This is a genomic window from Blautia sp. MSK20_18, from assembly GCF_020553125.1.
In the GTDB taxonomy this organism is placed as follows: domain Bacteria; phylum Bacillota; class Clostridia; order Lachnospirales; family Lachnospiraceae; genus Blautia_A; species Blautia_A fusiformis.
On the sequence record NZ_JAJCGR010000016.1, the window covers coordinates 1 to 57,671 of the forward strand.

The 57,671-nt window shown below is 44.4% G+C and carries 53 protein-coding genes and 3 pseudogenes (1 of these 56 running past the window's edge); 53 read left to right on the top strand and 3 right to left on the bottom strand.

The features are described from left to right. The 11 genes and pseudogenes from LI091_RS10105 to LI091_RS10155 all read left to right on the top strand — a co-directional run. A pseudogene (locus LI091_RS10105) lies at window positions 1-425 on the top strand (VirB4-like conjugal transfer ATPase, CD1110 family); the annotation flags it as partial. A gap of 33 nt (window positions 426-458) precedes the next feature. Continuing rightward, window positions 459-3,137: a CD1108 family mobile element protein gene (locus tag LI091_RS10110; RefSeq protein ID WP_265191138.1), complete on the top strand. Its 2,679-nt coding sequence runs from the start codon at window positions 459-461 to the stop codon at window positions 3,135-3,137. A gap of 18 nt (window positions 3,138-3,155) precedes the next feature. After that, a complete protein-coding gene (locus LI091_RS10115; protein ID WP_040446576.1) occupies window positions 3,156-3,401 on the top strand; it encodes a DUF4315 family protein in 246 nt (81 codons plus the stop codon). After that, on the top strand, window positions 3,391-4,503 hold the full coding sequence (locus LI091_RS10120; protein ID WP_154255838.1) for a DUF4366 domain-containing protein: 1,113 nt from the start codon (window positions 3,391-3,393) through the stop codon (window positions 4,501-4,503). The genes LI091_RS10115 and LI091_RS10120 overlap by 11 nt, the downstream gene beginning before the upstream one ends. 39 nt (window positions 4,504-4,542) lie before the next feature. Then, complete coding sequence (gene srtB, locus LI091_RS10125) at window positions 4,543-9,444, top strand: class B sortase (protein ID WP_265191139.1); 4,902 nt, start codon at window positions 4,543-4,545, stop codon at window positions 9,442-9,444. A gap of 62 nt (window positions 9,445-9,506) precedes the next feature. Next, the gene (locus LI091_RS10130) at window positions 9,507-9,989 is read left to right on the top strand and encodes a hypothetical protein (RefSeq protein ID WP_154255840.1); all 483 of its coding nucleotides are present in this window, start codon (window positions 9,507-9,509) and stop codon (window positions 9,987-9,989) included. Window positions 9,990-10,170: 181 nt separating this feature from the next. Continuing rightward, entirely contained in the window at window positions 10,171-10,788 is a 618-nt protein-coding gene (locus LI091_RS10135; RefSeq protein ID WP_040446582.1) for a DUF6088 family protein, read from the top strand. After that, window positions 10,785-11,783 (top strand): nucleotidyl transferase AbiEii/AbiGii toxin family protein, encoded by a 999-nt coding sequence (locus LI091_RS10140; protein WP_005361105.1) that lies wholly within the window; start codon window positions 10,785-10,787, stop codon window positions 11,781-11,783. The genes LI091_RS10135 and LI091_RS10140 overlap by 4 nt, the downstream gene beginning before the upstream one ends. Before the next feature lie 82 nt (window positions 11,784-11,865). After that, complete coding sequence (locus LI091_RS10145; protein WP_173016810.1) at window positions 11,866-12,183, top strand: hypothetical protein; 318 nt, start codon at window positions 11,866-11,868, stop codon at window positions 12,181-12,183. Beyond that, a complete protein-coding gene (locus LI091_RS10150; protein WP_265191154.1) occupies window positions 12,179-12,946 on the top strand; it encodes an FAD-dependent thymidylate synthase in 768 nt (255 codons plus the stop codon). Before LI091_RS10145 ends, LI091_RS10150 begins: the two co-directional genes overlap by 5 nt. Further along, window positions 12,943-13,356, top strand: coding sequence for a dUTP diphosphatase (locus LI091_RS10155; protein WP_005361111.1), 414 nt, complete (start codon window positions 12,943-12,945; stop codon window positions 13,354-13,356). Before LI091_RS10150 ends, LI091_RS10155 begins: the two co-directional genes overlap by 4 nt. 119 nt (window positions 13,357-13,475) lie before the next feature. Here the strand turns inward: LI091_RS10155 and LI091_RS10160 are convergent, their stop codons facing one another. Beyond that, window positions 13,476-13,790, bottom strand: a complete 315-nt coding sequence (locus tag LI091_RS10160) for a helix-turn-helix domain-containing protein (protein WP_005361112.1) — start codon at window positions 13,788-13,790, stop codon at window positions 13,476-13,478. 149 nt (window positions 13,791-13,939) lie between these two features. Between LI091_RS10160 and LI091_RS10165 the strand changes: the two genes are divergently transcribed. The 11 genes from LI091_RS10165 to LI091_RS10215 all read left to right on the top strand — a co-directional run bounded on the left by LI091_RS10165 (window position 13,940) and on the right by LI091_RS10215 (window position 22,137). After that, window positions 13,940-14,449 carry an SLOG family protein gene (locus LI091_RS10165; RefSeq protein ID WP_005361115.1) on the top strand — a complete coding sequence of 170 codons (510 nt, stop codon included), beginning with the start codon at window positions 13,940-13,942 and terminating at the stop codon, window positions 14,447-14,449. Window positions 14,450-14,514: 65 nt separating this feature from the next. Continuing rightward, window positions 14,515-14,640: a DUF3789 domain-containing protein gene (locus LI091_RS10170; protein ID WP_081017347.1), complete on the top strand. Its 126-nt coding sequence runs from the start codon at window positions 14,515-14,517 to the stop codon at window positions 14,638-14,640. 3 nt (window positions 14,641-14,643) lie between these two features. Continuing rightward, window positions 14,644-16,752 carry a DNA topoisomerase 3 gene (locus LI091_RS10175; protein ID WP_265191141.1) on the top strand — a complete coding sequence of 703 codons (2,109 nt, stop codon included), beginning with the start codon at window positions 14,644-14,646 and terminating at the stop codon, window positions 16,750-16,752. Continuing rightward, a complete protein-coding gene (locus LI091_RS10180) occupies window positions 16,749-17,132 on the top strand; it encodes a hypothetical protein (RefSeq protein ID WP_154252843.1) in 384 nt (127 codons plus the stop codon). The genes LI091_RS10175 and LI091_RS10180 overlap by 4 nt, the downstream gene beginning before the upstream one ends. 5 nt (window positions 17,133-17,137) lie before the next feature. Continuing rightward, on the top strand, window positions 17,138-17,506 hold the full coding sequence (locus tag LI091_RS10185) for a cysteine-rich VLP protein (RefSeq protein ID WP_154252842.1): 369 nt from the start codon (window positions 17,138-17,140) through the stop codon (window positions 17,504-17,506). 190 nt (window positions 17,507-17,696) lie between these two features. Next, window positions 17,697-18,290 carry a hypothetical protein gene (locus LI091_RS10190; RefSeq protein WP_442860782.1) on the top strand — a complete coding sequence of 198 codons (594 nt, stop codon included), beginning with the start codon at window positions 17,697-17,699 and terminating at the stop codon, window positions 18,288-18,290. A 13-nt stretch (window positions 18,291-18,303) separates the two neighbouring features. Then, complete coding sequence (locus LI091_RS10195; RefSeq protein WP_265191142.1) at window positions 18,304-19,224, top strand: DUF4316 domain-containing protein; 921 nt, start codon at window positions 18,304-18,306, stop codon at window positions 19,222-19,224. Beyond that, the gene (locus LI091_RS10200; RefSeq protein WP_265191143.1) at window positions 19,224-19,922 is read left to right on the top strand and encodes a hypothetical protein; all 699 of its coding nucleotides are present in this window, start codon (window positions 19,224-19,226) and stop codon (window positions 19,920-19,922) included. Before LI091_RS10195 ends, LI091_RS10200 begins: the two co-directional genes overlap by 1 nt. After that, window positions 19,919-20,263 carry a plasmid mobilization protein gene (locus LI091_RS10205; protein WP_154255845.1) on the top strand — a complete coding sequence of 115 codons (345 nt, stop codon included), beginning with the start codon at window positions 19,919-19,921 and terminating at the stop codon, window positions 20,261-20,263. The genes LI091_RS10200 and LI091_RS10205 overlap by 4 nt, the downstream gene beginning before the upstream one ends. Before the next feature lie 85 nt (window positions 20,264-20,348). Further along, entirely contained in the window at window positions 20,349-20,639 is a 291-nt protein-coding gene (locus LI091_RS10210; protein ID WP_005361132.1) for a CD1845 family protein, read from the top strand. Window positions 20,640-20,727: 88 nt separating this feature from the next. Next, entirely contained in the window at window positions 20,728-22,137 is a 1,410-nt protein-coding gene (locus tag LI091_RS10215) for a relaxase/mobilization nuclease domain-containing protein (protein WP_265191155.1), read from the top strand. A gap of 237 nt (window positions 22,138-22,374) precedes the next feature. On the opposite strand, the gene LI091_RS10220 is transcribed toward LI091_RS10215, so the two are convergent. After that, on the bottom strand, window positions 22,375-23,214 hold the full coding sequence (locus LI091_RS10220; RefSeq protein WP_118511075.1) for a MerR family transcriptional regulator: 840 nt from the start codon (window positions 23,212-23,214) through the stop codon (window positions 22,375-22,377). A 259-nt stretch (window positions 23,215-23,473) separates the two neighbouring features. Here LI091_RS10220 and LI091_RS10225 point away from each other — a divergent pair, with 259 nt between their 5' ends. From LI091_RS10225 to LI091_RS10355, 27 genes and pseudogenes are all read left to right on the top strand, one after another. Continuing rightward, window positions 23,474-23,665, top strand: a complete 192-nt coding sequence (locus LI091_RS10225) for a helix-turn-helix domain-containing protein (RefSeq protein ID WP_046442308.1) — start codon at window positions 23,474-23,476, stop codon at window positions 23,663-23,665. Window positions 23,666-23,721: 56 nt separating this feature from the next. Continuing rightward, on the top strand, window positions 23,722-24,414 hold the full coding sequence (locus LI091_RS10230; RefSeq protein ID WP_265191144.1) for a response regulator transcription factor: 693 nt from the start codon (window positions 23,722-23,724) through the stop codon (window positions 24,412-24,414). After that, on the top strand, window positions 24,411-25,442 hold the full coding sequence (locus LI091_RS10235) for a sensor histidine kinase (RefSeq protein WP_154255849.1): 1,032 nt from the start codon (window positions 24,411-24,413) through the stop codon (window positions 25,440-25,442). Before LI091_RS10230 ends, LI091_RS10235 begins: the two co-directional genes overlap by 4 nt. A 166-nt stretch (window positions 25,443-25,608) precedes the next feature. Beyond that, window positions 25,609-25,803, top strand: coding sequence for a Lar family restriction alleviation protein (locus LI091_RS10240; protein ID WP_154255850.1), 195 nt, complete (start codon window positions 25,609-25,611; stop codon window positions 25,801-25,803). Window positions 25,804-25,932: 129 nt separating this feature from the next. Next, window positions 25,933-26,193, top strand: coding sequence for a hypothetical protein (locus LI091_RS10245; protein ID WP_227202135.1), 261 nt, complete (start codon window positions 25,933-25,935; stop codon window positions 26,191-26,193). A gap of 5 nt (window positions 26,194-26,198) precedes the next feature. Then, complete coding sequence (locus LI091_RS10250; protein ID WP_002586598.1) at window positions 26,199-26,864, top strand: ABC transporter ATP-binding protein; 666 nt, start codon at window positions 26,199-26,201, stop codon at window positions 26,862-26,864. A gap of 14 nt (window positions 26,865-26,878) precedes the next feature. Next, window positions 26,879-29,269: an ABC transporter permease gene (locus tag LI091_RS10255; protein ID WP_154255852.1), complete on the top strand. Its 2,391-nt coding sequence runs from the start codon at window positions 26,879-26,881 to the stop codon at window positions 29,267-29,269. A gap of 186 nt (window positions 29,270-29,455) precedes the next feature. Next, window positions 29,456-30,225, top strand: a pseudogene (locus LI091_RS10260) (response regulator). Between the two features lie 124 nt (window positions 30,226-30,349). Then, window positions 30,350-30,742, top strand: coding sequence for a winged helix-turn-helix domain-containing protein (locus tag LI091_RS10265; protein WP_154255853.1), 393 nt, complete (start codon window positions 30,350-30,352; stop codon window positions 30,740-30,742). A gap of 505 nt (window positions 30,743-31,247) precedes the next feature. After that, window positions 31,248-31,670 carry a sigma-70 family RNA polymerase sigma factor gene (locus LI091_RS10270; protein ID WP_265191145.1) on the top strand — a complete coding sequence of 141 codons (423 nt, stop codon included), beginning with the start codon at window positions 31,248-31,250 and terminating at the stop codon, window positions 31,668-31,670. 714 nt (window positions 31,671-32,384) lie between these two features. Further along, window positions 32,385-33,233: a metallophosphoesterase family protein gene (locus LI091_RS10275; RefSeq protein ID WP_071144293.1), complete on the top strand. Its 849-nt coding sequence runs from the start codon at window positions 32,385-32,387 to the stop codon at window positions 33,231-33,233. A gap of 56 nt (window positions 33,234-33,289) precedes the next feature. After that, window positions 33,290-33,436 (top strand): hypothetical protein, encoded by a 147-nt coding sequence (locus LI091_RS10280; protein ID WP_015542922.1) that lies wholly within the window; start codon window positions 33,290-33,292, stop codon window positions 33,434-33,436. 98 nt (window positions 33,437-33,534) lie between these two features. Next, a complete protein-coding gene (locus LI091_RS10285; RefSeq protein WP_106789479.1) occupies window positions 33,535-35,148 on the top strand; it encodes a recombinase family protein in 1,614 nt (537 codons plus the stop codon). Between the two features lie 13 nt (window positions 35,149-35,161). Further along, window positions 35,162-35,602 (top strand): hypothetical protein, encoded by a 441-nt coding sequence (locus LI091_RS10290; RefSeq protein WP_265191146.1) that lies wholly within the window; start codon window positions 35,162-35,164, stop codon window positions 35,600-35,602. 14 nt (window positions 35,603-35,616) lie between these two features. Further along, window positions 35,617-37,119 carry a class I SAM-dependent DNA methyltransferase gene (locus LI091_RS10295; protein WP_161208508.1) on the top strand — a complete coding sequence of 501 codons (1,503 nt, stop codon included), beginning with the start codon at window positions 35,617-35,619 and terminating at the stop codon, window positions 37,117-37,119. Window positions 37,120-37,166: 47 nt separating this feature from the next. After that, window positions 37,167-38,324, top strand: a complete 1,158-nt coding sequence (locus LI091_RS10300) for a restriction endonuclease subunit S (protein ID WP_195635099.1) — start codon at window positions 37,167-37,169, stop codon at window positions 38,322-38,324. A 16-nt stretch (window positions 38,325-38,340) separates the two neighbouring features. Next, window positions 38,341-38,799, top strand: a complete 459-nt coding sequence (locus LI091_RS10305; protein ID WP_161208501.1) for a DUF3990 domain-containing protein — start codon at window positions 38,341-38,343, stop codon at window positions 38,797-38,799. Then, window positions 38,800-39,261, top strand: coding sequence for a hypothetical protein (locus tag LI091_RS10310; RefSeq protein ID WP_021651847.1), 462 nt, complete (start codon window positions 38,800-38,802; stop codon window positions 39,259-39,261). A gap of 48 nt (window positions 39,262-39,309) precedes the next feature. After that, a pseudogene (xerA, locus tag LI091_RS18635) lies at window positions 39,310-40,278 on the top strand (site-specific tyrosine recombinase/integron integrase). Between the two features lie 37 nt (window positions 40,279-40,315). After that, window positions 40,316-41,470, top strand: a complete 1,155-nt coding sequence (locus tag LI091_RS10320) for a restriction endonuclease subunit S (protein WP_265191147.1) — start codon at window positions 40,316-40,318, stop codon at window positions 41,468-41,470. A 95-nt stretch (window positions 41,471-41,565) separates the two neighbouring features. Continuing rightward, entirely contained in the window at window positions 41,566-42,501 is a 936-nt protein-coding gene (gene rhuM, locus LI091_RS10325) for a RhuM family protein (RefSeq protein WP_021651421.1), read from the top strand. A gap of 28 nt (window positions 42,502-42,529) precedes the next feature. Then, window positions 42,530-45,877: a DEAD/DEAH box helicase family protein gene (locus LI091_RS10330; protein WP_147603052.1), complete on the top strand. Its 3,348-nt coding sequence runs from the start codon at window positions 42,530-42,532 to the stop codon at window positions 45,875-45,877. Between the two features lie 530 nt (window positions 45,878-46,407). Next, entirely contained in the window at window positions 46,408-47,802 is a 1,395-nt protein-coding gene (mgtE, locus tag LI091_RS10335; protein WP_118608542.1) for a magnesium transporter, read from the top strand. A 249-nt stretch (window positions 47,803-48,051) separates the two neighbouring features. Continuing rightward, the gene (locus tag LI091_RS10340) at window positions 48,052-49,443 is read left to right on the top strand and encodes an alanine/glycine:cation symporter family protein (RefSeq protein ID WP_059085580.1); all 1,392 of its coding nucleotides are present in this window, start codon (window positions 48,052-48,054) and stop codon (window positions 49,441-49,443) included. 135 nt (window positions 49,444-49,578) lie between these two features. After that, window positions 49,579-50,181, top strand: coding sequence for a bifunctional phosphoserine phosphatase/homoserine phosphotransferase ThrH (gene thrH / locus LI091_RS10345; protein WP_015524708.1), 603 nt, complete (start codon window positions 49,579-49,581; stop codon window positions 50,179-50,181). A 16-nt stretch (window positions 50,182-50,197) separates the two neighbouring features. Continuing rightward, entirely contained in the window at window positions 50,198-51,046 is an 849-nt protein-coding gene (locus LI091_RS10350) for an alpha/beta hydrolase (protein ID WP_173741057.1), read from the top strand. A 202-nt stretch (window positions 51,047-51,248) separates the two neighbouring features. Next, window positions 51,249-52,355, top strand: coding sequence for a DUF362 domain-containing protein (locus LI091_RS10355; protein ID WP_265191148.1), 1,107 nt, complete (start codon window positions 51,249-51,251; stop codon window positions 52,353-52,355). 599 nt (window positions 52,356-52,954) lie between these two features. On the opposite strand, the gene LI091_RS10360 is transcribed toward LI091_RS10355, so the two are convergent. After that, window positions 52,955-53,542, bottom strand: coding sequence for a cytidylate kinase-like family protein (locus tag LI091_RS10360; RefSeq protein ID WP_015524710.1), 588 nt, complete (start codon window positions 53,540-53,542; stop codon window positions 52,955-52,957). A 310-nt stretch (window positions 53,543-53,852) separates the two neighbouring features. Between LI091_RS10360 and LI091_RS10365 the strand changes: the two genes are divergently transcribed. From LI091_RS10365 to LI091_RS10380, 4 genes are all read left to right on the top strand, one after another. After that, the gene (locus LI091_RS10365) at window positions 53,853-54,164 is read left to right on the top strand and encodes a hypothetical protein (RefSeq protein WP_265191149.1); all 312 of its coding nucleotides are present in this window, start codon (window positions 53,853-53,855) and stop codon (window positions 54,162-54,164) included. Window positions 54,165-54,226: 62 nt separating this feature from the next. Further along, window positions 54,227-56,272, top strand: coding sequence for a M28 family peptidase (locus LI091_RS10370; protein ID WP_265191150.1), 2,046 nt, complete (start codon window positions 54,227-54,229; stop codon window positions 56,270-56,272). A 20-nt stretch (window positions 56,273-56,292) separates the two neighbouring features. Further along, entirely contained in the window at window positions 56,293-56,928 is a 636-nt protein-coding gene (locus LI091_RS10375) for a GNAT family N-acetyltransferase (protein WP_015524714.1), read from the top strand. A gap of 11 nt (window positions 56,929-56,939) precedes the next feature. Next, window positions 56,940-57,671, top strand: the 5' end (the start) of a protein-coding gene (locus tag LI091_RS10380) for an alpha-glucosidase (protein ID WP_265191151.1). 987 nt of this gene lie beyond the right edge of the window; the window shows 732 of its 1,719 coding nt (coding positions 1-732); the start codon lies at window positions 56,940-56,942; its stop codon lies beyond the right edge, outside the window.

Consider the following 57,671-nt stretch of genomic DNA (forward strand, 5'->3'; position numbering starts at 1 on the left):
CTTGCACGGTGTGGCTCGGGGCGAAAGGCGTGAAAGCGTCTGACCTATCGAGATTTCTTTTGAAAGGGCAGACAGGAAGTTTCAGCGTGGAGATCTGGAAACGCTTTCGCAAATGGGGCGGAATCCCATCAGGTTTAACGCAGAACGTCAAGGACCTTCTGGCTTCCCGTGAGATCGAGAACATTTTTGAGAACTCGGACTTTATCTATATGCTCAACCAGGCCAAGGGAGACCGTCAGATTTTGGCAAAGCAGCTGGGAATCTCCCCGCACCAGCTTTCCTATGTGACCCATTCCGGTCCCGGCGAGGGGCTTTTGTTCTTTGGAAATGTGATCATCCCCTTTGTGGACCACTTCCCGAAGGACACACTGTTGTACAGTGTGCTTACCACAAGACCGGATGAAATAGCGGGGACCAAAGCGTGAGACAAAAATTAAAATGGATCGGAGGTGAGAACAATGGCACACGACAGGGAGTTTCAAAGAAAGCGCAAAGATACCCGGATGCCGGTGCGTGATTCCCACGGGGAAGATCAACCGGCAGCCAGGCAGACCGAACAGGATTTTGACCTGCGCAGGGCACGGGACACCCCTTCTTCTGTCAACGGCAAGACACACAGGCAGGACATCCCTGTACAGACGGAATTTTCCCAGCTATCACCGGAAACACCGGTGTCCTTGCTGGAACAGGGCGATGCTTATGCGGCCGCTTTGGATGTTTTTTCGGATCGCTTTGAGATACCGGATGCTACCGGAACAGAGTCCCCGACACAGGACAACGGACGAAGCAATTTCCGGCAGGAGGTTTCCAGGCGTTCTTTTGTAACAGAGGATGTGACAGACCATGATACCGGACAATATGCACCTTCTTCCGAAGGATCAGCCCCACCGAGCGGCACAGACAGATCCGGTCAGGGACATCGTTATCGGACACATCAGCATGGGAACAAATATCAGCAGCGTTTTCAGGAAGCGGCACAGGCGGAGGAACAGGCAGCACAAAAGGAAAAGGGTGTGGATAGCGAACCGCCGAAAACATCCAAGCTGGAATTTACTGCGGATGAACTGCCACCGGAGACAAAGGATAAAAAGCTCACCCATGCAAGACGGAAGGCGGAACGGACTACACAAAAAGCAGAGCAGGCGCAAAATCGTCTGCCGGCCCGGAAGAAACTGCGCATGGAGACGGTTTCCGACCCGGAGACCGGAAAAGCCAAAAAACACTTAAAATTTGAAAAGGAGGTTAAATCCCAAAAGGCCCATGTAAAAGGACCTGTACCCCTGCGTCCGGTCAAGGCGGGCGCCAATACTGCCATTGGTTACGCTCATAAAAAGATTTATGAGGCAGAGGATGAAAATGTGGGGATCAAGGCAGCCCACCGCTCTGAACTTGTGGGCGAGGCGGGGCTTCGCACGGCATATCACCGGCATAAAACTGCCCCCTACCGAAAGGCAGCGAAATTACAGCAAAAATCAGCAAAGGCCAACGCAAGACTTGCCTACCGGCAGGCTCTTAGCGACCACCCGGAGCTGAAGAAACATGCGATTGCCCGGATATGGCAGAAACAAAAACTGAAAAGGCAGTATGCCAAGGCTGCCCGTGAAGCCGGGAAACAGGCAAAAAATGCCGCAGTCGCAACAGAGAGGGTCAGCGTCGGTATTGTCCATGCGGTCAAACGGCACCCTATGATCTGCCTTGTCCTCCTGCTTCTCCTTTTGGTAATTTTCTTGATCATGTCCCTGTTTTCCACGTTCTCCAATATTGGGACCGGCGGTCTGGGAAGTCTGGCTGCTTCTACCTATCTTGCAGACGATCAGGACATCAATCAGGCGGAGCTTACCTATACCGAGTGGGAAACAGATCTGCAAATGGAAATAGACAGGGTGGAATCAGACCGCCCCGGTTATGACGAATACCGGTATAACCTGGGTGCGATCGAGCATGACCCGTATGTGCTGATGGGGTATCTGACTTCTGCTTATCAGGGATTTACTTACGATGAAGTGGAAAGCGTGCTGCGGCAGCTTTTCCAGGAACAATATACCCTGTCCTTTTCAGAAGAAACCGAGATCCGTTACCGCACCGAAACTTCCGTTGACCCGGAAACCGGGGAAGAAACCCAGGAGGAAGTGCCTTATGAATGGCGCATCTTAAATGTCAAGCTCACAGTCACACCTCTGGAAAACCTGGTCGTTTCCCGGATGAACGCAGACCAGAAAGAGATCTGCGAGATCCTGCTGCAGACAAAAGGAAACCGCCAGTATGTCAAAAATGTCTTTGGCACCAACTGGCTCCCTTATGTGACCAGCTACTACGGCTACCGGGTACATCCCATCAGCGGGGAAAAGAACTATCACACCGGTGTGGACATCGGGATGCCGGAGGGCACAGAGATCCTTGCCGGGCATGACGGAACAGTCACCCTTGCGGGAAATGCCAGCGGTTATGGCTTATGTGTTGCCATTGAAGGCGAGGCATACGAAGGACATACCCTGACGACAAAATACGGGCACTGTTCCCAGATCCTTGTTTCTGCCGGGCAGGAGGTCAAAGCCGGGGATGTGATCGCAAAGGTCGGGAATACCGGAAATTCCACCGGTCCCCACCTGCATTTAGAAGTCCTGGTTGACGGTCAGTATTTGAATCCCCTGTATTTTGCTGATACCGGCGATACCAGCGAACGGCACCTGCCGGAAGTTGGTTCAGGCGGCACAGGAAACTACTTCGATTATGACATTCCACCGGAAGCCCTTGCGGATGAACAGTTTGCTGCAATGATGGCCGAGGCGGAAAAATATCTTGGCTATCCGTATGTATGGGGAGGCGCAAGCCCTTCCACTTCCTTTGACTGTTCCGGCTATGTGTCCTGGGTGATCAACAACTGCGGCGTCGGCTGGAATTTCGGAAGGCTGACTGCGGACGGTCTTTTAGGTGTATGTACGCCGGTATCAAGCGCAGATGCAAAACCGGGCGACCTGATCTTCTTCCAGGGGACCTACAATACCAGCGGCGCAAGCCATGTAGGGATCTATGTAGGAAATGGAATGATGATCCACTGCGGAGACCCGATCTCTTATGCCAACATCAATACAAGCTACTGGCAGCAGCATTTTTATACATTTGGGCGTCTGCCTTAACAGATTGGAGGTAATAAATTGAATCCTAAAATTGAAAAACTGGAAAAGGAAATTGAAAAGACCAAAACAAAGATTGCGGAAATGCAGGCAAAGCTCCATAAGCTGGAGGAACAGAAAACGGAGCTGGAAAATACCGATTATGTGGCGGTGGCGCGCAGTTTCAAACTGACGCCCCAGCAGCTTGCGGATTTTTTGAAATCACAGCAGGCGGCCCCTTCGGAAACTATTTTACCGCAGGAGAAGGAGGATGTGCATGAGGCTTAAAAAACTTTCCCTGCTGCTGGCGCTTACGCTTCTTGTAAGTGTCAGCGCATTACCTGTAACGGCTCATGCCGGCGGTTCCAAAGACACCACACCGCCAACGCTGACTGCTTCCCTGGAGGGCGATGCCCTGAAAATAGAAAGCAGTGACGATCTATCCGGCGTGGAGGCGGTCTTTGTTGATGAAAACCGTATCAACTCCCTTACCGATGGGAAAGCGTCGGTTGCACTAAAAGATTATGCAGGAACAGAAAAACAGGTAAGCATATACGCAAAGGATTATGCAGGAAACCGTTCTGATGCGATAAAGCTGGATAATCCGTATTACAAAGAACCGGCTCCTGAAAAGAAACCTGCTGTGGCAGCACCCCAGAGTCCGTCCGGTACACAGACAAAACCGCCTAAGGAAGAAAAACCTTCCGGCTCAAACGTTGCAACTCCTTCCGGCGGCGGAAATTCTTCCGGTTCAGATAACAGTACCGGACAGCAGGAAAATACTTCTGCGGTCCCGGAAGGTGCATTTACCCCGGAAGGCACCGGAACGGTACAGGACAACATCAGTGGTACGGATGGGGAAAAACAGTTTTACACCATCACTACGGACGCGGGCAATGTCTTTTATCTGGTGATCGACGGGAAACGGGAAGATAACAATGTCTACTTCTTAAACGGCGTCACAGAGTCCGACCTGATGGCGCTTGCAGAAAAGAACAATGGCAGCATGAGCATGATTCCCCAGGAAGAAAGCTGCAGCTGCACAGAAAAATGTGAGGCGGGAAAAGTCAATACCGGCTGCCCGGTCTGCAAAAATGACTTAAATGGCTGCAAAGGAAAAGAAAAGCCGACGGAAACTGAAAAACCGGCAGAACCGGAAAAGCCGAAGAAAGAAACCGGCAGCGTCGGCACGATCCTGTTTATCCTTGTTGCCTTACTTGCGGTCGGCGGAATCGGTTACTATGTAAAAATCGTGCGTCCGAAACAGCAGGCCGAGGACGATGCGGAATTTGAGGATGACGGTTATGGCGAAGGCTTTGACCCGGATGAGGCATACGGGGAACCGGAATATCTTTCCGAGGACGATTTTGACGACAAGGACAGCAAATAAGGCTGTCCTTTTAGATTTTATGAAAGTGAGGATTTTTTCATGGAACATATCATAACCAGACGCCGCGGCTTTCGCAAGCTGTTGGCGTTTTTGCTTTGTATGGCAAGCATTTTGGGGCTTCTTCCGGCTCAGGCTTTTGCCATGTCTGTCGGACAGACGGCAAGCTCCTGGCTGGGCGACCAGTATGTAGGCTCTGATGGGAACCACTACCGCGCCCCGGCGCCTTACACCTATCTTGCCTACCATACAGACGGAACCATCGACGTACACACCAGTTCCGGGGGCAATGCTTACCGGCATTATATGCTGACGGATTCTGACGGGATCAGCCACCAGGTTTACTGTGTGGAGAGCGGGATTCCTTACCATACTTCGGAAAACACCTATGTTTCAGAAAGCGGGACCAACAGCCAATATCTGAACCTGCTTCCTGCCGAGGCAAGGAGGGGGATCACCCTGACTGCGATCTATGGCTGGAAACCCGGTGCGGCGCTCCCTGTTTCCGGGATCAACGAGGACGACTATAAGATGGCGACCCAGATCATCCTCTGGGAATACCAGCAGCAGCTTAGAAGCGATCCGTACAGCCGCCACGGAAACGGCCACGCAGACGCCGACCAGTATTTTAGCGTGATCGCCGGACGACCGGCAGAAAAAGCCTATGACTGGATTCTGGCACAGGTTGCTTCCCATTCCACAGTCCCTTCCTTTACTTCTTCTAAGAAAAGCGAAGCACCGGAACTGGAACTGAAATGGGATGTTGAAAAAAAGGTCTATACCCTGACGGTCACAGATACTAACAACTTGAAGATCGACCTGGAGGCTTTGAAAGGCAGCGGCGTTTCTGTGACAAGAAACGGAAATGAATACACCTTTACCAGCAGGCAGATGATGATGGACCCGGTGCTGTTTGAATTCCGAAAGAATATCCCGGTGGCAAACGACATGCTGATTTGGGGCAGACCCGGCTACCAGACCATGATGACCGGCGCCAGCGATCCGGTTTCCTTCTTTGTAAAGATCAAAACGGAAACTTACGGTACTGCAAAACTTGTCAAGACCAGTGAGGACGCCATTGTTTCCGGTATCACCTTCCATATCTCCGGTACGGACATTTTGGGAAATGAAGTCAATGAGGAAGTTACGACCGGAGAAAACGGCCAGATTGAAAAGAAGCTCCTGCCGGGAACCTATCTGGTAAAAGAACTTCCGGTGGACCGCTATGTGACCCCTTCCGCACAGTACGTGACCATTGAAAGCGGGCAGACTTCTTCGGTACATTTCAGCAATATCTTGAAGAAATTCCGCGTCCATGTGGTAAAGAGTGATGCTGACACCGGAAATGCTCAGGGGGATGCCACTCTTGCAGGGGCGACCTATGGGATCTTCCGTGATGGCGAACTGATCGACACTTATACTACCGGGTCAGATGGCAGCTTTATGACCCGCTATTATGTATGCGGGGATGGCTGGACGATCCGGGAAATCGAACCGAGCACCGGGTATCTTCTGAATGAAACTATTTATGAGGTGGGTGCATCCCCTTCCCAGTATGAAGTGGAACTCAATACCACAGAAAATCAGGTGACGGAAACGGTTATTTACGGAAATATCCAGCTTGTCAAGCACACCGATGACCTGGACCCGGATGTGCCTGAGGACGAAAATACCGACGATCCCAATGCCGGTATCATCGAACGCCCGGAAGCAGGCGCAGTCTTTGAAGTTTACTTAAAGGCAGCCGGAAGCTATGACGCGGCAAAGGAAAGTGAACGTGACCTTCTTACCACGGATGCGGATGGTTTTGCTTCCAGTAAACCGCTTCCTTATGGGCATTATACGGTCCATCAGATCGCAGGCGAGGAAGGCAAAGCCTTTGTCCCGGACTTTACGGTATTCATTTCCTCTGACGGAAAGACTTATAGCTATATTCTGAACAACCGCACCATCACAGCCCGTCTGAAAGTTGAAAAATGTGACGCAGAGACCGGAAAGATTATCCCTGTGACCGGAACCGGTTTTCAGATCAAGGATCTTTCCACCGGGGAATTTATCACCCAGACAGTCTACTATCCGAACCCGGAAACACTGGATACCTTCTATGTTTCTGACGAGGGCTGGCTGATGCTGCCGGAGCCTTTGGCCGCCGGGGATTATGAACTTTATGAGGTGGCTGCCCCTTATGGCTATGTGCTTTCCGATCAGCCGGTACCGTTTACCATTGACGGCAGCGAGGCGGTTGTGACGGTCACTCAGTACAATATGCCGCAGAAAGGCCAGCTTACCATCACAAAGACCGGAGAAGTATTTGCTTCTATCCAGGAAAACGACGGACTGTACCAGCCTGTGTATGAGACTGCCGGACTTCCGGGAGCGGTCTATGACGTGATCGCAGATGAAGATATTTATACCGGTGACGGTACCTTGCGGGCAGCAAAAGATACGGTTGTGGAAACCCTTACGACCGGCGAGGACGGCACAGCGAAAAGCGGGCTTCTCTATCTTGGCCGTTATCGTCTGGAGGAACGTCAGGCTCCTTCCGGTTGTGTGCTGAATCCTCAACCGGAATATGTGGATCTGACCTATGCGGGTGAGACCGTGGAGGTCACACAGGCAGCAACAGGTCTTTATGACGAACGACAGAAAGTGGATGTCACACTTTTCAAGGCAATGGAGACCAATGACCTGTTCGGTCTTGGCATGAACGAGGAATATAAGGATATTTCCTTTGGACTTTATGCTTCCGCAGACCTGACGGCGGCAGATGGCAGCGTGATCCCGGCAGATGGACTTCTGGAAGTGGTCTCTGTTTCGTCTGATGAATCCGGCGGTTACAGTGCTTCCTTCGCCTCCGACCTGCCTTTTGGCAGCTATTATGTCAAGGAACGCACGACCAACGGCGCCTATATCCTTTCGGATCAGAAATATCCGGTCGTCTTTGAATATGCCGGACAGGAAACCGCCCGGGTACAGATCCTTGTCAATGAAGGCAAGGCTGTTTCCAATGAACTTCTCCGCGGGCGTGTAGACGGTGTAAAAGTTGGGGAAAACCCGGAAGGCGGCGAAGATGTCACGCTGGCCGGTGCGCTCATGGGACTGTTTAGACCTGATACAGAAGAATTTACCGAAGAAAATGCACTGCTTACTGCTGTTACCGGAAAAGACGGCAGTTTTTCCTTTGAGAATATTCCTTACGGACACTGGATCGTCAAGGAGATCTCTGCCCCTGACCTTTATACAGTAAGCCCGCAGCAGCACCATGTATATATCGGTGCAGACGGACAGCATATTGAGATCCGTGTGGAAAACACCCTGATCCGCGGCAGTGTGCAGGTAACTAAAACCGAAGCTGTGGAAGGACCTTCCCCTGTGGAAAAGGAGGATAAGAAAGACAAGAATTCTTTCCTGCGTTTCCTGCCCGGTGCGGTGTTCGACCTGTATGCGGATTCCAACGCCAACCAGGAATATGATCCTGACGATCAAAAGATCGGTACGCTGAAAGAAACCGATGCAGGCTATCATACGGCGGAAAACCTTCTGGCTGGCGGCTACTTTATAAAAGAAAGCAAAGCGCCGGAGGGCTATCAGCCTGATCCAAACGCTTACTATTTTTCCATCACAGAAGATGGACAGGTCGCAGTTGTGGAAAATGGAGAAGCCGGGCACGGATTTACCAATGAGGCTTACCGTGGCAACTTAAAGATCACAAAGGATTCCAGCGACGGGCGCAAAGATGGTTTTGCCATCGAGGTCAAGAGCGCGGACGGCTCCTACTGCGAGACATTCACCACTCCAAAATCCGGTGTAATTGAAGTAAAGGGCCTTCGTGTCGGTATTTATACCGTAACAGAAGTTGCAAACCGGGCAAGCAAGGATTACATCATCCCTGATGCCGCTACGGTGGAGATCAAAGCTGACCAGACATCTACGGTCCAGTTCTTTAATGAAAAACCGGAAAAGCCGGGGAAGCCGGAAAAACCTTCTGTTCCGTCCAATCCTTCCACCCCTCAAAAGCCGGTACCGCAGACCGGGGATGATCCGTATATTTTCCTATATGGCGGACTGTTGGCAGCCGCACTGATTGGCGGCAGCGTATTTGCTGTGTATTATTTCAAAAAGGGAAAATACAGCAGGACTTCCCCGAAAAGAACGGCTGTCGGGATTTCTGTCCTTTCACTCTGCGTTCTGGTGGCTTTTGGCAGCGGTTTTTTGGTGTTCCGTGACTTAAACCAGTATGCCGAGAGTAAAGATGCCTATCAGGATCTTGCCGGATATGTGGAAGTACCGGAGCAGACAGCCTCCCCGGAACAGGCAACCGATCCAACGGAAACAAAACAGGACGATGCCGATATTGTCCTGCCTTCGGTAGACTTTGAAGCGCTCCGTGAAAATGGACCGGACATCATCGGATGGCTTTCCCTTCCTGATACGGTGCTCAATTATCCGGTGACGCAGACTGACAACAACGAGTATTACCTGAACCATCTTTATGACGGGACCTACAACAAGGTTGGCTGCCTGTTTGCCGACTATGAAAATCAGGCAGGTTTTTCAGACCGCAATACGATCGTCTACGGCCATAATATGCGGGATGGTTCCATGTTTGCTCTGCTGAACCGGTACGATGAACAAAGTTACTTTGATACCCACAGGCAGATGTATCTCGTTACTCCGAAGGGTGGTTATGTCATGGAGATCTTTGCGGCGTTTGCAGCAAAGCCGGAAGAATCCGGCAGTGAAACTTCTCCCTGGCAGCTTTCCTGGAAGGATGACGGTGCTTATACTACCTGGCTTACAGCTATGAAGGAACGTTCCGCGGTGGAAAGTGATGTGACTGTGATCTGCAGCGATAAGGTACTGACCCTTTCTACCTGTACGCCGGGCGGCACAGGACGCTTCCTTGTCATGGGAAAACTCGTGAAAGTAGATAACGAAATATAGATTCTAGACGGTGCGGGGGCAAAAGCTCCCGCACCTGCTGTTTACAAGGAGGATTTTATTTTATGGTAAATACCATGATTTCCATTCTCGGCTATGTCCATCTTTACCGCTCGCTTTTGCGGTTTTATGACATGCCGGAAAATGAAGTCCGGGAAATGCTCTATCTTCTGAATACGGCAAACTTGGACTGCTATGAGTATTATCACCCGGACCGCAGTGTGATCCAGAGCGGACCGGTCGCTTTTTGCGGATGGCTGGAAACGAAAGACTGCCGCCCTTACCGCACAGAGGTACAGCTTTACAAATCGCTGCTGTTTTTGAAGCGCAGCATTGACCGTGACCTGATCGTATCAGCTCAGAGGGAGGCTCTGCAAACCCTGCGCTGTATTATCTCCAATCTGGAATACCGCTTTTATAAAGCCTATGGCATGGAGATCGAGGACAAACGCACGGTCTATGGGGAATGTACCTACCGTCTGGTTCCCAGGGAGGATGAACCCAGCGTGTGCCTGATGCACGACTGGATCTACCTGCCAACTGCCTGATGTCACGAATAATATATAAAATATGTGACATATATGAAAACTGTACTGCCTTGCAAAATTTTTGATTTTTGATGTATAAATCAGATTTTTAATGGGAACACTCAAAATAAGAGGAATAGGACCTATTGCAATCATGTCACGAATAATATATAATATTCGTGACATGAAGGGAGGCGGTATTGTGGACAACGGATATACAAAACGAATACGAGAGCGTGTTCTTTCTCTTGAAGATGGAACTGTTTTTGTGATGTCTGATTTTGCGGATATTGCAGATACATCCACTATTCGTCAAAGTTTAAGTCGTTTAGTGCAATCAGGAACATTGCGCCGTATTTTGAAAGGAGTTTATGAAAAACCAAAATATAGCAAACTTCTGGATGAATATGTGGCGGCAGACCCGGAAGCGGTGGCGAACGCATTGGCACGAAGTTATCACTGGACGATTGCCCCATGTGGGAATACAGCATTGAACCTGTTAGGTCTTTCAACACAGGTAACAGCAGTATGGTCCTATATCAGCGATGGTCCATATAAGACCTACGAGTGGAACTCTACAAAGCTGGAATTTAAGCACCGGACCAATAAAGAGATTACCGGATTGTCCTATATGACAAGTTTGGTTATACAGGCATTAAAAACGCTTGGCAGATCGAATGTTACGCCAGAAGTCATACAGATGCTTTCCGAAAAACTGACAGCCAAGGATAAACAGGCTTGTTTGAAGGAAGCAACCGAGTCTACGGATTGGGTTTACGATACGATACGGCAGATTTGTGGAGGTGAAAAGGTACAATGAGAAATATAGCAAGACTTTCAGATAACGACCGCAGGGAGCTGTTCAGAAATACAGCAGATAAAATGGGGCTGAATGATGCCATTGTAGAAAAAGACTTTTGGGTATGTTTTACGCTGGATTATTTATTTCACCGCTCACCATGGAAAGAGTCCATCACCTTTAAGGGCGGTACCAGCCTTTCAAAAGCCTTTCACCTGATCAGCCGGTTTTCAGAAGATATTGATTTGATTCTGGACTGGCGTGTATTGGGATATGGCAAAGATGAACCATGGGAGAAACGTTCCAATACAAAACAGGATGCTTTTAACAAAGAAGCCAATGCGCGTGCGGAGGTATTTCTGTCCGAAACATTCTGCCCGGCAGTCAAAGCCGGCTTATCCCAGGAAATCGGTTGTGAAGCAAATGTCTACATAGATGAAAAGGATAAACAGACGGTCATTTTCGCCTATCCGCACCTTTTTACAAATACGGCGACCTTACAGGTGATCCGTTTAGAGATTGGTGCGCTGGCAGCGTGGACTCCTGCAAAAACAGCGCAGATCGAACCATACGCGGCAAAATATTATCCGAAGATTTTTGAGCAAAAAGAAACTGCAATCCTTACCGTTGCCCCGGAACGGACCTTCTGGGAAAAAGCCACAATCCTGCACCATGAAGCGAACAGACCGGAACATTTGGAAATGCCGCAGCGGTATTCCAGACATTATTATGATCTCTACCGCATGGCTGCAACACCGGTCAAAGAAGCTGCTTTTTCCAGGCTGGATCTCCTGAAGAAAGTTGTAGATTTCAAAATGAAATTCTATCCCAGATCATGGGCGAAGTACCCGGAGGCTGTGCCGGGCACATTAAAATTACTCCCGCCGGAATACCGGTTCGCAGCATTGGAAGCGGACTATAACTCTATGCAGGATATGTTGTATGGAGATGTTCCGACATTTGAGACAGTCATAGCAGCGGTCCGGGAACTGGAAAAAGAGATCAATACACTATAACAATTACATATCCGTTTATTTGCCGGCTATTCTAAGATGCTTTAGAATAGCCGGTTTCTTGTTTTCAAAGGAGGGATGCTATATTACGCAAAATGAAGTCAATGCCGTTTTTGACGAACAGGTACGGCTCTGTGCTGATACCTTGAAACGAAAAACCAAAGAATACACCGGGGATGCCCCGGACCGGCTGGGTGCATTTAAGGCAGCGGCAGCTTTACAGCATACAACGCCCCAGCGTGCCCTTGCCGGTATGCTGGCAAAGCATATTGTTTCTCTATACGATATGTGCTTTGCCGAGGAAACAGTTTATCCGATGGACACATGGGACGAAAAGATCACAGACAGTCTTAACTATCTGTTCTTACTGAAAGCGATTGTAAAGGAGGGACATACCAATTAAACAGATTGAAGTAAAAATTTTGAACTGCCAGGCGGTAGCGGAAGCAGAAAAAAACATGGTCTTTGCGGCAAGGCTTACCCAGCAGGGACATAAGATTGCCTCAATGGACGACCTGATGGAGCTCTACGAAAAATCATTCAGCGTTCAGACAGTAGCAGCTATGGGGGCGCTTCCCCATCCTACCATCCAGAAATTTGCGGTGATCACGGTAGCCATTGTCGGCGCCAGCAGGCGTTTTCTGGCGCAGATCACCCGCCACCAGAACGAAGTAAAATTTATGAGTGCATCGCTGCAGTACAGCAACTATACGGGACAGGCGGATTTCGCTGTCCCGTATTCTATTATGACGGCTCCGGCAGTGGTACGGGAATTGTACTTAAAAAGCTGTAATGAAAGCATGGAATGTTATGAAACCCTGTGCACTGCCGGAAGCGGGCACGATGCGGCCGGCTATGCCACGCCCCAGGGATTACGGAATGTACTGCTCATCAGCGCCACCCCTTATCAGTGGAAACATATCATCAGCCAGCGGGTATGCCGGAGAAATACAGATGAAACAAGGATCGTGCTGTTAAAGGTCTGGAAAGAACTTTATGACCTAAGCCCTGCCTTGTTTGCCCCGTCACTGACCGGGCCTTTCTGTCAGATGGATCGATGTCTGGAAGGTAAAATGACCTGCGGGCGAAAACTGCAGGCAGATATGACGCCGGAGGATATTTTAGAAAAAGATTATCCTGCTCTTTGGGAAGGAGGCTGCCGATGAAAATAAAACTGATCGACTTTGGCGTACCGGAGCACCAGCGTCCTTACCGTCCGCATGGCAATGATGCCGGAGCGGATGTTTATCTGCCCTATGACTGTACCTTACAGCCCGGAGAAATCGCCAAAATTCCTCTTGGCTTTGGACTGGAAATACCGGATGGATATGCGGGATATATCTTTCCCCGTACCAGCATGGCGGTAAAAGGTCTGGTCTGTGAACTGCCGCCTGTGGATTCCGGCTATCGTGGAGAGATCCATGCGATCATCAGCAATGTAAGCAATCAGGCGCAGTCTCTTTTTAAGGGAGCCCGTATCGGGCAGCTTGTGATCACGCCGATCGTCATTGCGGATTTTGTAACCGATCTGGGAACAGAACGAGGAACCGGCAGCTTTGGCAGTACCGGCGAATAGAAAAAGGCTGTTTGGGGAACAGTTTTTGAATACTTATCGGTATAGGGAGCGGACATTTCGAGAACATTATAAAATATAATAAAGAAAGTCACGAAAAAAGCGGCCTTTACCGTGACCGCTTACTTTCTGCTATTGAGTTCTTTCATAATACCGAGGATATATTGCATGGATTGAGGATCAAGCTGTCTTGCCTCTGCAATGAATTCCTTTAAGGTTTCCGGGTAGGTATTTCCTTCATCAAAGAATTCCTGCGGTGTCACACCCAGATATTCGCAGATGTAGAAAAAAGACTGCATAGCGGGAAGTGACTTTTTATTCTCAATATTATTGATGTAGTTGTTTGCCTGACCTAACGATAAAGACATATCGCGTGCGGAAACTCCTTTCTGTGTCCGCAGCTTCGCTAATCGTTCCGGGACAAAATCTTCATACATCGCCTTCACCTCCCATTCTGTAATAGATTGTACCTTACACCCCTTTATTATCCGCAAAGAGAAAAAGGGTATTATCGTTGACTTGCTAAATAAAATCTATTACTATGTGAAAAGTGAAGAATTTTACCTATCAGATGGAGGGATGACCGATGAAAGGAAAGACCTGCTGTGTTACCGGACACAGGGATTTACCGCAGAATGAGATCAACAAAATAAAAGCCGCTTTGGAACATGAGATCGATGCTGCCGTTACAGATGGATTTACCTGTTTTATGAGTAGCTTTGCAGATGGCGTGGATCAGTATTTTGCAGAGCTGGTGTTGGAAAGAAAGCAGACCAATCCGGCGCTGGAGCTGATCGCAGTGATCCCTTACCGCAAACGTCTGGACAGCCTGAATAAGAAAACAAGAACCCGTGAACTGCTGGAGGCTTGTGCGGATGTTGTTGTCATACAGGAAAAATATCTCCCAAGCGTCTACTCCCACAGAAACCGCTATATGGTGGAGCACTCCGACCGAGTGATCGCTGTATATGACGGACGGGAAACCGGCGGTACGGCAAAGACGATCCGCTTCACCCACCGGATGAAAAAGGAACTGCGGGAAATCCCGGTTGGAGAGATCGTCCTGCCGGATCACTTGAAACCAAAAACAAAATAGATACCTGTTGATGCGCTCACTTTGAAGTGGGCGTTTTTCTTTACCCATTTTTAGGAGGAATGCTTATGTGGAACCTGATTTCACATTTCCTTACCTTTGCCGGAGGAATGGCTTCCGGCGTTATGCTGATGTGTCTTATGCAAACCGGAAAACTTGCGGATAAAGAATTTGAAACTATGAAGGAGGAATAAAAATTGAAACTTGTGATTGCAGAAAAGCCCTCTGTTGCTATGTCACTGGCAGCAGTATTAGGCGCAACGGAAAGAAAAGATGGTTATCTCGAAGGTTCCGGTTATCTGGTGAGCTGGTGCGTGGGACATCTTTTGGAACTGGCACAGCCGGAGACTTACAAAGAACAGTACGCCAAATGGCGGTATGAGGATCTTCCGATCCTGCCGGAAAACTGGAAATATGAAGTTCCAAAGGATAAGAAAACGCAGCTTGCTCTTTTGTGCCGGCTGATGAAGGACAAACGAGTGGATTCTGTGGTATGTGCTACGGATGCCGGGCGTGAAGGAGAACTGATCTTCCGTCTGGTCTATGAATATGCCGGATGTAATAAGCCTATGGAACGCCTTTGGATTTCCAGTATGGAGGATGCGGCGATCCGTGAGGGTTTTGACCATCTCCGTCCCGGCAGTGATTACGATAAGCTCTATGATGCGGCAGTATGCCGGGCAGGAGCCGACTGGCTGATCGGGATCAATGCCACCCGGCTTTTTTCTGTCCTGTATGGTGTCACACTAAATGTCGGCCGTGTTATGTCACCGACGCTGGCACTTTTGGTACAGCGTGAGTCGGATATTGAATCCTTCATCAGCAAGCCTTTTTATGTGCCGGAGATCACCTGCGGAGGTTTTACTGCTTCCGGCGAAAAAATGACGGAACGATCCGAGGCTGAAAAAATCCGTATGGACTGTGACCACAACTCCGCTTTTGTGCGTTCTGTGGAAAAGCAGGTAAAAACCATACAGCCTCCCCGCCTTTATGACCTTACAACTCTGCAAAGGGAATGTAACCGTATTTATGGCTATACGGCTCAACAGACCCTTGATTATGTGCAATCTCTCTATGAAAAGAAGCTGGCAACCTATCCGAGAACGGACAGCCAGTATTTGACGAAGGACATGCAGGCAACCGCCGCTTCCCTGATCCTGTGGCTGCGTGACAATATGCCCTTTGGAAAAGGCTGCGCCGGAGAACCGGACATTGACTGGGTAACAGACGACAGCAAAGTGACCGACCACCATGCCATCATTCCAACTGTGGAGATTGCACGGACAGACCTGTCAGAGCTTCCTTCCGGGGAGCGGGATGTGCTTACCCTGATTGCCGTCAGACTGCTTTGTGCCACAACGCAGGCAAACCGGTTTGAAGCGGTCACCGCTATGTTAGACTGCCAGAGATATACTTTTACGGCAAAAGGAAAGACCATCTTACAGTCCGGTTGGAAAGAGGTGGAACGGATTCACCGTATGAGTATCAGGCAGAGTGAAACGGAACATAGAGAAAACGAAGATGCTGCTCTCCCTGTGCTGAAGGAAGGACAGACTTTTGAAACTGTGTCAGCAAGTCTCCGTGAAGGGAAAACTTCACCGCCGAAACATTATACGGAGGACACGCTGCTGTCCGCTATGGAGACCGCCGGTGCGGAAGATATGCCGGAAGATGCCGAGCGTAAAGGATTGGGTACTCCGGCTACCCGTGCGGCAACACTGGAAAAGCTGGTTTCTGCCGGATTTGTACAGAGAAAGAAAAAGCAGCTCATTCCTACGGAAAAAGGAAGGAACCTGATTGCAGTCCTGCCGGACAATATCAAGTCTCCCATCTTAACTGCAGAATGGGAATCTATGCTGAAACAAGTGGAACATGGCGAACTGTCGGCAACGTCTTTTATGGATCAGATTGCAGATATGAGCCGGACGCTGGTAAAAGAACATACCGCCCCGGAGAAATGTTTTGCGGATCTGTTTCCTTCTTCCAGAGAAACTGCACATGAAGCCGTGGGGGTATGTCCTCGCTGTGGCGCCCCGGTATATGAAGGAAAGAAAGGGTTTTTCTGCAACAACAGGGAATGTTGTTTTGCTCTTTGGAAAGATAACCGTTTCTTTTCCAGCAAGAAAAAGTCCATCACAAAGTCTGTGGCAGCGGCTCTTTTGAAAGAGGGCCGTATTTCTATGTCCGGGCTTTACAGTGAAAAAACAGGAAAGACCTATGATGCGGAAGTGATCCTGGATGATACCGGCGGTAAATATGTAAATTTCAAGCTGGAATTTCCCATAAAGAAAGGCAGGCGTAAATGAGCGATCGAAAAACCTTTGAATATGGCGGTTATCACTTCACGCCCATACGAAAATTTCACAAAAAAGAAGGCGACTTTTTCGCCATATCGAAACGGCTGGCAAGTGACCCCAACTTAGGGTTGTGTACTTATCAGGATCGGCAAAAAGCACCTTATGATTACAAAGGCTTTTATACCGTCGCAACCGACAAAGAATGTGATGTTTTCCGCTGCGAAGAAAATGGCTTATTGTATGTGCCTGGAGAAAACGAACTTTTTATTTACCATGAACCGAAACAAAAAAAGCGGAACTCTATCGCCGATGCCCTTTCACAGTCCAGGAATGTTACTGATACAACCGGAATTTCCAGCGGCCGGCAAAGCAGTGCCCCGGAAAGGTAGGCGTTATGGCAGAGAGAGAATTGAACCGCTCGGAGCGGGTTGCGATCCGAAAGCTGGTTACGGAGCTTTGCGCTAACTATGACTCTCAGGATAAGATCTGCCTTCCTTTGGACAGTCCTTGCTATATGCTGAATAAATGGTGGACCGGCGCTTATTGCAGGTACTTTGAAAAAGCGGTGCTGCCGGTGGATGCAGCACTGAAATCAGCCATTACCGGCGAGGACACCTCCATGAGACAGAAAATATGCCCTGTGTGCGGAAAAGCATATCTTCCTACGACTAGCCAGGCATATTGTTCTGATGCCTGCCGGATCTATGCAAGACGGAAATTCGAGCGGGAACGCAAACGCAGGAAGCGGCAAAACCAACTATGATATGTACGCAACTTAGCCCCAAAAGTCCTTGATTTTCAAGGGTTTTTCGCACCTGTTTTTAAGGGGCTGTATAAGAATACTCCGGTGCTTTGAAATGAGGTTAAGTTGCGGACAAACATATATTTTAACAAAAACGATAGGAGGCGATTTTTTGAATATCAACACGATTACTGCAGAGGACCTTCGCCGTATGTCAGATAAGGAAGGGCTGATTTTACAGGGCTGTGGCGGGGATCTGACAGAGTGGGTGGACGGGATCAATGAAATGCTGACACATGCAGGCATATTGAAAGATGGCTGTCAGTTTGAGAATGTGGCTGCTTTTCAGCTCGGCGAACTAACCTGTTTGCTTTACCCGTTTGATGATGTGAAACTGGATATAGGAAAACTTGCCCTGTGGCGTTTACAGACCCATGAAGTCTATGGCGGCACATGGCTGTCGGACTTTGTGCCGAATTATTTAGGCGGATTTATAGAAACACCGGAAGCGTTGGCAGATAAACCGGATTGTCCACTGATCGGAGCAGATGGGAACATTTTTAATCTGCTGGGTATTGCTTCCCGTACTTTGCGGGAGCATGGTCTGAAAGAACAGGCAAAAGAGATGTCTGACCGGGTATTTGCTTCCGGCAGTTATGGAGAAGCGCTCTGTATCATTGGCGAATATGTCAACATCACAGATTCCGAACCAGAGCATAAGAATTCTCTCCGTCAGCAGCTAAAAGCAACAAAACCGGTAGACTCGGTAAAAAAACAACAAACTTCCAAACAGCAGGAACGATAAGGAGGGATGCGGAATGGAAAAGAAACTGACCTATGGTGTATGGGCGGTACGAAGCAGCACTTCTATTTTCGGACCGGCACAAAGCTGGTGCAAGGAAAATGGAAAACCGTTGGAATTTGATAGCAAAGCCGATGCTGAAAACTATGCAAAGGAAGCCAACGAGCATACGACAGCAAATGTCCGATACTATGTGAAAGAAAAAGAACCGGAACCCGGTGCTGTTCGGAAAGGAACATCTCAATCGGAGCTGGATGCACGCAGCCATGAAGAAGTGACACCAAGAAATGATGCAGCGGAAAAACAAAATGAGATTCCGGGCAGACAGATTCCTTCTCAAACAGATCCGTTGGTAGAAATCCGCTCTGCGGTTCATAGTAATTACGTGGGTATGGTCGCTATGCTGGGTGCGGACAACCGTGTGTATTTGGGGCGTGAGGAACGCTGCCATTACCAGGATATGCAGCCATCTTACTATGACAATCAGGACGGTTCCCTGTGTTTTGTCTGTGATCAGCCCGACATGTATTATTTTCTTTATGGAGAAGGCTGGGCGCATACCCAGACGGAAATGCTGGAACGAGGGCTTACCCTGCGCCAGTATGAAGGATTTGCGAGACTGCAAAATGGCGTCCTTGCACAGTTTACCACCCAAAGAGAAATCCTGTTTGCCGGACAGCCGTTTCAGGCGCCGGAAAGTTATCTTCGCAATGCGGAACTTTATGAGGAAGGACAAACCGGTAACTACAATATGCTGGATGGCAGGCTGAACAACGAACCTCCTGTGCGCCCGGATCTGACAGATGGACAGACGGATGAAGAAATCCGGGAGCTGGTGCCGGAAACAAAGCTGTCTTTGATGGACCGTCTGAAAGCAGACAAACCGGAACATGAAGCAAGGCAGATGATCCCTCTTGTGCCGGAAAGGGAACGCTGATGGCCGGGGTAAGATTTGAGGATGTAGATCTTCTGGGTGCTCTTTCCCGTATCGTAGATCTTCATACCCAACATTATAAAGAGGACTTTGACCTGGATAAAGAACTGATCTCAAAACTGGCTGTGTCAGACCGTTCAGAGGATAAACAGCTTCTTTGGATGTCACGCCCCTGCGGAACCTATACCCTGCGTGAATGGGAAGTTTATCTGGAAGGCAGCCATGAAAACAAAGTGTGGCGGTTTTACCAGGAACAGACAAATGATCCTGTTTTGGCTTATGCCATTTCTTTGAAAGAAGTCAGGGACGGAAAAATATTTGGCGATCTCTATCCGCTAAATTACAGAGAACATGTGGAACGGATGAAAAAGCTGACCTGTCCAATCGGAAATGTAGCCGTTGCATTTGAGGATGGAAATGTTATCACGATTCCCTATCAGGAACGGAGACAATTTATGAACCGGCTTATGCCAGAGCATGGAGCCCCTAAAGCAATGGCTTATCTGCCAGAAAATGAGCCGGAGCTGATGATGATTCTAAAACGAGAACGCCTCAAACGCAGCCATCATGCGACAGCCGGAAATCTGGAGGAATATCTTGATAAGCTGGAAAAGACCACCCTGCGGGAAAAACTCAAAAAAGCAAAGACGGCGGTTTCGACGCAAGAGGTCTCATCTCATAAAAGAGGGTTGGAACGATGAAGGGCGGGCATAACAAAAAATCCGTCCGCGTCGAATTTGTCATGTCCGAAGCGGAGGCCGAACTGGTAAAAGAACGCATGGCGGAACTTGGCATTACCAACCTGTCGGCATATCTGCGAAAGATGGCCGTAGACGGTTACATCATTCACCTTGATATGGGAGACATTCAAGAAATGATCCGGCTTCTCCGCATTTGTTCCAATAACTTAAACCAATATACCAGACGGGCCAATGAGACCGGCAGTATTTATGCCGCAGATATAGAGGACATCCGCACCCGTCTGGACAACCTTTGGGATGGCATGGATAAACTGATCCGGGGATTTGCAAACATTTCATAAACAGCCGGAAAGCCGTTGCTTTCTTTTTGCCGTCACGGTAAAATTTTTATAAGGGCAGATGCCCTTCTGAAAGGAGGCAAAGCGTATGCGTTTGATAGGTAAATTACTGGCACTTCCCTTTATGCTGGTTACGGGGATTCTTTATCTGGTATGTAAGTTTTTAGTGGTTCTTTCCGGTGCGGTACTTGGGATTCTTTCCGGGATCATCTTTCTGGCGGCATTGGTGCTGTTCTTTGTCGCAGGATTTTTGCCGGGTCTTGCATGGCTTATGATCGCCTTTCTTATCAGTCCATACGGTCTGCCTCTGGCGGCTGCATGGCTGGTAGGGATCATTGGCGGGGCAAACAGTGCCTTAAAGGATTTTATATTTGGTTAAGCAGATTTGGCGGGGCGCATAGGCAGCCCCGCTCTTTTTCTGCAATTATAACTTCTCTGATTGAAATTAAGTTAAGGAGGTGACGAAAATAGCGACCACAAGACTGATGCCTCTGCATGTAGGAAAAGGTCGGGACATCTCTACTGCGATTGCAGATATTATTGATTATGTGGAAAATCCTCAGAAAACCGATTTTGGAAAATTCATTTATGGCTATGAGTGTGATACCCGGCTTGCTGATGCAGAGTTCCTTCTGTCCAAACGACAGTATGCAAATCTGACCGGCAGAAATCAGGGTGCGGATGATGTGATCGCCTACCATCTCCGTCAGGCATTTAAGCCCGGCGAAGTTACGCCGGAAGAAGCCAATCAGATCGGCAGGGAGCTGGCACTGAAGCTCACAAAAGGAAACCATGCCTTTGTCGTCTGCACTCATGTAGATAAGCACCATGTCCATAATCACATCATTATCAACTCTACTACACTGGACTGTCAGAAAAAATTTCGCAACTTCTGGGGCTCTACCTGGGCAATCCGGCGAATGAATGACAAGCTGTGTTTGGAACATGGTCTTTCGATTATAGAAAATCCGAAACCCAGCCGGGAGCATTATGGCACATGGCTGGGAAATAAAAAGCAGCCTTCCTTTCAGGAGCAGATACGTATTGTTATTGATGCTGCATTAGAGGAAAAGCCAAAAGATTTTGAGGAACTTCTAAAGAAGCTGGAGGCTGCCGGGATTGAAGTTAACCGTGAAAGAAAACATCTTCGGTTCCGAGTTCCGGGACAGGAAAACTATACCCGATGTGACACACTCAAAGGCGATTATACAGAACAGGCCATCAAAGAACGGATTGCCGGTACACGGGCAGTAAAACCCTGCCATGCCTTTTCTAAAAAACCGGTTTCCAAAGTTGGATTGCTGGTTGATATTGAAGCTGCAATCCGTTCCGGCAAGGGTTCTGGTTATGAGCGTTGGGCAAAAGTGTTCAACCTAAAGCAGCTTTCCCAGGCAGTGCTCTACTTAAAAGAACATGGCGATATGGGTTATGAGGATCTTCTGGAAAAAGCCAACGCCGCTACCACTAATTTCAATACCTTATCCGTTCAGATCAAAGATCTGGAGTCAAAAATGAACGCCAATGCCGAGCTGCAAAAGCAGATCGTAAACTATGCGAAAACGAGGGCTGTCTATGTAGAATATCGCAAAGCCGGGTACAGCAAAAAATACCGAACAGCACATGAGTCTGAAATTCTGCTGCACCAGGCGGCAAAGAATCATCTTGACGAGTTGGGAATCCAAAAGCTCCCCTCTGTCAAATCTCTCCGGGAGGAATACACCGATCTTCTGGAACAAAAACGGAAAGCCTATTCTGCCTATAAGCAGACCAGAAATGATATGAAAGAACTTCATAATGTTCGGGCTAATGTGGAATATCTATTGGAGATTTCTTCCCCTCCACAACCGCAGCGCAGCACAGAAAAATCCCGTCAATAAGGTTTGTCAGCTTTTTGTTTTTAGCGTTCCAACGGAACGCGCAGCCATTGCCATCGGCAATGATCTCAGGGGTTTGGGGATATGTCACCAACAAGCATTTAGCAGGAATTCCGGGAACGGGATTTCTGCTAAATACGCAATCTTACGTAAGATTGCATTGCTTGCCAATAAGCAACGCACCGGATACAGAGGCTTAAACTTCTCTGTACCCGGTACTTTTACACTCTCCGTTAAAACTTAAATGCCATAATACATTTGAATTGTCTTTCCGATGTATTCAGCACAACCTGCGCCATACTGTTTATCAGCTGCCTCCGCTAATTTTTCATGTGCCAGATATTCTTTTGCCAAATCGAGAAGAATATTTCTTGCGTTATCCAGATGAAACAGCTTCTTGTAATTTTCAGCAAGCATGACAACCGCTTCTTTTGCTAACTGGTCATTGTTTTCCTTTTTGGCTGACATGAACTGTTTATAGATTTTATCATTTTCGTCCTGTTCGGGCTTGGACTCATCTGCTTTTCCAGTAGACTGCAAAATCGCTTCCATTGCTTTTTCTTTGCTTCCATACCATTTAACCAGATCTGCCATTGCCTGTTCATTTGCAAATCCGCTGGCTAAATATTCTCTATATTTTTCTTTACTTCCATATTTAGCTACTTGTTCATCAAGTGCCTCCTTAGACATAGTTTCTAAAGTGTGGTCTAACATTTTTTGAATATCGTCATTGTTAAATGCTTCAAAGCTCATGGTATTAACTCCTTTCATGACATCTGTTATCAACTCAATAATTCCGTTTAATCGGTTGCGTTTTCTTTCCAGAAAACTCTTTTGAGCTAATAAAACCTGTTCTTTATCATAATTCGGATTTTCCATAATTTTTTTAATATCCATCAACGGAATTTCCAATTCTCTAAAGAACATAATTTCTTGTAATTGTTCCAGTGCTTTATTATCATAAAGCCTATAACCAGATTCAGTTAGTTTTGTCGGTTTCAATAAGCCTATTTCATCGTAATATCTAAGTGTCCGTATGCTTATTCCGGTTATATCCGACACATCTTTTACTGTTTTCATGTATCCTCCTTTCGTTTTAAGCGTAAACCCTTACGCCACGAGAGAGTCAAGATTAAATTTTGTTTTTTTCAAAAATATAATAAATAACTTATTTTATTATAGCATTGCTCAAATTATTTATATATCAAAATATAGGGGAGAAATCATGAAAGAATGTAATGCTGTCCCCCCTATTTAGGGACTTCCTGCATTGGAACTGTTGCTATTATTCGGTTAACCGACTAAAATAGAAATATAAATTAGATTAGGAGAGAACAAAATGTTTGAATATATGACAGTACAAGAAGCTGCAAAGAAATGGAATTTATCTGAACGCAGAGTGCAAAAATTGTGTGCAGAAAATCGGATTGCTGGTGTAGTCCATCTCAGTCGTATATGGCTTATTCCCCAAAATGCACATAAACCTGTAGATGGTCGTAAAAAAGAAAATAAAATTTTTCCGTCATTGTAACATTTCGCGGACATTTGCCTGTTATACTATCTGCAAAAAGCAAAGGAAGTGAGGATATGAAGCAGATTTTAATTGTCGAGGACGACAGTTTTTTGAATAAGATGTTAGACTATAACCTGACCGCAGATGGCTACGGCGTGACTTCTGCCCTAAATGCCAGAACCGCAGCCGAAGCTATCCGCCAGCGGGAATTTGATTTAGTGCTGCTGGACATCAACCTGCCGGACGGGAACGGTTTTGAGCTGTGCAAGCTGATAAAGCCCCAGCACCCGGACACCATCGTGATTTTCCTAACCGCCAACGATCAGGAGAGCGACCAGATACGGGGCTATGAGGTGGGCGCGGTGGATTACATCACAAAGCCCTTTGTGATCGGGGCCTTACAGCGGAAAATCAAAGCCATGTTCGCCATGCTGGAACACCACAAACCGGCTAAGGATATTTACGACGACGGGCGGCTGTTTCTGGACTTCTCGGAGCAGATGGCTTCCTTAAACGGCAAGTCCCTGACCCTATCCCCGATGGAGTACAAAATGCTGAACCTGTTCCGTAAAAATCCCCGGCAAGTGCTGACCCGTGGGCAGCTTTTGGAAAAGCTGTGGGATATAGACGAGCGGTTTGTAGACGAACACACCCTGACAACCTCCATCAGCCGGATTCGCAGCAAGATTGAATCCGACGGCGACGCACCCTACATCAAGACCGTTTACGGCATGGGCTATCAATGGACGGGAGGCGAGGCAAAATGAAGTTTCAAAACCTATCGGTAAAGCGGCTGTTTGGCCGGGTGGCAATGGGGCTTGTCCTATCCATGTCCGGGATCACCATAGCCCTGTTTTTTGTGACAAAACAGACGGCGGTGCTGCTGACGGGCGGGGCGCTGCTGCTGTGCGCTCTTGTGGGGATTTTTGTACTGACGCAGGCGTTTGGAAAGCGGCTGTCGCAGTTTACCGCTGACCTGTGCCAGACCTTAGACCACATGATCGCCGGGAATGAAGCGCCCCAGCGCCCGGAGGACAGTGAAACCCAGCTTGCCAGAATCGGACACCGGCTGGCAAGGCTTTACCAGATCATGCAGGAGAACCGTCGCCGGGTGGACGAGGAACGGCAGGAGTTACAGACCCTTGTATCAGATATTTCCCATCAGGTGAAAACGCCGGTAGGCAATCTGAAAATGGCGACGGATACTCTGCTGGAAAAGCCCATGACCGAGGCGGAGCGCACCGACTTTATCCGGGGAATCCGCAGCCAGACGGATAAGCTGGACTTTCTCTTTCAGGCCCTTGTGAAAACCTCCCGGCTGGAAACGGGCGTGATCCAGTTGGATAAGAAGCCGGGCCGCCTCTTTGATACCGTGGCGCAGGCCATGAGTGGGATCGTGTATGCAGCGGAGAAAAAGGAAATCGCCGTGTCTGTGGATTGCCCGGAGGATTTGACCGTTTTCCATGACAGCAAGTGGACATCCGAAGCCCTCTTTAACCTGCTGGACAATGCGGTAAAGTACACCCCGGCAGGCGGGAAAATCGCTGTGTCGGTGGTGCTGTGGGAAATGTATGTGGAGATCAAAGTGACCGACACCGGCAAGGGCATTTCCGAAAGCAATCAGGCCGCCATCTTCCGGCGCTTCTATCGTGAGGAAGAAGTACACGAACAGCAGGGCGTGGGCATTGGCCTGTATCTGGCCCGCGAGATCGTAACGCGGCAGGGCGGCTATATCAAAGTGGTTTCGGAGCCGGGCAAGGGTTCGGAATTTTCCATTATGCTGCCGACAAAATAGAACGCGGCGGACGGCCATTTCCGGCTGCCCGCCGTAAATATTTTTGAAATGTCCGAGCGTTGTAACATTTCACCCCGATTTTCAATGAAATTTTTTGGCCGCTGTAACATTTCGCGGACATTGGGGTTTTACAATAGCCTTATCAACAAGAAAGGAGGCGCGTTCTATGAATGAGCAGAAACAGTATGTTTGTCCGTGGTGTGGTGGCAAAGATGTTGTTGAGGGGATTCAATCCACTTATGCAAAAGTTCAACCAAATAAAGCCTTGACACTTAAAGGCGAAAATTTGATTCATGTAATTTGCAAAAATTGTGGTACAGTAGTTCGCTCTTATGTAGAAAACCCTCAAGTCCTTGAATAAGGCTGAACACTTCCCAACAGGAGGACAGTTGCTTCTGTCCTCCCCAAAGTATTACGCTGATTCTGTTAATCGGCTTTCAGGTATATATAATTTCAATTTATAAATCAACAAAAGTGAGGAGGCGACGCAATGGAACTGACCCCGACCTTGATTTTGAATCTGGCGCTGCTGATCGTCCCGCCCGTTGCCCTTGTGCTGGTGTTCCGGCAATGGCTGGCCCGGCACATCCGCTGGACGGTTGCCTTGACTGCTCTCTGTGATGTTCTCCTATTTTGGGATGAACTGTTCTACTATGAGAGCTTCGGCCTGTTCGCTGTGCTGATTCTGGTACAGTTGGCGGCCACCGGCGCAGTAGCGTTCCGCATTTACAACAAACAAAGAAAGGATTGAATTTTATGAGCATTTTACAGACTATCGACCTGAAAAAGTATTACGGCACAGAGCCGAACATCACCCGCGCCCTTGACGGCGTGAACTTCTCTGTGGAGGACGGCGAGTTTGTGGCCGTTGTGGGAACCTCCGGCAGCGGCAAGTCTACCCTGCTTCACATGATGGGCGGGCTGGACACCCCTACTTCCGGCAATGTGATTGTCCGGGACAAAGAGCTGTCGAAAATGAACGACGAACAGCTCACCATCTTCCGCCGCCGCAACATCGGTTTTATCTTCCAGAACTACAACCTTGTTCCCATCCTGAATGTGTATGAGAACATCGTCCTGCCGGTGGAGCTGGACGGGGACACGGTGGATCAGAAGTTTTTGGACGAGATCGTTCACTTGTTGGGGCTGGAAGATAAACTAAAAAATATGCCGAACAATCTCTCCGGCGGACAGCAGCAGCGTGTGGCGATTGCCCGCGCCCTGATTACCAAACCGGCTATTGTACTGGCCGACGAGCCGACCGGCAACCTTGACAGCAAGACCAGCGCCGAGGTGCTGGGACTTATCAAGCGTACCAGTGCGGAGTTCCGGCAAACTGTCGTGATGATTACCCACAACAACGACATAGCCCGTCTTGCAGATCGGATTGTCCGCATTGAGGATGGAAAGATTGTGGAATAAGGAGGTGGAAAGCTATGACATGGCCTTTTGAAAATGATACCAGCGCCATTACAAAGAAGCTGGCAAAGAAAAGTTTGAAAAGCGAAAAGCGCCGGAATTTTATGATAATAATTGCTATTTCACTGGCAGCGTTTTTGATGTCAATGTGTGGAACATTATTTTTTGCTTTTCAGGAATCTCAAAATAATATGGCCACTTTTCAAGCCAGCTATGATAATCTGACAGAGGATAAAATTGAAAAACTTCGTCATCAACCAGAAATCGAAATGGTAGCGTCGCTTTACAATCTGGGAGAAATAAAAATGCCAGAGGGATATTCATTGTATTTGGCATATATGGATGATGCGGCATGCTATATTGCCCGAAATCAATTTACACTAAAAGATGGGACTATGCCATCTAAAGAAAATGAAATTGCAGTTGACCGTGAAATGGTGAACAAATATTTTTCTAATACTGCAATCGGAGATAAAATTTCTTTTCAAATAAACGGAAAATCACAAGATTTTGTGATTTCTGGGATTACGGAAAGCTCGACTGAATCACAGGGCAATTACTCGTGCTATATATCAAAATCGTTTGTAGAAAATAGCTCTAATTATAATCCTGCAAAATACCAAAGCTATGTTTGTTTTGCTGATGCAGATTCAACATCAAAAGAAATTCTAAAAGAAAGAATTGCTTCTATTGGAAAAGAAATTGGTGCTGATTATAGCTTAAGTTTTCTCTTTTTTAGAGAGAATATGGGATTGTCATTTGAAAATATACTAACTTTTGTAAGTTTGTCCGTGTTGGTATTATTTGCAGGTATAACGGTAATCCAAAGTATTTTCAGAATTTCTATCAATGAAAAAATAAGAAATTTCGGACAGTTACGCACTTTAGGTACAACTGCATTACAGATAAAGAAAATGATAAACTATGAAAGTAGATATTTATCATGGCTTGGAATTCCTCCGGGTATTGTTTTGGGTGCGATTGTCGGAACTGTTTTGGGAAGTAATGAATTTTCCAGCGGATTTTCTCCTATCAATATTCCTTTTGTAATGATAGGCGTTTCCATCATTTGCACTCTTATGGTGAAATTATCTGTTCGCAAGCCGCTTAAAATTGCAGCAACTACTTCCCCTATTGAGGCAGTACGATATATAGCTTATCGAAATGCTCCGATGCAATCTCGAAAACATAATAAGAAAATTTCACCTTACTCTTTAGCTCTATTAAATCTTGGACGCGATAAGAAAAAGACAGCTAGTACATTGCTTTCATTGATATTTGGAGGATTACTCTTATTTATATCTGCATCCGCAGCAGTTAGTAATACGCCAGAGCAATTTGTCCGTGAAAAGTTTTTTGTAAACGGCGGAAGCTTCCGTATATATCTTTCTGAAGAATCAGTTGGAAAAAACGAAGCAAATAATTCGCTAAACGAATCTTTGAGAGAAGAACTTTTGAATACTAAAGGAATCCAAAAGATTATACCACTTAGAGATTCAGTAGGAATGTGTCATTATTCTATCAATGGAAATGTTACTGAGGGAATGTGTGATATAATTTCGGATCAAAGTACAGAAGGTAATTTTAGCTTTGTTGAACAACATTTGATAGATGGACAAATGCCTAAAAATCAGTTTGAAGTTTTATTGACAGATGGATATATGGAACTGGGGGTTACAAAAGGGACGCCTATAAAGATTACAAATAGTGGAGAGGAAATAGAATGTATTGTTTCCGGTTTCTTTGATAAGAGCTTTGTCGGAACCGAAAACGGTACAGATGCTATTGATCCAGCGAATCTTATAATTACACAAGAACTTGCACAACAACTATTCCCAAACACAGAAAATTTTGCTTACTCATGGGAGATCATAACTGATAAAACTTATAATGATGAAATAGAATCAGCCATTCAGCAGAAAATTACCTCTAAAGAAAAGGGGCTTTCTATTTGCAGCTATAATGATGTTGTAGAGTACATGGAATCTTCTATGAACTTATTGTTTGGAAGTTTGCAAATGCTGTCATTACTAATTTTGCTGTTTGGAATAATCAATCTAATCAATATGACACTCTCTAACCATCAAGCGCGTAAACAGGAAATCAGTACATTACGCTCTGTTGGATTAAGCCTAAAACAATTATATCGTTCTCTCATAACAGAGGGATTGCTATATGTACTTGTTTCATTTGGAATCGTTCTTTTAGTTGGTATTCCCATAGCTATTCCTGTGAGCAAAGCTGTTGGTATTCTATTCGGTATGCCAAATCTCTCATATCAATTTCCAACAATGCAGATAGGTGGATATCTACTAATATTGATTCTTTTACAGTTGATTCTTTCTGTATGGGAAATACGGGATTTGAAAAAGCGTTCATTAACAGAACAAATGCGGGCAATGGAATAACCGTATGGAATTGGCGGGGCGGCGTGTGCTGCCCCGCCTTTTTCGCCATTTCTCAAAAAATTTTTGAAATGTCCGAGCGTTGTAACAATTCAGCCTGTTTTTCTGTCGAAATCAAAGGCACCTCGGACATTTGTGTAACATTTGTAGTTTATGCTTGTGGTAAATCAATATTGGGGGTGAGGACATATGAAAAAGATACTGCTGATCGACGACAGCGACACCTATACATGGTGTCTGCAAAAATACTTACAGCACCGGGGCTACCCGGTGAAAACGGCTTGTACGCTGAAAGAAGCGCGGACCGCCATCCAAGAGGAAATGCCGCTAGTGGTCTGCTGTGATCTCGACCTGTCGGATGGTTCCGGCATGGACTTTCTGGACGAGGTGCGGGCCACAGATAAGGAGCTGCCTTTTATTCTGGCGTCCTGCCATGACAAGGACGACTACGAACAGGAGGCCAAGCGCTGGGGCGCGACGCTGTGCATGGACAAAATGAAAGGGCTGCTGCTGCAAGATAAGCTGGTGGAATACGCCTACCGGCAGTTATCCGGCGAAAAGGCACCGACTTTTCACAAGTTGCTCTTTGTTCATGCGGAAGATACCAACGCCGGAGTGCTGCGGGCGGCTATGCTGCAAAAGGGCTTTGACCTGATTCTGGTTTCCTCGATTGGGGAGGCCAAGCGCCGGATTTTTGAGGATAAGGAAATTGAACTGATCGTGTGCGATCTGGAACTGCCGGACGGCACAGCAATGGAGCTGTTTCATACGCTGCGGCGAGTGGCGGGGATGTTCCAAATGAAGAGTCCCCCTGTCCGGCTTCTGCCGTTCTTTATCCTCACCGAGAACAACGACCTTGCCACGGAATATGAATACCGGCATGAGGGCGTGAACGACTATATCACCGCCCGGTCAATATCCCAGAGCTGATCCGGCGGGTTCTGTTCTTTGTGGAGTAATTGAAAAATTTTACGGAGGTGATGATGTGATGGGACATTAGCTGTTTTTGATATAGAAGAATCCGGCAAACAGATTGGCGAAAAGTTATTTCTGCTTCTTAACGAGGAACAAAAGAATGCTCTAATGCAATATATTTTGGAACATGGAGTCTGTCATGGAACAGTATTCAATTCCTGTCACACTTCTTCCGCAGCAGAGAAAAATCCTCTGACAGAAATACAGGAAGGCGAGCTTTATCTATGCCTGGAACACCGTACTGTCAGGGTTAGAGAACGGATGATCAACCTGACAAGTAAGGAGTTTGATATACTGGCATTACTCATTGCCAATCCCAAACGTGTTTTTACTTACGAACTGATTACCGATTTGGTTTGGAAAGAGGATTGTGATTTCTATTCGAGAAAAGCCATTCATAATCATATAAGTAAGTTGCGTAAGAAATTGCGCTTTGAACCGGATCTTCCAAACTATATTGAGAGTGTCGCCGGAATCGGCTATAAATTTGAACATCTATAACATGAGCCCACAAGGTGTCATTTTCTCCTTGTGGGCTTGCTTTTTGCAACATATATTCTAAGAGCAGAATATGTAGAAAATTGCGAATATAAAGAGTAAAAAGCGAATGTCTGCGGACTGATACAGGAAACATAACCGATATAATTTTCTCCCAAGGAGGTATCAAGCAGCCGATTCAGATTCCTCCTTGATGGGAGGAAATGCCTATGCGTCTATGCAACACAGATCTGCAGATAAACTGCTTTACATTCCGTCACCTATACGTCGTAGTCCAGTTCGTATGGATTGCGGCGTTTTTGGTTTCGACAAAGTTTGAGCATTTTCGCTGTCAACCTCCCGGAAAAATTTCATACTGTTGCTTTGGCGCGCCTGTTCTTTGTACGGGCGCGCTTTTTTGTACCCTTTTTTTAATCAGAAAGAGACTTAGACCTTATCGCTGCCGCAGCCCACCCTCTGATTTCGATTTTTGCCATCAACTCAAACATCGAAATTGGAGGAAATTACTATGAAGAAAATCAATCTTCGGGATTATTACCCGTATTATTCACAGGACATGATCGTTGAGGTGCCGGATGAAGTTGCTTTGTTGCTTCGGGAATATATGTTGCTGGAGGAAGCCTATCGGATTCGTACATACCGTTATAAAGCATTTTACTCTTTGGATCGAGACGAAGGTATTGAGCGTGAGATATTGCAAAAACCTCTTAACCCGGCAGAAATTTGGGAACAGCGTCAAATGACGGAGTTGATTTATAAAGGTCTTTCCAAACTTCCGGTAAAGCAGCGCCAACGGATCTATGCACACTTTTTCCTTGGCATGAGCAAAGCAGATATTGCCAAAGCGGAAGGAACACACAAAAGCCGGATCACCCGTTCTATCGAAGCCGGATTGCGTAGTCTGGAAAAATATTTCAAAGAAATTTTATAACAGACGGCAACTTTGCCCCTAAAAATGTACTGAATAGTAGAGGGACATATTCGGCGGGACAAGCTGGACGGGTGTGGTAAGGAAGCATATACATCCTCCCACCCCAACTGCAATATCAATTTGTCTGCCATGCCCCTTGCTTGTTCCTTGACAACCGAATATACGCTGTTACAGGTACTTCATTCTGTGTTCCGAGCGGCAGATGGGGCGGCGCGGTGACAGGCGGCCTAAGGAGGTGATGAATCTAGGCTGTCCGAGCGATAAACGCAACCTACGAAACCGGCTGTGGCAGGCCGGACGCGATAACGACGCAGATCATAATGGTACTTCTTCACAGCTTCCTAAAGACTTGGGGAGAGTTCCTGCGGCGTTTGCTTGCTCTGGCAAAGCGGCGGCGTATGTGGGACTATGATGCGGTGACGCTATCCGCAGCTTGTAACAGCCCCGTCCTTATAACAGAAGGACTTGCCGGGGTGCGTGGCAAATACGGCAGTAAAATCGAAATCAGATATAATGGGCCGGATTTATGTGTGCAATAACCATAGATCCGACCTATTCATGTGGTTTTGATGATAAGATATAAAAATGTGGGAAGAAAGTGATCTATACTACAGGTGGAAAACATAGCGGCGGAAACTGCTGAAAGTATTGTTGCTGTGTGTTATAATCAATCAAGATGCAAATGCTTAAAGGATATAAGGAGTGAGATACAGCATGAAAATACTTTATGTTACAGACCTGCATGGAGATAAAAATAAATACAGAAAATCATTAGAAATAGCTATGAAACAAGAGATCAGAGTTATTGTGAATGGTGGAGATATGCTTCCAAAATTGGGAGAAAGACATACAGAACAACCGTTATTTATCAAAGGATTTCTAAGTAATTACTTTTCCATATTGCAAGAACATAACATTACATACCTTAATATGCTGGGGAATGACGATTTGCTATCTGTGGATAATCTTTTTGAACAGACTTGTGGGGGATTCGCAAATGTTCATAATATAGCAGGTAAAAAAATCCGCATTGACGAATATGAATTTATTGGAATGAATCAGATTTTGGATCATCCCTTTGGATGTAAGGATCGAGTTGTTACAGAGACAGATTATATTCCCCAAAGACAACTTAGCCTTTTTGCCGGTATATCGAATGAATATGGTTATGACAGAATTTTTGACTGGTTGGAGTATTCCAAAACAGAACTTCCATTGATGTGTGGAATTTTGAAAGAACTGCCTGAACCGGAGAGTCCGAAGAAAACGGTATATGTTATGCACATGCCTCCTGCCGGATTGCGTTTGGGACAGCTTCTATATCAGGATTTGGATATAGGATCAGTAGATATTTATGAGTTCCTTAAAGCCAAACAGCCGTTACTTTCTCTGCACGGGCATATTCACGAAAGTCCTGATACAGAAAAAGGATCATGGATGAATCAGATAGGTACTACAACCTGTATTCAGCCAGGGCAGACAGAGTTTGGCGATAGTAGTATGGTTTATGCAGAGATAGATTTAAAAAGCGGAGTATATGCACGAAGAATTGTAAATATATAGGAGCAAAAAAACACCAGTGATGGTGTTTTTTTGTTGCCTGGAAATGAGGTGAGCACATGGAAAATCCTAAACAGGAGAATGCAGTCCAAATTGGGAATACAACGTTTTATGTAACTTCCGTTTTTTCCGGTACGGTTCAGTTGGAGTATTTAATTAAACGACTGATCCAGAAAGAAATTGAGCAGGAAAACAATACCCGTTGATTGAAAAAAACAGTAGAGCAAATTGCTGAAAAGAGTGCTTAAACGTGTTATAATTATAAAGTACAAAGCAGTTTGTTTGCTGTTGGAAAGGAGCAGAAATGTTAAAACAGCAGACAAAACTAAGAGTTAGATTATATGCACGTTTATCGAAAGACGATGGGGATGCGGATAAGGAAAGCAACAGCATTACCAATCAGTTGCAGATGTTAAGGTACAATGCTAAGGAAAAAGGATTTGAAGTGATAGGCGAATATGTGGACGATGGTTATTCTGGAACCACCTTCAACCGGCCGGATCTGAACCGTATGATTAAAGATGCTATGGACGATCCGGAACCGAGCGGTATCATGGTAAAGGATATGTCACGTTTTGGACGTAACAATGCCATGTTCATGTATTATGTGGAAGAAATCTTTCCTAATAATGATATTTTGTTTATTGCTTTGAATGATGATGTCGATACAAGATTTGATGAAAACGAGATGATGCCGTTTAAATCTATTATGAATGAGTACTATGCTCGTGATACATCAAAGAAAATCCGAAGCGTAAAAAAGACAACAGCATTGAGTGGTGGGTTCTGCGGTTCATTTGCACCTTATGGTTATGTGGTGGACCCAGAGAACAAAAGAAAGCTATTGGTTGATCCTGATACAGCACCTATTGTCAAACGAATTTTTGAATTATCGAAACAGGGCAACAGCGTTCATCAGATTGCGAGAACCTTGTGCGAGGATGGTGTTCTGATTCCGAGAGCATACAGGGCAATGAAGAACGGCACTCTGGAAACAAGTACAGGATTTAAGTTTCCAACGGATTGGGTAGCAAAGAATGTGAAGATGATTTTGGAGAATCAAGTGTACCTGGGACATATGGTTTCTCATAAGACACAGACTAAATCATTTAAGAATAAGAAGCCGGTTGCAGTTCCGAAAGAAGAATGGATTATAGTACGGAACACCCACGAAGCGATCATTGATGAAGAAACCTTTGAACTGGTGCAGAAATTCATCAGTGTAAAAAAACAGCCGAATAAAACAGGACGTCCTAATATATTTGTGGGTCTTGTGAAATGCCCAGATTGTGGTCGCAACATGGCGTTTTCTAATCCAAATGGAAGGGAGCCTCGCTTTCGCTGCAGAACTTATGTAAGGAATAGCAATCTTTGTACAACCCATGCCATTTCTTATGAGGCGTTGCAACAGATTGTTATGAGTGATATTCAAAAGCATATTAAGAATATGGAAGCCTTAGGAGATCAGTTTATACAGGAAATGCACGAATTGAGCGAAAAAGGCGGCAGTAAGAAAATCAAACAGTTCGAGAAAGACTTGGAAGTAGCAGAAAAACGGATTGCAGAAATTGATAGTGTGATTATGAAGCTCTTTGAGCAGAATGCACTCGGTAAGATTTCTGATGAACGCTTTGAAAAGATGTCCTCAGCTTATGAAAGTGAGCAGAAAGAACTTGCTCAAAAAAGAGACGAATTAAGAACTAAAATCAGAGCGGAAGAAAAGAAAACACAGAGTACCAATCAATTTTTGGAAACAATTCGTAAGTATGAAACAGTAACAGAACTGAACCGTTCTATGCTGGTGGAGCTGATTGATAGTATTTATGTATATCAGGCAGAGGGAACCGGCAAAGATCGTAAGCAAAGAGTGGAAATTAACTATCGTTTTCTTGCGGGGTCTCAATGTGGTATCGCCTGACGGCAATGGAAGAATGAGCCGTTTACTTACACTATTACTTTTGTACAGATCCGGCTATATTGTGGGAAAATATATCAGTATCGAGAGAATGATAGAAAATTCAAAGGAATTATACTATGAATGTTTAAGGGAAAGTTCTGAGAACTGGTATGAGAATAAGAATGATTATATACCATTTGTAAAATATATGCTTGGCGTTATCGTAGGAGCATACAGAGAATTTTCTTCAAGGATAAAATTGCTGATAACGCAGAATATATCAAAACCGGAGCGAATAGAAGAGATTATAAAAAATAATCCGGGTATAATTACAAAAAAAGAAATCGCAGAAAAATGTCCGGATATCAGTGTGGTAACGATACAGAGAACACTGGCAGAATTACTGACAGCAGAAAAAATTTTAAAAATCGGCGGTGGCAGGTATACGAAATATACCTGGAATAATGAACGATAGATGGGAGATAAAAAATGATCACTGGTGAATTAAAAAACAAAATAGATGGTTTATGGGATATATTTGCGGCAGGAGGACTTGTCAATCCACTGGAAGTAATCGAACAGATTACATACCTGATGTTTATTCATGATCTGGATGATTCCGATAATATGCGTGCAAGAGAAAGTGCAATGCTTGGCTTGCCATTTCAGAGTATTTTTTCCGGAGAAGTAAAAATAGGTGAGAGAACAATTGACGGAAGTCAGCTGAAATGGTCCGTATTCCATGATTTTCCGGCAGACAGAATGTATATGATCATGCAGGAATGGGTATTTCCGTTTATAAAAAATCTTCATAATGATAAAAACAGTGCATATTCCAAATATATGGACGATGCGATATTTAAGCTTCCGACACCACTCCTTTTATCCAAAGTGGTGGATTCTCTGGATGAAATTTACAAACTTATGAATGAAATCCAGACAGCAGATGTCAGAGGAGATGTATATGAATATCTTCTTTCAAAAATAGCTCAGTCCGGACGGAATGGACAGTTCCGTACACCAAGACATATTATCCGGATGATGGTTGAGATGATGGATCCGTCCAGTGATGAGATTATCTGTGATCCGGCATGTGGAACCTCCGGATTTCTGGTTGCAGCAGGAGAATATCTGAAAGAAAAAAGAAAAGAAGAAATTTTTTATGATAAGCAGAAAAAAGATCATTACATGAATCATATGTTCCATGGATATGATATGGACCGCACCATGCTTCGTATTGGAGCCATGAATATGATGACTCACGGAATAGAAAATCCTTATATTGAGTATCGGGACAGCTTATCTGATCAGAATGCAGATAAAGATCAGTATTCCCTTGTGCTGGCAAACCCACCTTTTAAAGGAAGCCTGGATGCAGAGTCCGTTTCCGGAGATCTTCTTAAAGTTTGCAAGACAAAGAAAACAGAACTTTTATTTCTGGCTTTGTTTTTGAGGATTATGAAAATTGGAGGCAGATGTGCCTGTATTGTACCAGATGGTGTACTTTTCGGATCATCACGGGCACATAAATCCATCCGTAAGGAAATTGTTGAAAATCAGAGACTGGAAGCTGTAATATCTATGCCTTCCGGTGTATTTAAACCCTATGCAGGAGTATCCACAGCAATCCTTATTTTTACAAAAACAGAACATGGCGGAACTGATCAGGTGTGGTTTTATGACATGAAAGCAGATGGCTTCAGTCTGGACGATAAACGTACTCCGGTTACAGAAAATGACATTCCGGATATTATAGAGCGTTTCAAAAACCTTGATAAAGAAGCGGACCGGAAGCGAACAGACCAGTCATTTATGGTACCGAAAAAAGATATTGTGGAAAATGATTATGACCTCAGTATCAATAAATACAAAGAAATTGAATACACCCCGGTGGAATATCCGCCAACATCAGAAATCATGGCCAATATCCGGGAGCTGGAGCTGGAGATTGGAAAAGAAATGGATGAGTTGGAGAGGTTGTTGGGATTATAGAAGAAAGGATGGCAGATTCGAAAAATTCGGATTTGTAGTGAGGGCATATGAGATATAAATTAAAAGAGATATTTGATTTGCAGATGGGAAAAACACCATCAAGAAATAATCCAGATTATTGGTGTACAGAAGATAATAAATGGATTTCCATAGCGGATTTAACAAAGGCAGGAAAGTATATTTCCGATACAAAGGAATTTTTATCAGATGCTGCAGTCAAAGAGAGTGGAATAAAAATTATTCCTGCCAATACAGTTATTATGAGCTTTAAGTTATCAATTGGAAAGACTGCAATAACAGCAGAAGATATGTATTCTAATGAAGCGATAATGGCATTTCATGATAAGCATGCTGTTGATATCCTTCCAGAGTATATATTTTATTTGTTTAAATATAGAAATTGGGATGAAAGTAGTAATAAAGCTGTAATGGGAAAGACTCTCAATAAAGCGACTTTGTCGGAAATGGAGATAGATGTTTGCTCTATAAAAAAACAGAGAGAAATTGTTGCTGTTCTTGATAAAATGATGCGTGTTTTAGTAAATAGAGAGAAGGAATTATTTTTATTAGATAACCTTATTAAAGCCCGATTTGTCGAGATGTTTGAGAACAAAACAGAATACGATCAATTTAGATTGGAAGAAATTGCGGACATTGTTTCAGGGATAACTAAAGGAAGAAAAACAAAATGTGGAGAATTGCGAGAAGTGCCATATATGGCTGTTTCAAACGTAAAAGATGGATATATTGATTGGACAACTGTTAAAACAATATTAGCAACAGAAGATGAAATAATTCAGTATAAATTATTGCCAGACGATGTCTTAATGACTGAGGGTGGAGATCCAGATAAACTAGGAAGAGGAGCTATTATATCTTTACCACCGAAAGATTGTATTCATCAGAATCATATATTTAGAGTACGATTGGATGAAACACGAATATTACCGCGATATTTTTCAGCTTATTTACAAAGCCCGCAGGCAAAAACATATTTCTTGAGAGCAGCAAAACAAACGACAGGTATAGCAAGCATAAATATGCGGCAGTTGAGAGGATTGCCGACAATTGTGCCACCTATAGAACAGCAATTAAAATATGTTTCTTTTAGTGAACAAGTAGACAAATCAAAAGTTAAAGTACAAAAAGCACTGGATGAAACACAAAAGTTATTCGATAGTCTGATGCAACAATACTTTGGCTAGAAAGGAGAGAAGCTGAATGGCGATAATGACGGTGTATCATGGTGGATATCAGGCTTTAGAGAAACCGGAAATCAGAAAAGGTCGTAATACAAAAGATTTTGGAACTGGTTTTTACTGTACGATTATAAAAGAACAGGCTCAAAGATGGGCCAGGAGATATGATACGAAGGTTGTATCTGTCTATGATGTGCGTTTAAAATCGAATCTGAAAATAAAAGAATTCAAAGATATGACAGAAGAATGGTTGGATTTTATAATTGCATGTCGGAGTGGGAAAGACCATGAATATGATATTGTAATCGGTGCAATGGCAGACGATCAGATTTATAATTTTGTTTCTGATTACATGGACGGTACGATTACCAGAGAACAGTTTTGGGTTCTGGCAAAGTTCAAGTATCCAACTCATCAGATAGCATTTTGTTCCAAAGAATCATTGAAATGCCTGAAGTATAGAGATTGTGAGGTGCTATAAATGGCAGGAGAAGGACATGAAAGCAAAAAAGATAATGATTTATTTTACACATGCAGCCTGATCGATTACATTGCCAGGAAAACAAAGAATACACGGGCAGATGTTGTAAATAAACTTGGAAAGCAGAGAATTGATAAAATCTATGACCTGGCAGATATTTACCATTGTGACAACATTGACAGAGTCAGTGAGGATTTTATTGAAGAAGCAGGAATGCAAGAAGGAAATTTTAACAATGTGGGTGATTGTAAATACAGCATTCCATCACATTGGGACATTGGAAAAGTATATAAGCGGCTGATAAAAATGGTTGCTGCAGATGAAAATATTGGAATCGTAGATGCTTTAATAAAAGTATACAATTCCTTTATCAGTGCAAAGATTGATGACTACAACAGCAGTGTATATTACGAAAATCCGTCATATATATTTGAATCGTACCGAGAAAACAAAATGCTATAAACAAAATGGTTGAAGGATGCTGGTATATCTTGAAAGGAGTATGCCAGTATGGAAGAAAAAATAGTAAAAATACTGAATGAAATGTCAGAATATCTGTCAATTACACAAATGAAAAAACTTCAGGAAGTAATCTTAAAAGTATGTGCAGAGAATGAAGCTGACAAAATGGAAATATCCAATATAGATTTTCTTAAAATGTTTCTGGACGCAAAGAAGATAGAAGGTTGTTCAGAAAGAACTATTCAATATTATAAAGTTACGGTAGAACATTTGTTATCCCATATTGAAACATCTGTAAGGAAGATTACAACAGAAGAAATACGGACATATCTGGCAGAATATCAGAAAAATAATAAATGTTCAAATGTTACGGTGGATAACATTCGAAGAAACATTTCCAGCTTTTTCTCCTAGTTAGAGGAAGAAGATTATATTTTAAAAAGTCCTATGAAACGGATTCATAAGATTAAAACTAAAACGGTAGTAAAAAGCGTTATTACAGATGAAGGAATTGAACGACTTAGGGATAACTGCAAAGAAATCAGGGATCTGGCAATTATAGATTTACTATATTCTACAGGAATACGAGTAGGTGAACTGGTAAATCTGAATGTTGATGATATTGATTTAGAAGGGCGTGAGTGCATTGTATATGGAAAGGGAGACAAAGAGCGACGGGTATATTTTGATGCAAAAGCGAAGGTGCATTTAAAAAAATATATTGATCACCGAAAAGATAATAATTCTGCATTGTTTGTAACCCTGGATGCACCACATGATAGGCTAAAAATAAGCGGAGTGGAAATTCGTTTAAGGGAATTAGGAAGACGAATTGATCTGGAACGCATTCATCCCCATAAATTTCGAAGAACCATGGCAACCAGAGCAATAGATAAAGGAATGCCAATAGAACAGGTGCAAAAAATATTAGGACATTCACAAATTGATACAACGATGCAGTATGCGATGGTGAATCAAAACAATGTTAAAACATCTCATCAGAAATATATGAGCTGACTTTTATTCAAATTCGGATTTGTGTGGAATGATGTAGATGGAAAAATGTAAACTTGGTGATATATGTGAGATTGTATCAGGGAGTACACCTAAAACTACTATAGAAGAATATTGGGATGGTGATGTCAAATGGATAACACCGGCGGAGCTCAATGAGAATGTATATATAATTAATGATAGTGTACGGAAAATTACGAAATTGGCGGTTGAAAAAACAGGCTTATCTTCATTTCCAGAGGGAACAGTGATTCTTTCGACAAGAGCGCCTATTGGCAAAGTTGCTATTGCTGGATGCGAAATGTATTGTAATCAAGGGTTTAAAAATTTGATATGTTCGGAGAAAATATTTAATAAATATTTATATTGGTTCTTAAAAGGAAATACTATGTTTTTGAATTCGCTTGGTAGAGGTGCAACATTTAAAGAAATATCAAAGGCAATAGTTTCAGAAATCGAAATAAATGTTCCTGAAATAGAAGAGCAACATGAAATAGTAAAAATTTTGGAAAAAGTAAATACCATTATTAGGTTTAGAAAACAAGAATTATCGGTGTTAGATACTTTAGTCAAAGCCCGATTTGTCGAGATGTTTGGTGATGCTGTAGATAATCCTATGGGATGGGAAAAGAAGCAACTTCAAGAGATTGTTACTGATGATTGTACTATATCATATGGCATTGTACAGACCGGAAATGACCAAGAAGAGGGAGTGCCAGTATTCAGACCTGTTGATATTGTCAATAGAATTCCCAAGTTGGAAGAGTTAAAAAGAACTACTGAGGAAATATCCAATAAATACAAGAGAACGATATTAAAAGGTCATGAAATGCTTATAACAGTTCGAGCTAATATCGCTGATACTTGTATTGTTGGAAAAGAATTCAAAGGATGCAATGTTGGAAGAGGTATTGTCCCTATTAGAACTCAAGAGAACATTATGGTGTTAGAATTCTTAAAATATCTTATGGATAGCAAGCATTTGAATGACGATATTAAAAGTAAAGCCAAGGGCATTACTTTGATTCAGTTGAATATGGAAGATTTGAGAGAGGTAGAGCTTATTGTTCCACCTATTGAACAGCAAAAGGCATTTGTGGAGTTTGCGGAACAAGTCGACAAATCAAAAGTTATCAATCAGCTTTTACAGAAATGGAATTATATGTGTCACGTTACAATCGAGAAAGTAAAATAAAGCAAAAGAAATGTTTTACGGAGATACGTGAGAGAAATTACTTACTACGAGGGGGATGAAATTTACAATGGTATATTTTCAGAAGAGGGTTAAATATGCAAAATGAAATAATTTTATTTGAAACTGCTGATAAGGAAATAAAATTAACTGTGTCTGTCAAAAATAATACCGTATGGCTTAATAGGAATCAGCTAGCTAAATTATTTGGAAGAGACGTAAAGACAATTGGTAAACATATTAATAATGCATTAAAAGAAGAACTGGATAATTCAGTTGTCGCAAATTTTGCGACAACTGCTTCAGATGGAAAAGTGTATCAAGTAGAACATTATAATTTAGATATGATTATTTCTATAGGCTATAGAGTCAAATCTAACAGAGGTGTAGAATTTAGAAAATGGGCAAATAATGTTCTGAAACAGTATATCCTACAAGGCTATGCAATCAATAAAAAAAGATTAGAAGCCTTACAGAGAACAGTAAATATTCAAACCAAAATGCTTGCATGTACTTTGGAAATAGATGAAGCAGAGGTGCTAAAAGCTGTTGATTTATATACAAATGCCTTGATGTTATTAGACCAGTATGATCACCAGTCGATTAAAAAGCCTGCAGGAAATAAAGCCATATACAGAATTACATACGAGGATTGTAGAAATATGGTGAATGCAATGGAAGATTCATTTCATTCGGATGTCTTTGGTGTTGAAAAAGAAACGGGGAAAGTTGAAGGTATTCTTGCAGCAATTTACCAAAATGTTTTCGGAGGAGAGGTTTATCCTTCTTTAGAAGAGAAAGCCGCTAATCTTTTGTATTTTATGATAAAAGATCATCCCTATGCTGATGGATGTAAGAGAATTGCTGCATCGTTATTTTTGGAATTTTTAGCTCGCAATGATGTACTCTACAAAGATGGACAGAAAAGGATAAGTGATGGTGCATTAGTAGCAATTACATTGATGATTGCAGAGTCAGATCCAAAAGAAAAAGATATTATGGTTAATTTGGTAATGAATTTATTGTCAATGTAAAGTGAAAGTAAAAGAGGGAGATTTCACAATGGTAACAAACTTTGATTATTTAAAAAATGAATCAAAATTCTCTGCATTTGCAAATGTTGCCATATCTGCGGAGAAGATCATATTGGCAGATCCGGATGCGAGTATTCTTAACAGCCGGCGGGCTATGGAATTTGCTGTGAAATGGTTGTATTCTGTGGAGAATAGTTTGCAGATTCCGTACCAGGATAACCTTCACACTTTGATGAATACAGAGGAATTCAGACAGTTAGTGGGACCGGATCTTTGGAAACGGATGGATTATATCCGCAGATGTGGAAATAGTGTGGCGCATAGCAATAAAAAACCTGGCAGAGATGCAGCGATACTCTGTCTTGAAAATCTGTCGATTTTTTTAGATTACATTGCATATTGTTATGGAGAACAGTATCAGGAACATCCATTTGATAAATCGATTATTGATGGCAGAATTGAGAAGGCAAAGGCATCCAGGGAAACAGCCAGAAAAGCAAGAGAAACACTTCTGAAAGAACAAGAAAAAACTGCTCAGCAGGAACTGGATCTACAAAAACTGATGGCAGAAAATACTTTTCTTAGGGAAGAACTGTCCGCACGCCACGAGAAAAAGCAGCAGACATATGTTCCGAAACCTCTGGATCTGTCTGAATATGAAACCAGAAAACTTTACATAGATTCCATGCTTATTGATGCAGGATGGGCACAGGGAAAAGACTGGTTAAATGAGATGACTGTGACAGGAATGCCGAATAAATCAGGGATTGGACGTATTGATTATGTTCTCTATGATGATATGAATAAACCTCTGGCAATTATAGAAGCAAAACGTACCTGCAAGGATATTGCTGAGGGCAGGCAGCAGGCGAAACTTTACGCAGATCTGCTGGAAAAGAAATATGAACGGCGTCCGGTAATTTTCCTTACCAATGGTTTTGAAACCCGGATCATAGACGGACAATATCCAGAAAGAAAATGTTCAGTTATTTATTCCAAACGGGATCTGGAGAAATGGTTTAACCTTTTGAGTATGCGGACAAGCCTCCAAAATATTTCTGTAGATAAAAAGATAGCAGACCGCTATTATCAGGAAGCCGCGATAAAAGCAGTATGCCAGAGCTTTGATGAAAAGAATCGGAGAAAAGCCCTGCTTGTTATGGCCACAGGTTCCGGAAAAACCAGAACAGTAATGGCTTTGTGCAAGGTACTGGTTGATGCGGGCTGGGTAAAGAATATACTTTTTCTGGCGGACAGAAATTCACTGGTAACACAGGCGAAAAGAAGTTTTGTAAACTGGATGCAGGATTTTTCCTGTACAAATCTGGTTGAAGAAAAGAATAATTATATGTCGCGATGTGTTTTCTCCACATATCAGACCATGATAAACTGTATTGATACGATAAATGACAAAGAAGGAAAAGTTTTTACCAGTGGTCATTTTGATCTGATCATTTGTGATGAAGCGCACAGATCCATTTATAATAAATATAAAGATATTTTTACATATTTTGATGCACTGCTTGTAGGACTTACCGCAACACCGAAAGATGAGATTGACAAAAATACATATGAAGTGTTTGAACTGGCAAACGGAGATCCCACTTATGGATATGATCTGGCGCAGGCGGTTAAGGATGGATATCTGGTTGATTATCTTTCGGTGGAATCCAGGGTGAAATTTATTGATCAGGGAATTGTATATGATGAACTTTCAGAAGCAGATAAAGAAATCTATGAAAATACTTTTGAAGACGAAAATGGAAAGCTTCCGGAAGCGATAAATTCGGCTGCATTGAATACCTGGATTTTTAACGAAGATACCATTAAAAAAATTCTTCATGTCCTGATGAGAGATGGAATTAAAATTGAATACGGACAGAAGATTGGAAAAACAATTATTTTTGCGAAAAATCATGATCATGCGGAAAAGATCCTTGAGATTTTTAATAAGGAATATCCGCATTTAAAGAATTATGCTATGGTGATCGATAACAGAATGAAATATGCACAGAGTGCAATTGATGAGTTTTCAGATCCGAAAAAACTACCGCAGATCGCAATTTCTGTAGATATGTTAGATACCGGAATTGATGTACCTGAAGTTCTTAATCTTGTATTCTTTAAGAAAGTTATGAGTAAAGCAAAATTCTGGCAGATGATCGGACGAGGAACAAGACTATGCCCGGGATTGTTGGATGGGGAAGATAAGAAAAAGTTTTACATTTTTGATTTTTGTGGAAATTTTGAGTTTTTCCGAATGAATAAAGGAAAAGCAAGCGCAAATCTGATGGCGTTGCAAAGTGCAGTTTTTAATCTTCAGTTTGAGATTTCGTATAAGCTTCAGGATATTAAATATCAGACAGATAAATTAACTGCGTACAGGACTGCACTTGTAAAGCACATGACTGAAAAAGTAAAAGAGCTCCCAAGAGATAGTTTTACAGTTCGCCAACATTTGAAATATGTAGAATTATATTCAGAAGAGTCGAACTATCAGATGCTTACTTATGAAGATACTTTACTTGTACGGGAAGAGGTTGCACCCTTGATTTTGCCTGAAAGTGATGAAGTAACAGCAGTACGTTTTGATGCACTTATGTATGGAATAGAACTTGCATCTCTGGTTGGAAAGAAATATACAAGTGCGCGAAAAGATCTTTTAAAAAAGGTTTCCGGAATTGCCGGAGTGGCAAATATACCGGAGATTCAGGCACAGACAGAGCTGATCGATCAGATTTTGCATACAGATTATGTGGAAAATGCAGGAATTGATGAATTTGAAAATATCAGGAAAAATCTGAGAGATCTTATGAAGTATATTCCGGATAAGAGCAGGAATAAATATATGACCAATTTTACAGACGAAATTCTTTCAACGGAATGGAAAGAAGCGGAATTGGAAAACGATGATCTGGAAAATTATAAAGTACGAGTAGAATATTATGTCCGACAGCATCAGGATAACCATGTAATAGCTAAGCTGAAAAAGAATCAGTCACTTACAGAAAAAGATGTAGCTGAACTGGAAAAAATTCTCTGGAGCGAGCTTGGTACAAAAGAGGATTATGAAGCAGAATTTGGCAGAAAGCCATTGGGAGAATTTGTCAGAGAAATGGTAGGTCTTGATATGAATGCAGCAAAGGAAGCTTTTTCAAAGTATCTTGAGGATGTAAATCTGGACAGCAGGCAGATTTATTTTGTAAATCAGATCATTGAGTATATTGTTCATAATGGAATGATGAAGGATCTTTCTGTTTTGCTGGAATCTCCGTTTACGGATCGTGGGAGCATTTCGGAAATCTTTACAGATATGGGTGTTTGGCTTGGAATAAAAAAAGTCATTGATACGATCAACGCAAATGCTGCTGCATAAACATCCACCTCTGTAAAACATAAAATTTCAACCGGATTTACAATAAATTTAACCATAAATCCGGTTGACAAAACCCGGCCGGGAACGTTATAATGGCCGGGTTGATAAAAAAATTTAAGAAAAAAAGGCAGGTGAACAGAATGGACAGTTGTGATTCTCATGGGCGAAGTTGTAGCTCTCGGAGTGAAAGATGGAAAGAACAGAGAGGGATGAGAATGTTCCATTCTGTTTTAAGCGTACAGAATATTATGTCTGTATATCAAAAGGATATATATGACAGGATATATAGGTGACACCAGAATCTGTACGGTATTATTACATTATAATTGTAGCAGGATTATAATAGATATCTTTTTCATTCTTCTCATTCTGAGAATCTTACAGTAAGGCGATCATGTATAAATTCATTTCGCTTTATACTCAAATCCCAAGGAAACACAATCGAAAATCAAACAGCACATAGACATGCTTTAACATGTCTGTTTTTGGTGTGCGTGTTTTGTGCGAAACTATGTGAGGAGGATGAGAAAATGACAAAAAGAAATCAGGATTTTTCAAAAGATATTCTGAGTCTGATCCGAAGCAGTGTTTCTCCGGCAGTTTTAAGTGAAAGGCTGCAGGATTTCCACGAAAACGATCTGGCGGAAGTATTAAGAGAATTAAGCACTGCGGAGCGCAGCAGACTATACCGTATCCTGGAAAGCGGTATGCTGGCAGATGTTTTTGAATATCTGGAGGAAGAAGAAACTGTACAATATCTGGAAGAGATGGATGTAAAAAAAGCGGCAGCCATTCTTTCCAAAATGGAAACCGATGCCCTGGCAGATGTTTTAAAGCAGATCGATAAAGAAAAACGCAAGCTTCTGATCCAGCTTCTGGATGAACAGGTGCGGAAAGATATCGAAATGATCCGCTCCTTTGATGAGGATGAGATCGGAAGCAGAATGACAACGAACTGCATTGTGATCCGTGAAAACCTGACCGTAAAGCAGGCTATGAGTGAGCTGGTTTCCCAGGCGGCAGATAATGATAATATTTCTACGATCTTTGCAGTGACGGACAGAGGGGAGTTTTATGGAGCGCTGGATCTGAAGGACCTGATCACAGCAAGACAGGACCACCCTATGGAAGAGCTGATCGTAACTTCCTATCCATATGTGTATGGTACTGAGCAGATCGACGACTGTATGGAACGGCTGAAGGATTATTCTGAAGATTCCATTCCTGTACTGGACGATGACAATCGTTTCCTTGGAGTGATCACATCCGCAGGGATCATCGATCTGGTAGACGATGAGATGGGAGAGGATTATGCAAAGCTGGCCGGTCTGACTGCAGAGGAAGATCTGAAAGAACCTCTTTTTGAAAGCATGAAAAAAAGAATGCCCTGGCTGATCGTTCTTCTGGGCCTTGGTATGGTGGTATCTTCTGTTGTGGGAATGTTTGAAAAAGTAGTTACCTGTCTGCCGATCATCATGTGCTTTCAGTCTCTGATCCTGGATATGGCAGGAAATGTTGGAACCCAGTCCCTGGCTGTAACCATCCGTGTACTGATGGATGAGACGCTGACGGGCAGACAGAAAGCAGAGCTTGTGCTGAAGGAAATGCGGATCGGTCTTTGCAACGGTGGTCTGCTCGGTATTCTGTCTTTTGTACTGATCGGATTGTATATTTTCTTATTCAAAGGAAAAACACTCGTATTTGCCTATGCGGTATCCGGCTGTATCGGATTATCCCTGTTGGTGGCCATGCTGGTATCCAGTGCAGTAGGAACCTGCATACCGCTGTTTTTCAAAAAGGTTGGTGTGGACCCGGCAGTAGCCTCAGGTCCTCTGATCACTACGATGAATGACCTTGTAGCCGTGATAACATACTATGGAATGAGCTGGATATTCCTGATCGAGATGTTCCACCTGGCTGGCTGAGAGTAAAATGCAGCTATGCTTATAAAAACAGACAGATATCAGAAATCTGTCGAATAACAGAAAAGTTACCAATACAAAAAAATTCCGGATCGAAAGATTCGGGATTTTTCTTTACATACAAACAGAAAGCTATTATAATGAAAGACACGCTTTGCCCGTTTAAAACGTTGCAGAAATAAATACAAACAACGGGCAGAAAAAAGAGAACAAAACGATCACATGGGGTGATTGGGGAAAGGAAACAGTAACATGATAGTAACAATGATCGAAAAGGTCTATACATTTCTGTGGGGAGATCTGATAAAGATCCCGCTTCCGGGAGGAAGTACGCTGGGAATCTCACTTCTGATCCTGCTTCTGATTCCGACCGGTATCTATTTTACCATCAGGACAAAGCTTCTGCCGATCCGTCTTTTTCCGGATATGGTACGAGCCCTGTCGGAAAAGAAAAGTGACAAAAATAATCTTTCAGCATTTCAGACGCTGATCGTGTCTACAGCTACCCGTGTGGGAATGGGAAACCTGGTCGGTGTGGTAGCTGCGATCTCGGCAGGAGGTGCAGGAGCGGTATTCTGGATGTGGATCACGGCGCTGATCGGTTCCTCCACTGCTTTTATCGAAGCAACCCTGGCACAGCTCTATAAAGAAAAGGATCCTCTTTATGGTGGCTACAGGGGCGGTCCTGCCTACTATATCCATCGCTACTGGGAAGAAAAACAGGGCAGAAAACGAAAAAAGGTTCTGCTTTCCGTTCTGTTTGCCATTTCCGGCCTAATCTGCTGGTGTGGGATCAGTCAGGTTATCAGCAATTCCGTCACGGCGTCTTTCAAAAATGCTTTTGATATTCCGCCGCTGTATACTACCATCGTGCTGGTAGTGATCGCAGCTGTGATCGTGCTTCGGAAGAATGCAACGGTTAAAGTTCTGGATCTTCTGGTGCCGGTGATGGCAGTGCTTTATTTTGTGATCACGCTGTTTATTATATTTACAAATCTTGGAAGTATGCCGGGAGTATTTAAACGGATTTTTGAAGAAGCTTTCGGATTTCGTCAGGCTGTTGCCGGCGGATTTGGCGTCGTGCTGATGAACGGAGTAAAAAGAGGCCTTTTTTCTAATGAGGCGGGAAGCGGCTCCGCTCCCTGTGCAGCAGCGGCGGCAGAATGTGACAGTCCGGTAAAAGCCGGATTTGTCCAGGCCCTGGGTGTATTTGTGGATACGATCGTGATCTGCAGCTGTACAGCCATGATCATGCTTCTGGCCCCGGAAGATCTGGTACAGGGGCTTTCCGGAATGGAACTTCTTCAGACTGCCATGCATTATCATATGGGGCAGTTTGGAGTGATCTTTATTGCTGCAACACTGTTTATGTTCAGCTTTTCCACATTCCTGGGAATCCTGTTTTATGCAAGAGGCAATGTGGCATATCTTTTCGGTGATAACTGGGGTTCACAGACAGGATATAAGGTGCTGGCACTGGTGATGCTGTTTATCGGTGGGATCGCGGCTTACACATTTGTATGGGATCTGGGAGATGTAGGAATCGGCCTGATGACGATCTTTAATATTTTCATGCTGTATCCTCTTGGGGAAAAAGCACTGAAAGAGCTGAAAATCTATGAATCGGAAAAGAAGAAAAAATAAAACTGTTTACAGACCTTGAGAGCATATGGTAATATCAGGGTAAAGTGCTAAAAGATTAAAGAGTTCTGACAGCCGGAAGGAGTCAGACTCTGTGAAATATCAACGGTAAGTTGGATCAAGAGGAGGATATGAAAGATGTATATTACATGTCTGGACGTAGAAGGTGTACTGGTACCGGAAATCTGGATCGCATTTGCAGAGGCAAGCGGAATCCCGGAGCTCAAGAGAACAACCCGTGATGAGCCGGATTATGATAAGCTGATGAACTGGAGACTTGGAATTCTGAAAGAGCATGGTCTGGGACTGAAAGAGATCCAGGAGACTATTGCAAAGATCGATCCCCTTCCGGGAGCAAAGGAATTTCTGGATGAGCTGAGATCCTTTTCCCAGGTGATACTGATCAGTGATACCTTTACACAGTTTGCAACTCCGCTGATGGAGAAGCTTGGACGGCCGACACTTTTCTGTAATTCCCTGGAAGTAGCAGAGAACGGAGAGATCACAGGCTTTAAGATGCGCTGTGAGAAATCCAAGCTGACAACTGTGAAGGCACTGCAGTCCATGGGATTTGAGACTATCGCAAGCGGAGATTCCTACAATGATCTTGGAATGATCCAGGCAAGCAAAGCAGGATTCCTTTTCCGTAGTACAGAGCAGATCCGTGCAGATCATCCGGAAATTCCGGCTTACGAAGAGTACGATGAACTTCTTGCAGCGATCAGGGAAGCAATGAAATGAAGAAGGGAAAGTCGGAATGATCAACGAAAGAATTGTGATCGAAGAAAAAACAAAGGACTATAATGAGGCATGGATAGAGACCTATTTCTGGCAGGAGTCGGAAGAACTCTATCCGGGACAGAAGCGTCCGGTCATAGTGATCTGTCCGGGCGGAGCTTATGGCATGACTTCTGACAGAGAGGCAGAAGCCATTGCTGTCCGGTTTATGGGAATGGGCTATCACACAGTGGTACTTCGTTATAGTGTGGCACCTGCCAGATATCCGGTGGCTCTCCGTCAGCTGGCAAAAACAGTAGCTCTTCTCAGAGAGAACAGCGATAAGTGGCATATTGAAAAGAATAAGATCATTGTGTCCGGTTTTTCGGCAGGTGGCCATCTGGCAGCTTCTCTGGGAGTATTCTGGAATACGGAGGAGCTTGCCGGGATCACGGGAATGGAAAACGAGAGGATCCGTCCCAATGGCATGATCCTGAATTATCCGGTGATCACTTCAGGGGAAGCTGGTCATGAAGAAAGCTTTCGAAATCTTCTGGGAGATCGTTATGAGGAGCTGAAAGATCGGATGTCTCTGGAATTTCAGGTTACGGAAGATACACCCAGAACCTTTATCTGGCATACCTTTGAGGATCAGACGGTGCTGCTGGATAATACACTTCTCTTTGTTCAGGCACTCTATAAAAAGGGCATTCCAGTGGAGTATCATGTTTTTCCGCAGGGACCCCATGGGATCGGCCTGGCAAATGAGCTGACTGCCAACGAAAACGGCAGAGGGATCGCAAGAGCCTGTGAACCATGGAGTGAGCTTGCAGGAAAATGGCTGAACCGAGAATTCCCATGGTGGAACGGGGCAAAGATCGAAAGATAATACGAGACTGCTGTGTCGGATAAAATATCCTTTTTACCGGGAAACCGGTAGAGAGGGTATTTTTTATGATTGTGATGCATGTGATGACTGCTGTATTTGTCGGCTGTTTTGTCTGGCTCATCTGATGATAAAAGCTTTGCAGGGCTTTGGTGTGGATCTGGATCAACATTCACATTGCAGAAAGAAAGGAATTTTGATAATTATGGATAAAAATCAGATTTTTATTACCAGTGGTACGGAATATAAAAGAATGACAAAGGAGCTTCTGGAAAAAGCGGATCTTCAGTCTCATATCGGGGACAGAAAGAAAAAGATCGGGATCAAGCCGAATCTGGTTTCTCCTTCAGAGGCTTCCTGGGGTGCAACGACTCATCCGGAAGTGGTTGCAGGAATTATCGAGTATCTGAAGGAGCATGGCTTCCGGGATATGGTGATGCTGGAGGGATCCTGGGTAGGAGATAAGACAAGGGAGGCTTTTGAGACCTGTGGCTTTGACAGGCTTGAGGAAGAGTATCAGGTGCCGTTCTGGGATATGCAGAAGGATAAGGGGATTTCTGTGGACTGCGGCGGCATGGAGCTGAATGTCTGTGAGCGGGTAAAGGAGCTTGATTTTCTGATCAATGTGCCGGTTTTGAAAGGCCATTGTCAGACAAAGATCACCTGTGCCCTTAAGAATATGAAGGGGTTGATCCCAAATAAGGAAAAGAGACGGTTTCATTCTCTGGGGCTTCATAAACCCATTGCTCATCTGAATATGGGGATACAGCAGGACTTTATTGTTGTGGATAATATCTGCGGGGATCTGGATTTTGAGGATGGCGGAAATCCTGTCGTGATGAACCGGGTGATGGCTGCCTGTGATCCGGTTCTCGTGGATGCATATGTGTGTCAGATGATGCATTATGAGGTAGCTGAGGTTCCTTATGTGAAGCTGGCAGGTGATCTTGGCGTGGGCTGTTCAGATATTTCCAAAGCAGATGTCAGATTTCTGGAGGATGGTGCGGATCAGAGGATGCCGGTATCCAGAAAGGTTGTGGAGCTTGCGGATGCCGTAGAAGAAGTGGAATCCTGCAGTGCCTGCTACGGGTATCTGATCCCGGCATTGGAGATGCTGAAGGAAGAGGGGCTTTTTGAGAAGCTGGATGAAAAGATCTGCATCGGACAGGGGTATCGTGGTAAGACGGGAGTGCTTGGTGTGGGACACTGTACCTGTAAGTTTCAGAATTATGTGGAGGGGTGTCCGCCGTTGGAGGGGGATATATATGAGTTTTTGAAAGAGTATATTGGTGAACGGACGCAGGGGAAGTGACAGTCCTCCGGGCCGGACTCCGTCGGGGGATGCTGCTAAGGTTCCGTGAGCCGGCTAAAACCATTGCGGAAGGGCCCAGAACTCGCCTTCGGCTCAAACAGCTGGGCCCTTCCGCAATAACGTCGTCTCCCGCAACCTAACCATCATCACCCCTCCTCCGTAGCAGCCCGGAGGACTGTCACTTCCCCTGCTGACGTTTCAGACGGAGAGGTGGAAGCGGACGCGTGGTGTCCTGTCCTTACGTTTTGATGAGTTGAGCGTCCGCAGTTGGAGGTGTGGGAAGAATAGCGTCTGGTCAATAAATATTTTGGTGTTGCTCAATGTGTTGGAATGGTGGGAAGGATACGTCTTCTTGTTGAAAGGTGTTATGCCGATGAGATCGGCACAGCCTGGCGTTTTAAACAAACGCAGAATCCATCGCCCTGTCAGTAACATAACATGACCAAAACGTACGATTTCTAGCGGGGCCTGAAGGAAGGGGTGCAGGGGAGGGGAAACGGCCTTTCGCAACTACGAGTGCTTCCCCTCCCCTGCGGTTTCACTTACGCTTCCAAAGCGTAAAAACATTTTTCAGAAAAAAAATTTCAGAAAAAAGAATCCTAAAGACATCTCTTTACAATCTCAATAATCTGCTCCATAGAAAACCGGCTGCTGTCAATACAGAGATCATACTGTGTCATATCCAGCCATTTGCTGTCTGTAAAGTATTCATAGTAAGCCTTTCTCTCTTTATCCATTTTTTTGACCAGCTTCCGTGCGCTGGCTTCTTCTCTGCCGGTACGGCGTATCACATTCTGAACTCTTTCCTCAAAAGGTGCATGGATAAAAAGTTTAAGTGATTTATCCTTCAGGATACTGGTTGCACAGCGGCCGACAATTACGCAGTCCTCTCTCTGCGGAAGGGACAGGATGATCTTTCTCTGGAGATCATAGAGCACATCGTTCATTGGTACAAAAGAGAAATTATCTGTAAACTGCAGCTCACTGTCAACGGGGAATACCCACTGACTGGCTTTTTTCTCGTCTACCTTTGCCAGGGTGTCGAAGGGGATATTGTTTTTCTTGGCAGCCATGTCGATCAGTTCTTTATCATAAAAACCGATGTCCAGGTTTTCAGCCAGAGTCTTGCCGATAAGGCGTCCGTTGCTTCCAAACATACGATTGATGGTTATAATACGTTTTGCCATAAAGATACCTCCTTTATCTCGGACCGGAAGCAGGAATATCTGATTTCCGGTAGTTTTTCTTACTTCTTTTATAACATATTTCGGTAAAAAATACCAGAAAATAATATATAATTTTTAAAATAATATTTAATATATACAAAAAATAATGGTAGCAGACAGAAAATATAATTAATTATTTGTATTTGTATATGAAAAATAGGATGCCTTTTTCACCGGGTTTTCACAGATCACACAAAGACTTTACACATTTTTTTTAAAAATATTTTTAAAACAGAGAGAACATACACAGCATATTTGGAGGTTAAGGAAAATGAAACGACGGCGTAAAAGGCTTATGGTGATCATCCCGTTTTCTACTATGACCAGGCTTGCGGATAATGTACTGGATGTGACCATGTTTTACGCATCCGGAGCAGATGAGGATAGCCTGGAGCCGGCAGAAAATGCGTTTACAGAGCTCCTGATGGAACGCTTTGAGCAGGACGAAGACGCTTTTTCCATTGTGGATCAGTCAGAGATCATGGAAGCCATGTCCGGTGTCACCAACACCATGTCTCTGATGATCAGAACAAATCGCGTTTTTTATCTGGAAATCCGCACATTGATAAGGTATAATCTATAACAGTTAGAGGAATATCTCTGCCGGGAGGACGGAACTGCCGGCAGGGAACTGCCGAGAAAGGGATGACAGTAAATTTGAACATCGTGGAGAAATGTGTTTCATGCCTGAATATAAAAGAATCTTATGATCTGGCCAGGCGCATGGAACAGGAAAAAACAAATCCGGTTCTGGGATACCGTACAGCAGGCTCCCTGTCAGAGCGAAAAACCGGAGATATGCTTTTGGAAGAAATGAAAAAAGCCGGTCTCACACAGGTAGAAAAAGATAAGATCCGTGTGGATGCATGGGAATTCAAAAAAGCTGTGATGCGCTGCCATGACAGAGAGGGAACCTGCCGGGAGATCCAGCTTGGCGCATATCAGACAGATTTTAAGACCAATGGCTTTCAGAGGTTTGATCTTGTATATCTTGGAAAGGGTACAGCTGACGAATATAAGGATATCGATGTGAAAGGAAAGCTGGTTCTTATCGAGATCAATCAGAGAGAAGAATGGTGGATCAACTACCCGGTGTATCAGGCACACCTGAAGGGTGCAGCAGCTCTGATCGCCGTACAGAGCAGAGGATACGCACAGATCGATGATACGGCTTTGAATGCACAGGATATCGCAGGACCTTCCTGTGCGCCTGCATTTTCCATGTCACGGACAGATTTTCTTATGATCCGTCAGCTGATGGAGGAAAAAAATGAGAATGGGAATCGTGTTCCGGAGCTTTCCGTGGAATTTGATGCGGACACAGAGGTGATCAAAGACCAGTATACCTACAATATCGTTGGCAAAATCCCGGGAACCGATTCGGATTCCATGATCCTGTTAAGTGCTCACTATGATTCCTATTTTGAGGGATTTCAGGACGATAATGCGGCAGTGGCCATGATCATTGGAATTGCTAGGGCGCTGCTCCGTGGTGGCTATAAACCTCGCCATACTATTGTGGTATGTGCTCTTGCAGCAGAAGAATGGGGGATTTCCGACACAAAATATGACTGGTCCACAGGTGCTTACCGCCAGGTATTTGAAGCGAGACCGGAGTGGCAGGGGCACGTGATCGCAGATCTGAATTTTGAGCTTCCGGCTCATGCACACAGTACCAGAGATGCAGTACGATGTACCTATGAGTATGCGGATTTTGTGCGCAGCTTCGTGGATGCTGTGCAGATGCCGGAGGGGATTTATCCGGAGGGCATGACCACGTTGTATCCCATTGAAACCTGGTCTGATGATTTTACCATGGCTATTTCCGGGATCCCGTCCATGGTCAATGATTTCAGCGGTGGCCCGTTTATGGAAAATTATTATCATTCCCAATACGATAACCAGGATGTTTATGAGGAAGAGGTATACAGATTCCATCATGAATTTTATCTGAAACTTCTTCTGGCTATTGACAGCCTTGCTCTGCCGCCAATGGATTTCGGGCGGGTACTGGACCAAAGTATTAAGACCCTGGATACGGATCTGTGTATGCAGACCGGCGCCGACAGTACACTCCTTCTGAAAAAAACAGAAGAGGCAAAAAAAGCGGCTGCCATCCTTGCAGAGCAGGTACGGCACTTCAACAGCCTTCCGGAAGAAAAACGTGACTGGAAAAAAGCCGATGCCATTACCGAAAAGCTTCTCGGTGTATTCCGGAAATCCCAGGATTATCTGGTACGTCTGGACTGGGATGACAATGTGATCTTTCCGCAGCAGGCAGTGCAGAACAATCTTTATGCACTGAAGAAAGCGATGGGATATCTGGAAAAAGGAGAGATCGCCCCTGCGCTGGAGGCTTTTTACAGTATTGACAACAACTGTTATGCCTTTCAGTTTGAGCGGGAAGTCTTTTATCATTTTACGGAATATATCTTGAAGCAGTCCCCGGATCGCCTGATGTGGGGAAAGGGCAGGATCATCCATCATGAGAACCTTTATGATCTTGTGGAAAGGCTGAAGGAAAAGAAGCCGGGTGACAGTCTGGAGGTGGAAAAGCAGAGCCTCAAGGAAGCCTGGGAAAGACAGAAGCGTTATTATGCGGATGATATTGAATATCTGATCCGTGCAGCGGAAAAGCTCAGGAATCTGATCTGCGAGGTCAGTGATATGTTTGAAAAAGGAACAGAATAAAACCATACCTGGAGGAAAGAATGGAAAGCCATAATTTATACCGAGTGAAAGAAGAAGATCTGGATAAGCTGATCCGGATATTGACCGTATGTTTTTCGGAGGATCCTCTGTATCATGCACTGATCCCGGACAGGGATACCAGAGAACGGCTGATGCCGGAGCTTTTTACCTGTGATCTTACGGAGTTTTTTGAGACCTGCGAGATTTATGCAGATAGCAGTGAGTTGAACAGTATCCTGGTAGTATCCGACGGAACGGAGCATGAAGCAGCCTTACATAATCTGATGGTGGATTTTTTTGCCCTTCTGAAAACAGATGGCTATCTGATCAAAGAGGATCCAAGTCTTGCGACCTTGCGGAAATTCATCCAGGGAAAAGACTATCTGAATTCCAGCTGGACTTCCCAGCTTCATACAGCAGAAAGACTTCATGTGATCTATCTGGCAGTGGCGCCGAAGATGCAGCATCACGGTCTTGCTGAAAAGCTGATGGATGAGGTGATCGATTATGCGGACAGGCATAAGTTGATGATCTCTCTGGAAACCCATAATCCGGCAAATGTTTCTATGTATGAGAAATTCGGATTTAAATTATACGGCATTGTACAGAAAAAAGGATTTGATCTGAAGCAGTACTGCATGATCAAACAGGCATAGGAGGAATTACGATGAAACGAAAATGGTGGCATGACAAAGTGGTATATCAGATATACCCCAAGAGCTTTTATGATTCCAACGGAGACGGGATCGGAGACATCCCGGGAATCATCAGCAAGCTTGATTATCTTAAGGAACTGGGAGCAGATATCCTCTGGCTTTCCCCAATCTATAAATCTCCCCTTGCAGACCAGGGATATGACATTGCAGATTATTATGCGATTGATCCGAGGTTTGGGACCATGGAGGATATGGATCGTCTGATCGCAGAAGCAAAAAAAAGAGAAATGTACATCCTTATGGATCTGGTGGTAAATCACTGCTCCGATGAGCATGAGTGGTTTCAGCAGGCCATTAAGGATCCGGACGGAAAGTATGGAAATTTCTTTTATATCCGGGACAAAAAGGATGATAAAGCTCCCTGCAACTGGAGAAGCTATTTCGGTGGTCCGGTATGGGAAGAGCTTCCGGGACATCCGGATAAACAGTATCTCCATGTATTCCACAAGAAGCAGCCGGATCTCAACTGGGAGAATCCTGAAGTAAGAGAGGAAGTCTACAAAAACATCCGCTGGTGGATGGAAAAAGGGCTTGGCGGATTCCGTATTGATGCCATTATCAATATCAAGAAGAAGCTTCCGTTTTCCGATTATCCTGCCGATCGTGCAGATGGGCTCTGCAGCGTCGGGAGGATGCTGGAGGAGGCAGAAGGGATTGGAGAATTTCTGGGAGAGATGGCTGAG

Excerpts from the sequence above, each read along its gene's own strand:
- LI091_RS10110 (WP_265191138.1), top strand. The coding sequence starts at position 459 with ATGGCACACGACAGGGAGTTTCAAAGAAAGCGCAAAGATACCCGGATG.
- LI091_RS10120 (WP_154255838.1), top strand. The coding sequence starts at position 3,391 with ATGAGGCTTAAAAAACTTTCCCTGCTGCTGGCGCTTACGCTTCTTGTA.
- srtB (WP_265191139.1), top strand. The coding sequence starts at position 4,543 with ATGGAACATATCATAACCAGACGCCGCGGCTTTCGCAAGCTGTTGGCG.
- LI091_RS10130 (WP_154255840.1), top strand. The coding sequence starts at position 9,507 with ATGGTAAATACCATGATTTCCATTCTCGGCTATGTCCATCTTTACCGC.
- LI091_RS10140 (WP_005361105.1), top strand. The coding sequence starts at position 10,785 with ATGAGAAATATAGCAAGACTTTCAGATAACGACCGCAGGGAGCTGTTC.
- LI091_RS10155 (WP_005361111.1), top strand. The coding sequence starts at position 12,943 with ATGAAAATAAAACTGATCGACTTTGGCGTACCGGAGCACCAGCGTCCT.
- LI091_RS10160 (WP_005361112.1), bottom strand. The coding sequence starts at position 13,790 with ATGTATGAAGATTTTGTCCCGGAACGATTAGCGAAGCTGCGGACACAG.
- LI091_RS10165 (WP_005361115.1), top strand. The coding sequence starts at position 13,940 with ATGAAAGGAAAGACCTGCTGTGTTACCGGACACAGGGATTTACCGCAG.
- LI091_RS10170 (WP_081017347.1), top strand. The coding sequence starts at position 14,515 with ATGTGGAACCTGATTTCACATTTCCTTACCTTTGCCGGAGGAATGGCT.
- LI091_RS10180 (WP_154252843.1), top strand. The coding sequence starts at position 16,749 with ATGAGCGATCGAAAAACCTTTGAATATGGCGGTTATCACTTCACGCCC.
- LI091_RS10185 (WP_154252842.1), top strand. The coding sequence starts at position 17,138 with ATGGCAGAGAGAGAATTGAACCGCTCGGAGCGGGTTGCGATCCGAAAG.
- LI091_RS10190 (WP_442860782.1), top strand. The coding sequence starts at position 17,697 with ATGTCAGATAAGGAAGGGCTGATTTTACAGGGCTGTGGCGGGGATCTG.
- LI091_RS10195 (WP_265191142.1), top strand. The coding sequence starts at position 18,304 with ATGGAAAAGAAACTGACCTATGGTGTATGGGCGGTACGAAGCAGCACT.
- LI091_RS10200 (WP_265191143.1), top strand. The coding sequence starts at position 19,224 with ATGGCCGGGGTAAGATTTGAGGATGTAGATCTTCTGGGTGCTCTTTCC.
- LI091_RS10205 (WP_154255845.1), top strand. The coding sequence starts at position 19,919 with ATGAAGGGCGGGCATAACAAAAAATCCGTCCGCGTCGAATTTGTCATG.
- LI091_RS10210 (WP_005361132.1), top strand. The coding sequence starts at position 20,349 with ATGCGTTTGATAGGTAAATTACTGGCACTTCCCTTTATGCTGGTTACG.
- LI091_RS10220 (WP_118511075.1), bottom strand. The coding sequence starts at position 23,214 with ATGAAAACAGTAAAAGATGTGTCGGATATAACCGGAATAAGCATACGG.
- LI091_RS10225 (WP_046442308.1), top strand. The coding sequence starts at position 23,474 with ATGTTTGAATATATGACAGTACAAGAAGCTGCAAAGAAATGGAATTTA.
- LI091_RS10230 (WP_265191144.1), top strand. The coding sequence starts at position 23,722 with ATGAAGCAGATTTTAATTGTCGAGGACGACAGTTTTTTGAATAAGATG.
- LI091_RS10235 (WP_154255849.1), top strand. The coding sequence starts at position 24,411 with ATGAAGTTTCAAAACCTATCGGTAAAGCGGCTGTTTGGCCGGGTGGCA.
- LI091_RS10240 (WP_154255850.1), top strand. The coding sequence starts at position 25,609 with ATGAATGAGCAGAAACAGTATGTTTGTCCGTGGTGTGGTGGCAAAGAT.
- LI091_RS10245 (WP_227202135.1), top strand. The coding sequence starts at position 25,933 with ATGGAACTGACCCCGACCTTGATTTTGAATCTGGCGCTGCTGATCGTC.
- LI091_RS10250 (WP_002586598.1), top strand. The coding sequence starts at position 26,199 with ATGAGCATTTTACAGACTATCGACCTGAAAAAGTATTACGGCACAGAG.
- LI091_RS10255 (WP_154255852.1), top strand. The coding sequence starts at position 26,879 with ATGACATGGCCTTTTGAAAATGATACCAGCGCCATTACAAAGAAGCTG.
- LI091_RS10265 (WP_154255853.1), top strand. The coding sequence starts at position 30,350 with ATGCAATATATTTTGGAACATGGAGTCTGTCATGGAACAGTATTCAAT.
- LI091_RS10270 (WP_265191145.1), top strand. The coding sequence starts at position 31,248 with ATGAAGAAAATCAATCTTCGGGATTATTACCCGTATTATTCACAGGAC.
- LI091_RS10275 (WP_071144293.1), top strand. The coding sequence starts at position 32,385 with ATGAAAATACTTTATGTTACAGACCTGCATGGAGATAAAAATAAATAC.
- LI091_RS10280 (WP_015542922.1), top strand. The coding sequence starts at position 33,290 with ATGGAAAATCCTAAACAGGAGAATGCAGTCCAAATTGGGAATACAACG.
- LI091_RS10285 (WP_106789479.1), top strand. The coding sequence starts at position 33,535 with ATGTTAAAACAGCAGACAAAACTAAGAGTTAGATTATATGCACGTTTA.
- LI091_RS10290 (WP_265191146.1), top strand. The coding sequence starts at position 35,162 with ATGAGCCGTTTACTTACACTATTACTTTTGTACAGATCCGGCTATATT.
- LI091_RS10295 (WP_161208508.1), top strand. The coding sequence starts at position 35,617 with ATGATCACTGGTGAATTAAAAAACAAAATAGATGGTTTATGGGATATA.
- LI091_RS10300 (WP_195635099.1), top strand. The coding sequence starts at position 37,167 with ATGAGATATAAATTAAAAGAGATATTTGATTTGCAGATGGGAAAAACA.
- LI091_RS10305 (WP_161208501.1), top strand. The coding sequence starts at position 38,341 with ATGGCGATAATGACGGTGTATCATGGTGGATATCAGGCTTTAGAGAAA.
- LI091_RS10310 (WP_021651847.1), top strand. The coding sequence starts at position 38,800 with ATGGCAGGAGAAGGACATGAAAGCAAAAAAGATAATGATTTATTTTAC.
- LI091_RS10320 (WP_265191147.1), top strand. The coding sequence starts at position 40,316 with ATGGAAAAATGTAAACTTGGTGATATATGTGAGATTGTATCAGGGAGT.
- rhuM (WP_021651421.1), top strand. The coding sequence starts at position 41,566 with ATGCAAAATGAAATAATTTTATTTGAAACTGCTGATAAGGAAATAAAA.
- LI091_RS10330 (WP_147603052.1), top strand. The coding sequence starts at position 42,530 with ATGGTAACAAACTTTGATTATTTAAAAAATGAATCAAAATTCTCTGCA.
- mgtE (WP_118608542.1), top strand. The coding sequence starts at position 46,408 with ATGACAAAAAGAAATCAGGATTTTTCAAAAGATATTCTGAGTCTGATC.
- LI091_RS10340 (WP_059085580.1), top strand. The coding sequence starts at position 48,052 with ATGATAGTAACAATGATCGAAAAGGTCTATACATTTCTGTGGGGAGAT.
- thrH (WP_015524708.1), top strand. The coding sequence starts at position 49,579 with ATGTATATTACATGTCTGGACGTAGAAGGTGTACTGGTACCGGAAATC.
- LI091_RS10350 (WP_173741057.1), top strand. The coding sequence starts at position 50,198 with ATGATCAACGAAAGAATTGTGATCGAAGAAAAAACAAAGGACTATAAT.
- LI091_RS10355 (WP_265191148.1), top strand. The coding sequence starts at position 51,249 with ATGGATAAAAATCAGATTTTTATTACCAGTGGTACGGAATATAAAAGA.
- LI091_RS10360 (WP_015524710.1), bottom strand. The coding sequence starts at position 53,542 with ATGGCAAAACGTATTATAACCATCAATCGTATGTTTGGAAGCAACGGA.
- LI091_RS10365 (WP_265191149.1), top strand. The coding sequence starts at position 53,853 with ATGAAACGACGGCGTAAAAGGCTTATGGTGATCATCCCGTTTTCTACT.
- LI091_RS10370 (WP_265191150.1), top strand. The coding sequence starts at position 54,227 with ATGACAGTAAATTTGAACATCGTGGAGAAATGTGTTTCATGCCTGAAT.
- LI091_RS10375 (WP_015524714.1), top strand. The coding sequence starts at position 56,293 with ATGGAAAGCCATAATTTATACCGAGTGAAAGAAGAAGATCTGGATAAG.